This window comes from Pseudomonas sp. C9-3, from assembly GCF_032392015.1.
Lineage (GTDB): Bacteria > Pseudomonadota > Gammaproteobacteria > Pseudomonadales > Pseudomonadaceae > Pseudomonas > Pseudomonas nitroreducens.
This window is the reverse complement of sequence record NZ_CP135919.1, coordinates 3,585,952-3,641,656: the sequence shown is the minus strand read 5'-3', so window position 1 is coordinate 3,641,656 and position 55,705 is coordinate 3,585,952. Positions and strand designations below refer to the sequence as shown.

Here is a 55,705-nt window from a genome sequence, read left to right as displayed (position 1 = left end):
GAACGCAACGCAATCCGACAGTTGAGCATCTCCGCCCTGCACATTTCCCTAAGAGCCGGGTGCCACTCGCTGAATCCGGGAGCGGGGTTGGCTTTTATCACGGCGACCTTGGTTGCCGTGGTCATGTCTCAAGGCCTGGGTTTCGAGGCGCTGTCGGCGCGAGAATCGCTCGGGCCGTTGCAACGCTTCCGGGGACTGCCTGGTGTCCTTTCAATGTGTTTGCAGGCGGTTGGGGACGGCGATTACGCGATCATCCGCAGGCCTGGCCACTTTTGGCGGCCTCCCGAATATAGCAGCAATGATTAAGTGCTTCAATTGAATGAAAAATTGTTATTATATTCGAATGACTAATCCCGCCCCTCCGACTTCCGGCGTCCAGCTGCTTGAAGTCGCGCCGGAGTATGCCGGCCAACGAATCGATAATTTCCTCCGCACCCAGCTCAAGGGCGTGCCCAAGACCCTGATCTACCGCATCCTTCGCAAGGGTGAGGTGCGGGTCAATAAGGGCCGGATCAAGCCCGAGTACAAGCTGCAGGCGGGTGACGTGATACGCGTCCCGCCGCTGCGCCTGGCCGAGCGCGACGAGCCGGTGCCGCTGGCGCAGGGGCTGCTCGAGCGCCTGGAGGCTGCCATTGTCTTCGAAGACAAGGCGCTGATCGTGGTGAACAAGCCCACCGGTATCGCCGTGCACGGCGGCAGTGGGCTGAACTACGGGGTCATCGAGGCGTTCCGTCAACTGCGCCCGGAGTGCAAGGACCTGGAGCTGGTGCATCGCCTGGATCGTGATACGTCCGGCCTGCTGATGATCGCCAAGAAGCGCAGCATGCTGCGTCACCTGCACGACGCCCTGCGCGGCGAGCGCATCGTGGACAAGCGTTACCATGCCCTGGTGCGCGGCAACTGGCCGGCGGCGAAGAAGCAGATTGCCGTGCCGCTGCTGAAGAACAACCTGCGCTCCGGCGAGCGCGTGGTGGAAGTGAATCCCGAGGGCAAGGAAGCGCTGACCGAGTTCAAGGTGCTGCGCCGCTTCGGTGATTTTGCCACCTTGGTGGAGGCGCGCCCGATTACCGGTCGCACCCACCAGATCCGTGTGCATGCCAAGCATGCCGGTCATTCCATTGCCGGCGATCCCAAGTACGGCGACGAGGATTTCTCTCGCGAGATCCGCGAGCTGGGCGGCAAGCGCCTGTTCCTGCATTCCGCGTTCCTGCGAGTACCGATGCCCGACGGCTCGATGCTGGAGCTGGAGGCGCCGGTGGACGATATCTGGCAGCGTACCGTGGAGCGTCTGGATGCGTGAGTATTCCCTGCTGATCTTCGATTGGGATGGCACGCTGGTGGATTCCATCGGTCGTATCGTCGAGGCGATGCGGGTGGCGGCGGTAGGTTCCGGTCTTCCGGTGCGTAGCGAGGCGGCGATCAAGGGCATCATCGGTCTTGGGCTGCCGGAGGCTATTCAGACGCTGTATCCCGAGGTCGAAGAAGGCGAGCCGCTGGATCGTTTCCGTCGGGATTACGGCGATCACTATTTGAGTCTGGAGGTGCAGCCTTCGCCGTTGTTCCCCGGCGTGGCCGAGGCAATGGCTGAGTTTCGGAGCTCGGGCTACCAGTTGGCGGTCGCCACCGGCAAGAACCGCCGTGGGCTGGATCGTGTGCTGGCGGGGCAGGGGTGGACGGACTTCTTCGATGTCACTCGCGCCGCCGATGAGTCGGCGAGCAAGCCGGATCCGCGCATGCTGCATGAGATTCTCGAGCATTGCCGGGTCGATGCCCGTGACGCGCTGATGGTGGGCGATTCGCCTTTCGATCTGGAAATGGCGCGCCGAGCTGGCATGGATTCTGTGGCGGTGGGCTATGGTGCTCAGTCGCTGGAGGTCCTTCGGGAGTATGCTCCGGCGCTGGAAGTGAATCATTTCAATGAATTGCGCGCCTGGCTCGCCGGGCGCTCGGTCAAACCAGTGCTCGAGGTAGGCAACTGATGTCGGATGAATGGAAGGCGGACGATAGCAAGGCAGCACAAACTGCGGCGGGCGACGACAAGAGCTGGAAGCTGCTGGAGAAGGCTGTGCTGGCTGGTGTCCAGGAGCAGCGCCGGTCGCGCCGCTGGGGCATCTTTTTCAAGTTGCTGACTTTTGTCTACCTGTTTGGCGCGCTGGCATTGTTCAGTCCCTTCAGTGGCCTTTCCAAGTCTGCCTCGCGCAGCGCCAGCCACACCGCGTTGATCGAAGTGAAAGGCATGATCGCCGACAACGAGGCGGCCAGTGCCGACAACATCGTTGGTGCGCTGCGCTCGGCATTCGAGGATGCCGGCACCAAGGGTATCGTCCTGCGCATCAATAGCCCGGGTGGCAGCCCGGTACAGTCCGGCTATATCTACGATGAAATCAAGCGCCTGCGTGGTGAGCATCCGGATATCAAGGTCTTCGCCGTCATTAGTGATCTGGGGGCGTCCGGTGCTTACTACATTGCCAGCGCTGCCGATCAGATCTACGCGGACAAGGCCAGCCTAGTCGGTTCTATTGGCGTGACGGCGGCCACTTTCGGCTTTGTCGGCACCATGGAGAAGCTGGGTGTGGATCGTCGAATCTATACCTCCGGTGAGCACAAGGCCTTCCTCGATCCGTTCCAGCCGCCGAAAGCGGATGAAACCGCCTTCTGGCAACAGGTGCTGGACGTCACGCACAAGCAGTTTATTGATAGCGTGAAGAAGGGTCGTGGCGACCGCCTTAAGGACAAGGAGCACCCGGAGCTGTTCTCCGGCCTCATCTGGTCCGGTGAGCAGGCGCTGCAGTTGGGGCTGATCGATGGCCTGGGCAGCTCAAGCTACGTGGCGCGCGAAGTCATCAAGGAGAAGGAAATCGTGGACTATACCGTCCAGGAAACCGCCTTCGATCGCTTCACCAAGAAGCTTGGTGCCAGTGTCGCCGAGCGGATGGCCATGTGGATGGGCTTCCAGGGGCCAGCGCTGCGCTGAGTGCTCTTCCTTATATAAGGAAGGAAAAGGCCCGGCGATTGCCGGGCCTTTTCGTTTCAGGCACTGCGGGTCAGGTCTTCTTTTCAGGGCACGGGTACCTGTTCGGCGAGCAGCATGTCCACCAGGCGGATCAGCGGCAGGCCGATCAGGCTGGTGGCGTCCTCGCCTTCGGTGGTGCGGAACAGGCTGACGCCCAGGCCTTCGGCCTTGAAGCTGCCGGCGCAGTCGAAAGGTTGCTCGGCCTCGAGGTAGCGGCGGATGCGTGCTTCGTCGAGGTCGCGGAAGTGCACGGTGAATGGCACGCAGTCGACCTGCGCCGCGCCGCTCTGGCTGTTCAGCAGGCAGAGGCCAGTGAGGAAGCTCACGCTCTTGCCGCTGGCGTCTTTCAGTTGTTCGGTAGCGCGTTCGATGGTGTGGGGCTTGCCGAGTATCCTGCTGCCATTTACGGCGGCCTGATCCGAGCCGATGATCAGGTGGTTGGGATATCGCTGGGCGAGAGCTCGCGCCTTGCTTTCCGCCAGCCGGCGCACCAGTTGCTCGGCGCTTTCGCCTGGCAGCGGTGTTTCGTCGATGTCGGGGCTGGCGCATTCGAACGGCAGGCGCAGGCGCTGCAGCAGTTCGCGGCGATAGGGCGAGCTGGAAGCCAGGATCAGGGGTAGCATGGATAACTCCTTCGGTGCGTCGCCGCGATTCTAGCGAAAAGGTCTGTCCATACAGCGGTTTATGGCTAATTTCCTTTGACAGCTTCGGGTGCATCCCTATAATGGCGCGCTTATGTTGAATGGACCGATACCACCTCACGTTGATCCGCGCAAATTGGTAGAGCGCGCCGCCACCCTCGAAGGTGAGCTGCCGATCGCCAAGATGCCACGTCTCAACGAGCAACTGACCAGCAGTGATGGCAAGATTCACGCGAAGTTTTCCTTCTTCCGTGATCAGCAGAAGCTGGCGGTCATGCACGTCGAACTCGACGCCGAGGTGAGCATGGTATGCCAGCGCTGTCTCGAGCCGGCCAACTTCCATGTGGGTGGTGCGTATGATTACGTCATCATTCCGGAAGGCAAGTCGATCGATGATCTGCCCAGTGGCTACGATGCATTGGAGGTGGGGGATGACCCCATCGACCTGACCTCGCTGGCCGAGGACGAGTTGCTGCTCGCCTTGCCCATCGTGCCGGTCCATGACCCTGAGGATTGCCAGCAGCCGGTGGGATACGCTACAGCGCCCGAACCGAGCGAGAACGTCGAAGAACGGCCCAATCCGTTCAGCGTACTGGCGCAGTTGAAGCGTGACCCAAACGTTTAGGAGTTAATCAATCATGGCTGTTCAGCAGAACAAAAAATCCCGTTCCGCTCGTGACATGCGTCGTTCGCACGATGCCCTGGACGCGAACGCTCTGTCCGTGGAAAAGAGCACCGGTGAAGTTCACCTGCGCCACCACGTCTCCCCGGACGGTTTCTATCGCGGCCGCAAGGTCGTAGACAAAGGCTCTGACGAGTAATCTTTGTCCGCACCAATCATCGCGATTGATGCAATGGGTGGGGACTACGGTCCCCACTGCATTGTTCCGGCCTGTATTTCCTTTCTGGCCGAATATGCTTCCCTCCAGCTGGTCCTCGTCGGCCAAGCTCCTCTGCTAGAAGAACACCTGCGCGGCCTGTCCCCGGCCGAGCGCCAGCGTCTTCACATCCATCACGCCAGCGAAATCGTCACGATGGACGAGCGTCCGTCACAGGCGTTGCGTGGCAAGCCCGACTCCTCCATGCGTGTTGCCCTCGAACTGGTTCGGGATGGCAAGGCCCATGCGTGCGTCAGTGCCGGCAATACCGGTGCGCTGATGGCGCTGTCCCGCTACTTGCTCAAGACCCTGCCCGGCATCGACCGCCCGGCGATGGTGACTGCAGTGCCGACGCAGGCCGGCCACTGCCATCTGCTCGATTTGGGCGCCAACGTCGACTGCAGCGCCGAGCATCTCTACCAGTTCGCCGTCATGGGCGCCGTCGCTGCGGAAGCGTTGGGCAAGAGCAACCCCAGGGTCGCGCTGCTGAATGTCGGCACCGAAGACATCAAGGGCAACCAGCAAGTGAAGCTGGCGGCCAGCCTTCTGCAGCAGGCGCGCGGCGTGAACTACATCGGCTACATCGAAGGCGATGGCCTGTATCGCGGGTTGGCCGATGTGGTGGTCTGCGACGGCTTCGTCGGCAATATCCTGCTCAAGTCCAGCGAAGGCCTGGCGGCGATGGTCGCGGCGCGCCTGGAAGAGTTGTTCAATTCCAGCCTGCCGGCCAAGGCGGTCGGTTTGATGGCGATGCCTTTCCTGCGCCGTCTGCGGGGCGATCTGACGCCGTCCCAGCACAATGGCGCGAGTTTCCTGGGGTTGCAGGGCATCGTGGTTAAGAGTCACGGCAGTGCGAAAGAAGAGGGCATTCAGAGTGCCTTGCGTCGTGCGCTGCTGGAGGTTCGCGAGAATCTGCCCCAGCGGCTGCATGGCCGATTGGAACATCTGCTCTAATGTGTGACCGCGGTCGTCAGACCGTCATCCAACTGTCAGTTCAATGCGCCAGGCTCTCGCCGGCGCTATCCATTTGACGACATAGACAAAAGGGACCTGTTGCAATGTCCGCATCCCTCGCCTTCGTATTCCCCGGTCAAGGTTCGCAATCGCTCGGCATGCTTGCCGAACTGGGTGCCCAGCACGCCACCGTACGCGAAACCTTCGCCGAAGCCTCCGCCGCCCTGGGTTATGACCTCTGGGCCCTGGTCCAGGAGGGCCCTGAAGAGCGCCTGAATCAGACCGACAAGACCCAGCCCGCGATCCTTGCGGCCTCCATCGCCCTATGGCGCCTGTGGCTGGCCGAAGGTGGCGTGCAGCCGGCTTATGTTGCCGGCCATAGCCTGGGCGAATATTCCGCTCTGGTTGCTGCTGGCAGCCTGGCCTTCGCCGACGCGGTAAAGCTGGTCGAGCGCCGTGGCCAATTGATGCAGGAAGCTGTTCCCGCCGGTACCGGCGGCATGGCTGCCATTCTCGGCCTGGAAGATGCTGATGTGCTCGCTGCTTGCGTCGAAGCTGCCCAGGGCGAAGTGGTCAGTGCCGTGAATTTCAACGCGCCGGGCCAGGTGGTGATCGCGGGGGCGGCCAAGGCCGTCGAGCGCGCCATTGAGGCTTGCAAGGTGCGTGGCGCCAAGCGTGCCGTTGCGCTGCCGGTCAGCGTGCCGTCGCACTGCGAGCTGATGCGTCCGGCTGCCGAGCGTTTCGCTGAGGCGGTCGAGGCCGTTCAGTGGCAGATGCCGCAGATTGCCCTGGTACAGAACGTCACCGCCCAGGTTCCAGCTGATCTGGCTTCGCTCAAGCGCGACCTGTTGGCGCAGCTGTACAGCCCGGTACGCTGGGTCGAGAGCGTCCAGTTGCTGGCCGAGAAAGGTGTGACCGATCTGGTCGAATGCGGCCCGGGCAAGGTGCTGGCTGGTTTGAACAAGCGTTGCGCGAAGGGCGTGACCACCCACAACCTGGATTCCGCGGACGCCTTTGGCGCGGCCCGCGTGGCTCTGGCTTGAACAGGAGATAAGGCATGAGTCTGCAAGGTAAGGTTGCCCTGGTTACCGGCGCGAGCCGTGGTATCGGCCAGGCCATCGCTCTGGAATTGGGCCGCATGGGCGCCACCGTGATCGGCACTGCCACCAGCGAGTCCGGCGCGCAGAAGATTTCAGAGTACCTCAAGGAAAACGGTATCCAGGGCTCCGGCATGGTGCTCGATGTGTCCAATGACGAGTCCGTCACCGCCGTGGTCGAGGCCATCCAGAAAGAGTCTGGCGCACCGGCTATCGTCGTCAATAACGCAGGCATCACCCGCGATAACCTGCTGATGCGCATGAAAGACGATGAGTGGTTCGATGTGGTCAACACCAACCTCAACAGCCTCTACCGTCTGTCGAAAGCCGTACTGCGCGGCATGACCAAGGCGCGCTGGGGTCGCATCATCAATATCGGTTCGGTCGTCGGTGCCATGGGCAATGCCGGGCAGACCAACTACGCGGCGGCCAAGGCCGGCCTGGAAGGCTTCACCCGTGCCCTGGCGCGCGAAGTCGGTTCCCGTGCTATCACTGTCAACGCGGTCGCTCCGGGCTTCATCGACACCGACATGACCCGCGAGTTGCCGGAAGCCCAACGTGAAGCACTGCTCGGTCAGATTCCGCTGGGTCGACTGGGACAAGCCGAAGAGATCGCCAAAGTGGTAGCATTCCTCGCTTCCGAGGGCGCAGCTTATGTAACGGGTGCCACGGTACCGGTGAATGGCGGAATGTACATGAGCTGATGTGACGAGTTCCTTCGTGGCGATGTCATATGCGCTGTCTAAAGTTCTCCAAGCGTTGTGACGCTGGAATAGGCAGAGCATCTGGATTGCCGGAAGGGGCGTCAGCGTTCAGCTTGAAATGCAGAAATCCCTTTCTATACACTTACCCGCAGCCCAGCTGTACGGATTGTCCATAGGAGTGAAAACAAGGTATGAGCACCATCGAAGAACGCGTCAAGAAGATCGTTGCTGAGCAACTCGGCGTTAAGGAAGAAGAAGTCACCAACAGCGCTTCCTTCGTCGAAGACCTGGGCGCCGACTCCCTTGACACCGTTGAGCTGGTGATGGCTCTGGAAGAGGAATTCGAGACCGAAATCCCCGACGAGCAAGCCGAAAAGATCACCACCGTTCAGGAAGCCATCGACTACATCGTTGCCCACCAGGCATAAGACGTAGTCGTCGGTTCCCCGACGAAAGAAGCCGCACGGCCTGCAAAGGCGTGCGGCTTTTCTTTAACGCCGGCTTCTGCCGGCGTTATTGCCGTGAAACACATGAGAGGAAGTCACAGTGTCGCGTAGACGCGTAGTCATCACTGGCATGGGTATGTTGTCGCCCCTGGGTGTGGATGTGCCGAGCAGTTGGGAAGGCATTCTCGCCGGGCGCAGCGGTATCGCCCCGATCGAACACATGGACCTGTCCGCCTTTGCCACCCGTTTCGGCGGCTCGGTGAAAGGGTTCGACGTCGAGCAATACATGTCCGCCAAGGAAGCTCGCAAACTCGACCTGTTCATCCAGTACGGCCTGGCCGCGAGCTACCAGGCGGTGCGCGATTCCGGCCTGGAAGTCACCGACGCCAACCGGGAGCGCATCGGCGTTGCCATCGGTTCGGGCATCGGCGGTCTGACCAACATCGAGAACACCTGTCGTTCGCTGTTCGAGCAGGGCCCGCGGCGCATCTCGCCGTTCTTCGTGCCCGGTTCGGTCATCAACATGGTTTCCGGGTTCCTGTCGATCAATCTCGGTCTGCAGGGCCCCAACTACGCCATCACCACTGCCTGCACCACCGGCACCCACAATATCGGCATGGCCGCGCGCAACATCGCTTACGGCGACGCTGACGTGATGGTCGCCGGCGGTTCCGAAATGGCCGCTTGTGGTCTTGGCCTGGGCGGCTTCGGTGCCGCTCGTGCGCTGTCCACCCGCAACGACGAGCCGACCAAGGCCAGCCGTCCGTGGGACCAGGATCGCGACGGCTTCGTGCTCTCTGACGGCGCAGGCTCTCTGGTGCTGGAAGAGCTGGAGCACGCCAAGGCTCGTGGCGCGCGTATCTACGCAGAAATCGTCGGTTTCGGCATGAGCGGCGACGCCTTCCACATGACTGCTCCGCCGGAAGACGGCGCAGGCGCTGCACGCTGCATGAAAGCCGCACTGCGCGATGCTGGCCTGAATCCAGATCAGGTCGACTACATCAACGCCCACGGCACCTCGACGCCGGCCGGCGATATCGCGGAGATCTCCGCGGTGAAGTCGATCTTCGGCGACCACGCCTACAAACTGTCGATGAGCTCTACCAAGTCGATGACCGGTCACCTGCTGGGTGCTGCCGGCGCGGTCGAGGCGATCTTCAGCGTGCTTGCGCTGCGTGATCAGGTGGCTCCGCCGACCATCAACCTGGATAACCCCAGCGAAGGCTGCGACCTCGACCTGGTCGCCCATCAGGCCAAGGAGCGTCCGATCGACGTCGCCTTGTCCAACTCCTTCGGCTTCGGTGGCACCAACGGTTCCCTGGTGTTCCGCCGGTTCCAGGGCTGATGCTGAGCTGGATCGACGGCCAGAGCGCCGAGGTACTGTCCGCGCGTGATCGCGGACTGGCCTACGGCGACGGGTTGTTCGAGACCATCCGCGTGTCCGCAGGCCGCCCGCGCCTGCTGGCGCGCCACCGGGCGAGGCTGGAGGAGGGCGTCAGGCGCCTTTCCCTGTCGGTCTCGCTCGATCTCGTCGAAGATGAAATCCTGCGTTTCTCCGCCCTGCTGGGTGATGGTGTCGCCAAGCTGGTGCTGACCCGCGGCGAAGGTGCGCGTGGCTACGCACCGCAGGCTGATGCCCAGGTGCGCCGACTATTACTGGCCTCGCCTGCGCCGGCTTACCCGGCAAAGAACCGGGAGGAGGGCGTCCGGCTCTTCTCTTGCGCCACCCGCCTGGCCGAGCAGCCACTGCTGGCCGGTCTCAAGCACCTCAATCGCCTGGAGCAGGTCCTGGCTCGCGCCGAATGGAGCGATCCGGCTTTCGCCGAAGGATTGATGCGCGATGTTTCCGGGCGCGTCATCGAAGGTGTGTTCAGCAACCTGTTTCTGGTGAAGCACGGCGAGTTGATCACCGCCGAGCTGGGCCGCTGCGGCGTTGCCGGGGTCATGCGCGCCGAGATCATCGAGCGCGCCCGTAGCCAGGGCCTGCCGGTCATCGTGCGCGACATCGATCACGGCGAACTGGCGGACGCCGACGAGGTCTTTCTCTGCAACAGTCTCTACGGTATCTGGCCGGTGCTCGGCGTGGCCGAGTTCACTTGGCCGGTCGGGCCCCTGACCCGTAAACTGCAGGGCCAACTCCGCGAACTTCTGGATTCCTGATACGTGATGCGCAAATTGCTGGTGCTGCTGGAAGGCGGCCTGCTGCTGGCCGGGCTCATGCTGGGCCTGGCGGCCTGGGAGCAGCAGCGGGCGCTGCAGCAGCCGCTCCAGCTCACCGAAGAGCGCCTGCTGGATGCTCCCAGCGGCGCCACCCCCGGTCGTCTGCTGACCCGCCTGGAGGACGAGGACGTCCTGCACGGCGGCTTCTGGCTTCGTCTTTACTGGCGCTTCAACCTGGCGGGCGAGGCGCTGCACAGCGGTGAATATCGCCTGACGCCCGGCATGACTGCCGCCCAGTTGCTCGATCTGTGGCGCGAGGGCGACGTCGTGCAGTACGGCCTGACCCTGGTCGAGGGTTGGAACTTCCATCAGGTCCGCGACTTGCTCGCCCGCCAGCCCAAGCTGGACCAGACCCTGAACGGCCTCAGCGACGCCGACGTGATGGCCAGGCTGGGCAAGCCCGGCGTCTTCCCCGAGGGCCGCTTCTTCCCCGACACCTACCGCTTCGTCCGCGGCACCAAGGACGTCGATATCCTCAAGCACGCCTACCAGCGCATGGAGACCATTCTCGCCGAGGAGTGGGACAAGCGCGGCGAGGACCTGCCCTACAAGGACTCGTACCAGGCGCTGATCATGGCCTCGCTGGTGGAGAAGGAAACCGGCGTAGCTCAGGAGCGCGCCCAGATCGCCGGCGTTTTCGTGCGCCGCCTGCAGAAGAACATGCTGTTGCAGACTGACCCGACCGTCATCTACGGCATGGGCGAGCGCTACGTCGGCAAGATCACCCGGGCCGACCTGCGCACGCCAACGCCCTATAACACCTATGTGGTCGCCGGCCTGCCGCCGACGCCCATCGCGCTGCCCGGCCGCGAGGCGATCCACGCCGCGCTGAACCCGGTGCCGGGACAGAGCCTGTACTTCGTCGCCCGCGGCGATGGCAGCCACACCTTCTCCGACAACCTCGACGATCACAACAAGGCCGTCCAGGAATTCCAGATCAAGCGCCGCACCGACTACCGTTCCAGCCCGGCGCCCGTTCCGGCGCCGGCGCAGACGCCGGACGACGACGCTCCCGCCGCAGATACCCCTGCAGCGCAGTAGCCCGACAACACAAGGAGTGAGCCGAGTGACCGGCCTGTTCATCACCCTGGAAGGCCCCGAAGGCGCGGGCAAGAGCACCAACCGCGAGTACCTGGCCGAGCGCCTGCGCGAACGCGGCATCGAGGTCCAGCTGACCCGCGAGCCCGGCGGTACGCCGCTGGCCGAGCGCATCCGTGAGCTGCTGCTGGACCCCAGCGACGAGAAGATGGCCGTGGATACCGAGTTGCTGCTGGTCTTCGCTGCCCGGGCGCAGCACATCGCCGGGGTCATCCGTCCGGCCCTGGAGCGTGGCGCGGTGGTGTTCTGCGATCGGTTCACGGATGCGACCTATGCCTATCAGGGCGGCGGTCGTGGTCTGCCGGTGGAGCGCATTGCACAACTGGAAACCTTTGTCCAAGGCAGCCTGCGCCCGGACCTGACCCTGGTGTTCGACCTGCCGGTGGAAATCGGCCTGTCCCGCGCGGCCGCCCGCGGTCGCCTGGACCGCTTCGAGCAGGAAGGGCGCGCCTTCTTCGAGGCGGTGCGCAATACCTACCTGGATCGCGCCCGCGCAGAGCCTGCGCGCTATCACATCCTCGATGCGGCGCAGACGCTGCCCGAGGTGCAGCGCGACCTGGACGGCCTGCTGCCGATCCTGCTGGAGCGCCTCAATGGCTGACATCTATCCCTGGCAGCAGGGCCTCTGGCAGCAGCTCAGCAGCCGCCCGCGCCATGCCCATGCCTATCTGCTGCACGGGCCGGCAGGCATCGGCAAGCGCGCGCTGGCGGACAATCTGGTGCACTTCCTGCTGTGCCAGCGACCCGCGGGCGGCAACGCGTGCGGCCAATGCAAGGCCTGCCAGTTGCTCGCCGCCGGCACGCACCCGGATTTCTTCCTGCTGGAACCGGAGGAGCCGGAGAAACCCATTCGGGTCGATCAGGTTCGCGAGCTGGTGGGCTTCGTGGTGCAGACCGCGCAGTTGGGCGGGCGCAAGGTGGTGCTGCTGGAGCCGGCCGAGGCAATGAACCTGAATGCCGCCAACGCCCTGCTGAAAAGCCTCGAAGAGCCCTCCGGCGATACCGTGCTGCTGCTCATCAGCCACCAGCCCAGCCGGCTGTTGCCGACCATCAAGAGCCGCTGTGTACAGCAGGCCTGCCCGCAGCCTTCTGCCGAGCAGGCCCGTGCCTGGCTGGCGGGCGCCCTGCCGGCCGAGCCAGTGGAGACCTTGGACGAGTTGCTGGTGCTCGCTGGTGGTTCACCGCTGACCGCGCTGCGACTGCAGGGCCAAGGCGTGCGCGAGCAGCGCGCACAAGTGGTCGAAGGGGTGAAGAAGCTGCTCAAGCAGCAGGTTGCCCCAGGTCAGCTGGCCGAAAGCTGGAATGCTGTACCTTTGCCACTATTGTTCGACTGGTTCTGCGACTGGTCGCTGCTGATCCTGCGTTACCAGCTGGCTCGGGACGAAGAGGGCCTGGGCCTGACCGACATGCGCAAGGTCGTGCAGTATCTCGCCGAGAAGTCGACACAGCCCAAGGTGCTGGCAATGCAGGACTGGTTGCTGCTGCAACGGCAGAAAGTCCTCAATAAAGCCAACCTCAACCGTGCCTTGCTTCTCGAAGCCTTGCTCGTACAGTGGGCAAGTCTGCCCGGGCCGGGCTAGAATCCGGCCATCGGAAAAATCTGCCAGGACAGCTGAATGAGCTTGCCACCAAATCTGGGTCCGCGTAACGGAATCCTGTCCCTGACCATCAAGGACAAATCCGTGCTGTATGCCGCCTACATGCCGTTCATCCGCAATGGCGGGCTGTTCATTCCGACCAACAAGACCTACAAGCTGGGCGATGAAGTTTTCATGCTGCTTAACCTGATGGACGAGCCGGAGAAGATCCCGGTCGCCGGCAAGGTGGTCTGGATCACTCCTCGCGGCGCGCAGGGTAACCGTGCCGCCGGCATTGGCGTGCAGTTCAACGACGGCGACAACACCGCGCGCAACAAGATCGAGACCTATCTCGCCGGTGCGCTGAAGTCGGATCGCCCGACCCATACCATGTAGCTCATACCATGCGAGAATGGCAGCTTGTACAGGCTGCAAACACGAAGCGCCCCGAGGGGCGCTTCGTCATTTTCCGGAGAAAGTTTTCATGTTGGTCGATTCCCACTGCCACCTCGATCGTCTCGATCTCGCCGCCCACGACGGATCGCTGGATGCCGCGCTGGACGCTGCCCGTGCGCGCGGTGTCAGCCAGTTCCTGTGCATCGGCGTGAGCGCGGACAATGCCAGGGCAGTGAAGGATCTGGCAGATCGCTACGCCGACGTGCATTGCTCGGTCGGCGTCCACCCGTTGGACCTAGAGCCGGGCGCCGCGCCGGCGCTGGACTGGCTGCTGGGCGAGTTGAACCATCCGCGCGTGGTGGCCATCGGCGAGACCGGCCTGGACTATCACTACGAGCCCGAGGCCGCCGAGCTGCAGCAAGAGGCCTTCCGCCTGCACCTTGAGGCCGCCAAGGTGACCGGCAAGCCGGTCATCGTGCATACCCGCGAAGCCCGCGCCGATACCCTGGCGTTGCTGCGCGAGGCCGCGCTGCCGCAGGCCGGTGTGCTGCATTGCTTCACCGAAGACTGGGAGATGGCCAAGGCGGCGCTGGATATCGGCTTCTATATCTCGCTGTCGGGTATCGTCACCTTCCGCAATGCCGAGCAATTGCGCGAAGTGGCCCGTCAGGTGCCGGTGGACCGCCTGCTGGTGGAAACCGATTCGCCCTATCTCGCGCCGGTGCCCCATCGCGGCAAACCGAACCTTCCCGAATACGTGCGCGAGGTGGCCGAGTACCTGGCCGTGTTGCGTGGGGTGAGTTTCGAAACGCTGGCCGAGCAGACCACTGCCAATTTCCGCCGGCTGTTCCCGCTGGCCTGCTGACGGTCGGTGCGCGGACAGCTTTCCCGCGCGCAAAAAAAACCCGGGTTCTGGGGGATGAATCCGGGTCAAGACCATTAGGAGTTTAACAATAAGGTACGCGATCCTCGGTACCTTCACCGGCGGAGCACTTGGGGGGAGATGCCGCGCGCCGGTATCTACAAGTATTGGTCAAGATGCCGCGCTTGCCACAGGGGGCCCGGTGTTTTTTAAACGGATTTGGAATACATCACACCGGGCTGAGCAGCTTTCTCGGCCGCGCCTGCGTTATTGCCCCGCCAAAGCCCCGATCAGCGCCAGGGTCTCCTCGATGACCGCTTCGCTGGTGTAGAAGTGCGGCGAGAAGCGGATGCCGGCGCCGCGCTGGATACACACCACCTGCTCCGCGCGCAAACGCTCCAGCAGACGGGTATTGTCCCAGCCGGCCAGGCTGAACGTCAGGATGCCGGCGCGGCGAGTCGGTTCTGCCGGGCTGTGCAGCGAGGCGCCGCAGAGGCGGCCCAGGCCGTCATGCAGTTGCTGGACGCGCGCCTGCACCAGTTCGCCTACTGCCGCCATGCCGACCTCTTCCAGCAGGCCAAGGCTGGCGTCCAGTGCCACTGCGCCGAGCATGTTCGGGCTGCCGCACTCGAAGCGGCGAGCACTAAGCGCCGGCTGCCAGTCGGCCAGGTCGTAGTTGCCGGCGTTTTCCAGCATGTGCCAGCCGTATTCCTGCAGCGCCAGTTGTTCGCGTTCGGCGGCGCGGCAATAGAACACGCCCAGGCCTTCCGGGCCGAGCATCCATTTGTGCCCATCGGCCATGGCGAAGGCGCAGTCGTAGGCCTGCACGTCGAAGGGCAGGGCGCCCAGTTGCTGGATGGCGTCGATGCAATACAGCACGCCGCGCTGGCGGCAGCCCGCCCCGAGGCGCTCCAGGTCCATGCGCAGGCCGCTGGCGTACTGCACGGCGCTGATCGAGAGCAGGCGCGTGCGCGGTGTGCAGGCGGCCAGCAGGTCGCCTTCGGGATCATCGCCGTCCAGGTTCACCTGGATGACTTCCACCCCGCGCGGTTTGAGTGCTTCCCAGACGACCCGGTTGGAGGGGAATTCCTGATCGCTGATCACCACTTGGTCGCCGGCGCGCCAGTCCAGGCCAAAAGCGACGAAGGACAGCGCCTCGGACGTGTTCTTCACCAGGGCGATATCGCCGGTGGTCCGGGCATTCACCAGGCGCATCAGGCGCTCGCGCAGGCGCTTCTCGATGGTCAGCCAGCGCGGATAGTCGCGGGCACCCAACAGGATGTTCTCCTGGGCAAACGCCGCGACGGCGTCTGCGGCGCGCTTGGGCCAGGGCGCGACCGCCGCGTGGTTCAGATAGCGCAGGCCGGGTTGTTGGGGAAACTCGGAAGAAAAGCTAATCATGTCGGATGATCCGTGCAATTTGGCGCTGAATAGGCATAATACGCGGCTTCGAATTTTGACTATTTTTGACCGAACAGTCTTTTTATGCAGAAAGAGCCGCGCAAGGTTCGCGAATTCCGTCGTCGCGAACAGGAAATCCTCGACACCGCCCTCAAGCTGTTCCTTGAGCAGGGCGAAGACAGTGTCACGGTCGAAATGATCGCCGATGCCGTGGGTATCGGCAAAGGCACCATCTACAAGCACTTCAAGTCCAAGGCGGAGATCTACCTGCGCCTGATGCTGGACTACGAGCGCGATCTGGCCGACCTGTTCCACTCCGAAGACGTCGCCCGCGACAAGGAGCGCCTGTCGCGCGCCTACTTCGAGTTCCGCATGCGCGATCCGCAGCGCTACCGCCTGTTCGACCGCCTGGAGGAGAAGGTGGTGAAGACCAGCCAGGTCCCGGAGATGGTCGAGGAGCTGCACAAGATCCGCGAATCCAACTTCGAGCGCCTGAGCCAGCTGATCAAGGAACGCATCGCGGCGGGCAAGCTGGAAGACGTGCCGGCCTACTTCCACTACTGCGCGGCCTGGGCGCTGGTGCATGGCGCCGTGGCGCTGTACCACTCGCCGTTCTGGCGCGAAGTGCTGGAGGATCAGGAGGGCTTCTTCCAGTTCCTCATGGACATCGGCGTGCGCATGGGCAACAAGCGCAAGCGCGACGGCGATACGCCGGCCGCCTGAGTCGCCATTCGCGCGATTCATCGTCGCGGTTGCGACAGGGCTACCGGCGCCGGTGGGGATATACTTGCATGAGTGATCGCCACCGGAGCCGAGCATGATCGTCGACCGCCAGGGCAGGCGCTTCCGCAATCTTCGCGTGAGCCTGACCGCCGCCTGCAATTACGCCTGCACCTATTGCGTGCCGGACGGCAAACGCCTGGTCGCGGCGCAGGACGAGCTGTCGGCGGAATCCCTGGTGCGCGGGGTCGCCTACCTGATCGAGTCCGCCGGTATCGAGCGTCTGCGCGTCACCGGCGGCGAACCATTGGTCAGTCCGAAGCTCGATGCCTTCCTGCATGGCGTCAGCCGTCTCGGGCTGCAGGACATCGCCATCACCACCAACGGCCAGCTGCTGTCGAAAAAGCTGCCGCTGCTGCTGGATTGCGGCATCCGCCGCCTCAATGTTTCCCTCGATACGCTGGATGCCGATGCTTTCCGGCGCATTGCCCGTGGCGGCGACCTGGCCTCGGTGCTCAAGGGGCTCGACGAAGCCCGCGCGGCCGGCCTGAAGATCAAGCTCAACATGGTCCCGCTACGCGGGCAGAACCTCGACCAGGTCGTGCCGCTGCTGGACTACTGCCTGGAGCACGGCTTCGAGCTGCGCTTCATCGAGCTGATGCGCATGGGCCACCTGGCCCACGATCCGAACGGCTTCCACCGGCAGTTCGTCAGCTTGCAGGAGCTGCTGGAGCTCATCGGCGAACGCCATCCCTATATCCAGGCCGATGCGCCGGTGGATGCCACGGCCATTCGTTATGAAGTGCCGGGGCAGGGCTATTTCGGCGTAATCGCCAATGAAAGCGTGCCGTTCTGCCGGACCTGTTCGCGTCTGCGCCTGTCCTCCACCGGCTGGCTGCACGGCTGCCTGTCGTCGAGCAACCGCCATTACGTCGGCGACCTGCTGGACAAACCGCGCCACCAGGCGCTCCCCGCCTTGCAGCGGTTGCTGGTGAGCGCCCTGGCGGACAAGCAGGAAGTCGCCTTCTCCGGCGGCGTCACCATCATGAAGATCATCGGCGGCTGAGATCGCCCTCAAGACTTGATTAGCCCATGCCCAACGAATTCCCCATTTCCTACATCGAGCCGGTGTTCCGGCCGCCGAGCGAAGCACACTCGCTCATTCTTCCCGTCACCAACGGCTGTTCCTGGAATCAGTGCGGCTTCTGCGATTAGTTATCCCTAAGTGAGCCCCTAGAAATCACCAAAAACTCTAGTTCCTTGCGGTTTGGAGGTTAGTTCTCGCCCCCCATGGCCTGTTGGCCCGCTCTCCCCCTGTAGGAGTTACCCCAGAAAAGTGCACGTTTTCCCAAACCGCATAAGCAAAGTCATAGCGTAGGAACCAGGTCGCTCAGGTCGCATCAGCTCCGGCCAGGAGCGATAGGCTATAGAGGCAGTTTCGCCTGACAGTGGTGACGACAGCGGTTGTCCTTTCTTTGACCATCTGATCCGGCCTACGCACGTGTAGTGCAGCCTATGTAGGTAAGCGAATTGCGTTGGACTGACCAGGGCAGAAATCTCGAGTAAACGCCGCTCTGCTAGGTGGTGGTAAATGCATTGAGTTGAGTTGAATCGCTATCGGCTTCCTCGTCATTCTGGTTGCGTCACTAACCAGAGCTCACGCTATGCCCAATCCACTCAACCTCTTCGACGTCATTAAATATAACGACGTATCAAACTGCGCCGCTCAGAGGGCGTGGTGTTTTCATGGCTTTCGAGAGGGGGCTTTACAGAAGATATCGCCCCACGTTCAAGGCTTGGGGGAGTGATCCATGCCATCAATCCTTGAGTCGTCCCACCGAGAATTCAGATCTTTTGTGGTCGATGCGACTGGCATACAGCATGTCCTGCCAGTCATCGTAACCGAGCATGGAGTTCTGGATCAGTTTGCTCGATACATGCATTTGAATCACCGAAAGAGCCGTTCTTGGCAAGACTCTTCGGTTTTCGCAGTCCGGTTGCTGTTGGAGTTCATGGAGGCCCACCATGGTTTCTATGACGAGCCGCGCACGCTGTTTACTGCATTTTCCGATGCATTGTTCACGGGTACCGTCTCGAGCATCGGCGATCCTTCTGGTCTGTGGTGGCAGCCCAGGCAGCCGGATGACGCTAGTAAGCTGATCGGCCATGTTACGCAGTTCACCGATTGGCTAGCGCTCGTAAATGAGGACGCCAAGCTTCAGCTTAATCCCTGGCGACAAGCGACTCGGCATGAAGAACGGCTGAGTTGGGCTGCGTATTCTCATCGTAGGGACAACGCATTCCTGTCACACCTTTGGCGCTCCAAACCGCAGATGAGTCAGTCCCGAGCCGTGCGCTCAAGGACAATGCCTGTTGAGCGGCAAACGCCCGCCAAGGCATTTCCAGAGGAATGCTTCGATCAGTTGGTATCGGAGGGCTTCCGTAGGCGGGCGCGAGATTCACGCGGGCCGATAGACCTTCGCAATGTCCTGATTACCTACCTCATGGAATACGGTGGAGTGAGGCTGTCCGAAGCGCTGTCGCTATGGAGCGATGACGTTAGCGTAGAGGATGGGGAGGTCATCGTCCGTGTTTATCACCCTGAGTACGGGCTGGCACCTGACGGTAAAACCAACCGCGCTGCTTACCTGCAAAGCCAATACGGGCTGCAACCCCGTAATCGGCTGGTGAAGGCGACAGACCCGCTGTTTCTCGGCTGGAAGAACGTATTGATTACTGACCCGCATCGACACTGCTTTGAGGTGTTTTTCTATCCCGGTGATTTTGGGCAGGTATTTGCCGGCCTATGGCGTGACTACCACCTTAAACAGCGGGTGAAGCCGAAGGCTGGCGAAGCTCACCCCTATGCCTTCACCACCAGGGACGGCAAGCCCTATTCGCACCGCATGTTTCGCAAGGCCCACAAGTTGGCCGTTGAGCGGATAGGGTTGGATTATTACAAGATGGCGGGTACCACCCCTCACGGCCACCGACATGCATTTGGTCAGCGGCTGGCACGTGATGGAGCTTCGCAACTCACGATTAGGAACGCCATGCACCACGTTTCGCTCGAATCGAGTCTGATCTATACGCAGCCTACGGCGAAACAGATGCGTGAAGAACTCCGCGATTTGGAGTGCCGAATGCAGTTGCGGCATGCAGAGGCCGACTGCTTGGTGATCAAGGACTGAAACTAATGGCAGCCAAGAAGAATTTTTATACCTACCCCGAGGCCAAAACTGCCGTCCAGGTGCTGAGCATCAAGAGTCGTTCTGAATACAAAAAGCGCTACCGCGAAGACCTGAGGCTGCCATCCAGTCCCAATCAGGCCTATTCCGACGCCGGCTGGATCGACTGGTACGACTTCCTCGGCAAGGAGCGGCCCGACCTCTACCCGACCTATGCCGAGGCCCAAGGCGCCGCTCAGACGTTGGGCATTAAGGGCCTGCCGGACTACCACAAGCGCTACCGCGAAGACCCGAGGCTGCCGGCCCACCCCCAGACAGCCTATGTCGTCGCCGGCTGGATCGACTGGTACGACTTCCTCGGCAATAAACTACCGGACTTCTACCCGACCTACGCTGAGGCCCAGGCCGCCGCTCAGGCGCTGGACATTAAGACCCATCCTGACTACCACAAGCGCTACCGCGAAGACCCGAGGCTGCCGGCCACCCCCCATAAGGTCTATGCCGACGCCGGCTGGATCGACTGGTACGACTTCCTCGGCAATGAACGGCCTAATCTCTACCCGACCTGCGCTGAGGCCCAGGCGGCAGCGCAGGCGCTGGGCGTTAACAGCCAGCTTGACTACAAAAAGCGCTACCGTGAAGACCCGAGGCTGCCGGCCACCCCTTATCGGGTCTATGCCGACGCCGGTTGGATCGACTGGTACGACTTCCTCGGCAATAAACGGCCAGACCTCTACCCGACGTATGCCGAGGCCCAAGCCGCCGCTCAGACGTTGGGCATTAACAACCAGCTTGACTACAAAAAGCGCTACCGCGAAGACCCGAGGCTGCCGGCCAGCCCTAATCAGGTCTATGCCGACGCAGGCTGGATCGACTGGTACGGCCTCCTGGGCAATGAACGGCCCGACTTCTACCCGACGTATGCCGAGGCCCAAGCCGCCGCTCAGACGTTGGGCATTAACAACCAGCTTGACTACAAAAAGCGCTACCGCGAAGACCCGAGGCTACCGGCCCACCCCCAGACAGCCTATGTCGTCGCCGGCTGGATCGACTGGTACGACTTCTTCGGCAAAGCAAACCCTAGCGCTGCGCTAGCGGACTACCCGCTCATGTGGGCAAATGTTGAGCGGTGGCTAAAGACCCAAACGAACATCACCGGAAAGAAATCCGCGATCAAGGCTTTTCTGGGTGGTTTCTATCAGGTTCAGAGGTTGCCCGACGAACCCAGGCATCTGCTGCTGCGCGCCAATCCATTCCCCATTGAGGCCTACCAGCAGTTCGTTGAGGGCCAAGCCGAGTCCCTTAAAAGGCCTTTTCACGGTGCTATCACGGCCTTTTTCGGCTGGCTTTTGGATGAACACTGCACTGATGCCGACGCGGACGAGCGCATTGTGCTTGCTGAGTACCGGAACCCCTTTCAGACGGTGTTGGCCGGCTTTGTAGATAGCTTGCAGGCCTACCGGCCCAGCGAGTCCACCAAGCCGCCGCTCGGTTATGAATACATCCTCCGTGCGCGAAATTTCCTCGTGCCGAACGGCGAACAGGTATTACAGACACGGCCCAGCCTGACGGATTTGCCGCACCTACAGGACTTTTTTGCGAGCCGCGCCGACTGGATTTATGTGGACGAGTCGCTGATCGATCGCGACGATCCGAACTGCATCTGGCGCGAGGTCAAGGCTGATCGCAAGATGAAAGACAAGCGCGAAGTGGTAAACAGCTATCAGATTTGGTCGCCTGTTCGCTTCGTGGCGCTCTACTCACTGCTGCGTTTTCCGCTGCGCGGCCAACAGATCCTCTGGCTCGACAGCGGCGAGGCGGATGACGAAATTGCCGTTCTTGATGCTGAGCATGGCGGTGTTCGCTGGGAGAAGAACACCGGCCCCCTGGCCGGGAAAGGGAGCAAGAAACGTCGCCCGCAAGCTGCGGTGCAGCGCGGCGAGAACGACGCCCCGAAGCTCTATGTGACTACCAACAAGACCGGACGCAAGGAAGGCGGCTATGAAGCTCCGTGGGTTCCTGATGATCTGCTCTATTGGTTCCTCTTGTTGCGCGACTGGCAAGCCAAATACAACCCGCTGAGAGAGCCGACGCGCTGGTCTGCCATCAAACTTCGCGCCGAAACCAATGAGAAGATTTTGCAAGCACGTGGCACCCAATGCTTTCTGTTCCGCACGGATGCCTCGGGTCAGCCGGCGTTCACCACAACGGCTTTCACCCACACCTTGCCAGCATTGCTTTACGCGATTCAGCGCTCCGGCGAAAACCTTGCCAGCGAAAGCCCCAACTTCAAAGCCAACAATCAGCGCCATCTCAGTCCCTACACACCGCACAGCCTGCGCGTCAGCCTGATTACGGCGTTCATCGCAGACGGCGACGCGCCCATTCAACTGATCTCTAAGCTGGTCGGCCATGCCTCGCTGGTTATGACGATCTACTACACCAAGCTGAACAGCGATCAGATGCGCCGCACCATGGGCGAGACTGAAAAGCGCGCCGCTCAGGTCGCCACCCAGCGTCATGCTGAAACGGTAAGGAGGCACGGATTAAAGCCGCTTCTCAATCAACTGATTGCAACGGACGGTAATCGCTCGCTGCTCGAATCTGACGTGGCAAACTCAGCCTGCATGGTGTTCGATTGCGGCATCTGCCCTATGTCAGGCGCTGCATGCAATATTGGTGGTGAGGCTCTCGCTGAGAGAAAGGTTGAAAGTCTCTATGCACCTGTCGAGGCAGGTTATCTCGGTAAGAGAAACTGTCCACGCTGCCGTTTCTTCGTCACCGGAGTTCCGTTCCTTGGCGGGCTGGTGGCGCTGGCCAACGAAATCGCATTGGAGACTCACGCGGAAAGCGCACGTTTTCAAAAGTACACGGAAAAGGTTGAACTTCTGGAGCAAGCATTCTACGACCTGTGCCAGGCGAGTCAGCTAGACACCCGACAGGAGCAGGCAGAGCTTAAGTAGTCGAGAGCAATCCAGGAGCAGAGCGCAGGGAAGCTCGATGGCCTGCTGGCTGACTATGTTGCCGTCAATCACTACGTTCAGGGCTGCCTGAAACTAATCAATAAAGGAGAGCAGAGCGGCGAAGGCGAGAATGGCGTCAGACTGATCGCCGGTGGCGATCTTGCCGAGGTCGGTGTCGCCTTTGAAGATTCCGAGACGAATTACCACTTGCTGGCCGAAATCTGCCAGAACGCGACCATCTATCGTTCGGCCAATCCCTCTCGGGCCGTGCCTCTGATTGCACAAGCCATCGATCGCATGGCCGAAAATAACGGCCTGGCACCGGCCATGTTCAGACTCGACGACGAACAGAAGCTGGTCGTCGCCAACGAGATGAATCGGATTCTCCTTCAGCGTTTGGGGTCCTGGGAAAAAGTCGGCGACCTGTTCTCGGGCGACCGGATGCTGCTCGACATTGACACTCACGAGCCCGAACTGACGCGCATCTCGACAGAGATCGTACAGCTTCTCTCCGATCCCATTCGCGTGTGCCAGTTGAACCAGGAGGCTTCTATTAGTGAGTGACCAACTTGTTTCGCCGCAGGACACCTACGGGCGGCTGATGGGCGAGGCCAACGATAGCCGCCGTAAGCGCAGCCTGGAAGCCATCAACGAAACGTGCCGGTTGCTGCATGAGCGGCATTCCTTGGACTTCTCCTACAAGACCATCGTCACCCTTGGCAAAGACCGTGGGCTGCCGGTTCCCGGTGAAAAGTCAATCGTCAATACGACCGGCGCGCATTACCGGGAACTGATCCAGGCTTGGAAACTCGCGTCGCTGCCCAAGGCCAGTAAGACAAAGGCTGATCCAAATGATTGGATCGAACACATCCAAGACCCAGTGCAGCGCATGAGCGTGAGCCTACTCGCTAAAGAGTTGCGGGCGCTCAAGGCCAAGGAGTCGCGGAAGGCTAAGCACAGTGGCGCACCGATTATTCTGGGAAGCGCAGCGGGGCAAGCGGTTTCCACTCGGCCGCTCTTGAATGATGCTGAGTTGGCAGCGTTGAAAGCTGCGATTGATCCGGCGTCGCTTGGCCTAGTGGGGCTGTCGATTGGCAGCAGGGGCCAATTGGAGGATGTGAAAGGAAGGACGATCCTCAAGCCTGGCTTCCGCGATGCGCTTGAGAAAGTTCTCGCCGTGCAGGTGAAGTGATTACGGACGTCTGGGTTAGACGCACTTGAGGAGTTCGCTGAACGCTCCTCGACGCAGCTCTGAGACATGCCCTGACAAATCGCTCAGAACTGTACGTAAATACAGTGCTTAACACAAATCCAATGAGTAGGGGCTTGGAGAGTGTACTGAGGCGCATCGTCCGAAGTAGATGGATTGCTGGAGGCATGCACGACAGCTGCTCTGTCCCGGGCTGAATCTGCGTTTCTGCGCCGGGTTGAAAGGAGCAGCGTTTCCAGGCTCGAGAAATGAAACGCTGCTCACTGGAAGTATGAGGCCCTAGAGCGCCCGGCTTTCGCTCACTCGGTCTCAGGGGCCCCTAGCAGCTGTTGCAGTTCGCTCGAGATAAGTTGAAGCACCTCGTTCCCTGATTCTCTCTTGTCGCCCGCCGTAGAGATGTACGTGAGCGCAACCAAGGTGGCGGGATGAACCTCCAAGACAGAGCAAAGCTCTTCCAGCTTCTCCAACGTGGGGCTGGTTTTCCCACGCTCAAGCATGCTGATAAACGTCCGACTGCTCACCACTGCAAAAGCTTCCTGGGACAGATTCCTTCGGAGACGCACCAGCCGCAGAGCTTTTCCGAAGCGCTCTTTCGTTTCCATTTTGCATACCCGCAAAAGGAAGCGATAAAGCGATATTGAACAAGATATGGCTACAAAATATATTGTTCATCGACGCCCCGTAAGGCAGCTTCGGACAACACGAGGCTGATCACGTTCGAGGCCCGGGAGGACCAAGTCATGTTCATGACCCATCGACAGGGTGAGATTCTCTTAGAAGGCCTTACCGAGGATGACTCGGTGCAGGCCTGGTCATTCGTCGAATTGGAGCTAAATGCTCCTCTGCTTTTCATGGAGGTCGTTCGTGTCATTGGCCGCGCACGCTACGAAAGCATCCTTATGACGACCAGCATCACTGACCTAAAAAAAGCAATTATCGAGGAAGGACCCAGATTCCAAATTGAGAAGATCTCGGTCGTTATCCCTAGCAGGCTGACCGGAACCGAATCCTGGGAGATGGAGATGCTGGACGAGGTACTTCAGGTAGCCGACTCGGTAACCAATAAGTCAGGTGTAATGTTCAAGACCGCAAGTGGCAAAAAGTACTTTTCGGAACATGGCGAATGGGCTGAGCCTTTACGAGTTGACAAGCACATCTACAAGTCATCAAGAAAATATCCTCCTGCAAAATCCACCTCCAGAGGATAGACCATGTCTATGCCGCACGAACGCACTCGCGCAGTCATCCAAGCGCGAGAGTTTCTCGTCGAAATCTCCCAAAACATCAGTCTCCCGATGACGCTTAGATCCGACGCGAAGTTTCTATTGCGGCATTACCCCAGCGCTGACCAAGTATTGCTCGCGGGAAGGATTGAGGAGGAGACCTTTACCGAATCGCAGGGCATAGCTCATTTACTAGGCCCCATATTCAGTTCCTCTACAACTGAAAGCCTTTAGGAGCCTGCACCCAAAATGGCGAGCTCACCCAGAGCCACAAGCGCAGTCAAAGATTGGGTACTGCGGTACCCAGCACGGCGCCCATTCCAAACTAGCTCACTCCACTACCTTGGGCCCCGAAAAGCAGTACTCAGCGCGCTGTATAGGCTTGTTGTTCGCGGTGAGATTGAGAGGGTCAGCCGGGGAGTTTATGTGCGCCTTGAAACCATTCCCCCCTTTGGGCGAATTGGTGCGGAACTGGCTGATGTAGTTGAGCTGATCATGAAATCCAAGGATGCAAAATATCAGATCCATGGTGCAGAGGCTGTTCGGAAATTCGGGTTAACTACCCAAATGCAGGTCACTCCGGTTTTCTATACTACTGCTCGCAGCATGAAGATTCGAGTATACAATCTAACAGTAAGGTTTCAGCACGCTCCAAGCTACTGTTTTCAGCACACAGATTCGGTAGCCGGACTGGCAATCGTGGCCCTCTACTTTTTGGGTCCTGAGGGTCTTACGCTTGGTAACGTCTCCAAAATCCTCAATAAGCTCCGCACTGCAGACCTTGAGAAGCTGCAAAGCAGCGAAATGCCACCATGGATGCGGCAGACGATTTCGCTTCCGCTCGCAGAGCTTATTGGGTAAGCATCTTGGCTCGGGAGCCTAAGGAAAAAAGTCCCCAGCGTACCTAGCAGTCGGCATCAGTCGAAAGCCAGCTCCAAAACAGACGTTACTGCATAAAATCACATCCAGTTAGTATCCAGCCCTGACTAGCTGCTTTAAACTCCGAAAGCTTAGTTGTTCTTACTTGGAGTAAATCATGTCTAGGCTTGCTGAATTTCGTGCAGCAGAAAAAGCTGTGGCCGAGCAGCTGGCCTATCTTGAGTCGTTGAAAAATGATTCCGGCTTGAAGAAGGAGATTGAGTTCGAAGAGAAACTCAACGTCCTTCTTGCCCAGTACGGCGAGTCGCTCAAGGACGTGATATCAATCCTTGATTCCTCGTCTCAGCGAGGCATACGCACTGGCACTGCTAAACCAGCTCGCCGAGCCCGTGCGATCAAGGTATATAGGAACCCTCATACCAATGAGGTCGTTGAAACCAAAGGCGGCAGCGATAAGGTCCTGAAATCCTGAAATCCTGAAATCCTGAAATCCTGAAATCCTGAAATCCTGAAATCCTGAAATCCTGAAATCCTGAAATCCTGAAATTCTGAAATCCTGGAAGGCCGAACACGGCAACGACACGGTTGAATCCTGGCTACAGCAATAACTGATATTCGTAACACCAGAAGCGCCATCGGCTCCCGCCCATCATTACTGAGCGGTATGAGGCGACGGCTGCCGGTCGCGACAGGTCGGAGCCGGCGTTAGCGGTTCATTTGTGAATTACTGCTTTCGTCCCTCAGCCATACGAGGCTACTGGTCATATCGAATGCAAATCACTGGTCAAGTGGAGGGCAGGATCCCAATCTGCGCGCCGCAGGTGCTCCAGATCTCCTTCTACTCCCGATTTTCGCCACTCTTGCTTCGCTCCGCCGGAATAGGGTTCCATCCGCACATCTAAGGATGGAGACCCTCATGTACCTGGCTGAACTCACCATTAAAAACTTCCGCAAGCTACGTGACGCCAAGCTGAAATTCCAGCCTGGACTGAATGTTCTCGTCGGCCCAAACAACGTGGGGAAAAGCGCCGTAGTGGATGCTCTCCGAACCCTCTTGGCCGGACATGAGGAGCCTTATCCTCGTCTTGATATCGCTGACCGTCATCGGCCTTCAAAAGGCGAATCAGAGGGCGACATCAGCTTCCACTTCGTCTTCAAGGATCTCAGTCACGACGACGAAGCCGACTTCATCGCGGCTCTGCAGCCCGGTGCTCACGACACCATGGAAGCGCACATCCACGTCAGGTACACCGATGCCGATCAGACTGGCCGCTTCCGGGTGAAGCGATGGTGTGGAGATCACCTCGACATCCCGCTCACCTCTGACATGATGGAAAACCTGCGAGGCGTTTACCTACAACCTTTACGTGATGCCGCCCAAGGTCTGCGTCCAAGCCGCAACAGCCAACTGGCTCGCCTGCTCCACCTCCTGACCGATGATGAAGGACGGGAGAAGATCAATACTGCGCTGAAGGAACTAGACGAGCAGTTGCAGCAGAACGAGGCGATCAAAAGTACCCATACCGCAATCTCCACCCGGCACAGCTCCATGATGGGGGAGCAGTTGGCGCAGGTACTTGCAGTCGGACTTAGCGCAACCGATTTCCAGCGGCTTTCCGCGCGCCTATCCCTGACTGCTCAGTCCATGGAAATTGAGCAAAACGGCCTTGGCTTCAACAATCTGATTTTCATGGCAGTGGTGCTCAGCGAACTGGCTAAGAATCCTGAAGCAGCGTACCGAAGCTTGATCGTGGAGGAGCCGGAGGCCCACCTCCATCCCCAACTACAGCGCGTTCTCCTGAGCTACCTGGCCGGTATTCCTACCAAAGAAGGTGAAAAGCCGGTGCAATTGTTCGTCACGAGCCACTCGCCGAACTTCGCCAGCAATTCGAAGCTTGAGTCCTTGGTGTGCTTAGTCGAGAACGAAGCCGGCGTGGAGACCTTCTTTCCACGTGATGTCCAGTTCGCAAAAGGTAAGCGGGAGAAGCTTGAGCGCTACCTGGATGTGACCAGAGCCGAGCTATTCTTCGCCCGCCGCGTCATCTTCGTGGAGGGCGCTGCAGAACTCATGCTGGTCGACGCGCTCGCGAAGATTTTGGGATTCGACTTGAGGGAATATGGCGTCAGCCTCATAAGTGTCGAGGGGCTGAACTTCGACTCGTTCCTGCCGCTATTTGGAGAAAAAGGGCTGCGAATCCCGGTCTCGGTCATTACAGATGCTGACCCGTTTGAAGAAGAAGAGGTACTTGAATCCGCTGAGGATAAGCGACCTGCCGAGGAGCTCCAGGAGGAGCTCCTCGCGGAGGCAACCTACCTCGACGAAACAGATGCAGAAAACGGGGGTGCAGCAGAGCAACCGGCCGATGAAGGTGGCGAGCCAAAGAAAAAGAAGAAGCTAAAGGCTGCATATCCCGCGCTCGGCGAGTCTGTTCGGATATCGAGCAACACGCTGAAAATGAAAGAGTCCGAAGATCAGTTTGTGAAGGTGCACCACGGGGTGAAGACCCTTGAGTACGACTTGGCGCTACTGGCGGAAAATCGGAACGCCATGCTGCAAGCATTGGCCGAACTTCATCCCAGAATCTCGGTGGCGCTGAGAAAAATCGTGGACGGCGCGCCAGACAACACAGCCAAAGCCAAGGCGCTATTCTGCGGGATGTTCGAGCGCAAGGACAGCAGTAGCAATGTGCAGAAAGGTCGCTTCGGCCAAGCGCTCGCCGAGCAGATTGCCATATCACCAGGATGCAAGGTCCCTAAATACCTTGAGCAAGCGATCCGACACGTTTGCCAGGGAGCGGACACGCCATGAAGCTATCCGATGAGCAGAAAGCTGTAATCGAAGCCCCCCTAGAACCTATGGCGGTCACAGCTTGCGCCGGCAGTGGAAAAACAGCCACAGCTATCCGGCGACTGATCGCTATTCGGCAAAAGCTGGCTGATCACCGCGGTCGCGTCGTGCTGTTGTCGTTTTCCAATGTCGCGGTTGATACCTTCAACAAAGGTTACGCAGAGCTCGCCTCGGATTTGCCGGACGACGCCGAGCGCAAGCGCGTAGAAGTGGCCACGCTAGACGGATTCTTCACCCAGCATGTTCTGCGTCCCCATGCCTACCGCACCATGGGAGCTACGCGAACCCCCTATCTTGTATCGGGTTCGGAAGCGTTCTTAAGTAGCTTCCAGTACTGGAAGAGCAAAACCGAGCGCCCAATCCCGATCAAAGATGTGCAGGTAGGTGTAGAGAATGGAAAGTCGATCTTCTTCATAGACACCCAGGGAACCGTGGAACAGCTTGATCGCGGAAAGGCCCAGGAGCTCATCGAAAAGCTGGGGCGCACTGGTGCATATACCCATAATCTTGGGCGCTACTGGGTAATTCGAACACTGCTTCAACAGCCTGCCATTCTGAGGGCATTGGCTACCCGCTATCCCCAGGTGCTAGTCGACGAATCGCAGGATCTGGGCACGATGCACAAAGTGACCTTGGAAATACTCATCAAGGCGGGCGTGCAGGTATCACTGATTGGAGACGTTAACCAAGGCATCTTCGCCTTCGCCGGCGCTGATGGCATGTTTTTAAAAACCTACGCCGACCGCCCGGGAGTGAAAGACTACAAGCTTACGCGCAATTACCGCTCCCTCCCTCCCATCATCGATATAGCCAACCGGCTCTGCGGCCGAAACGATGAGCCAGACAGGCAACCCGGGCAAGGTGGCGCATTCTTCATAGGGTACAAGGACGCCGAGCTACCTACGCTGATCAGCTCTTTCAAAGCTCGTCTCGGCGAACTGGGCATAGAGGAGAAAGACGCAGTCATTCTCAGCAGGAACACGGATCGCGCCGCCAAGCTTGCAGGAAAAACAGCCGCCCCAGGACAGGGAGTTGTGAACCTTTTTGCAGAGGCTGCATTGGCCCGTGATCAACAGCATCACTATCAGGATGCTTTCCGTCTGGTATGCAACGCGGTTGTGAGCCTGATCGACGATGCCCCGCGCGGACTCAGCTCGACGCTGCAGGGGGCGCCTCACGAAGCCTGGATTCTGGGATTTAGGCGGTTGCTGTGGGCATTTACCCGCAATACCGAGACTGGGCTACCGTCCTGTTCGCTCCAAGCCAAAGCGCAATGGCATCCGAAGCTGGTCGAAAATCTGCGCGCCTTGCTTACTCAAACTGATCAACTGTTCGGACTGAAAACAGTCGCTACGTTCGGACATAAGATGGCCAAGAAACGCTTGGAGGACGTCGCGCTCAGCGGTGCCAAAGCTGATGACCTGGAAGCTCATGGCTTAAGAGTTGAGACTGTTCACCAGGTTAAAGGCGAGTCCATCGGCGCAGTGCTCTACGTCGCGACCAAGGCCAACATCACCGCCTTGCTGGCCGGCACGGCTACGGAAGACGGCCGCATCGGCTACGTGGCACTGACGAGAGCGAAAAACCTCTTTTGGCTTGCTGCCCCCACCAGTTGCTTGGGCGCAATGCGCACTGACTTGATCAACGCTGGCTTCATCGAGGCCGCAGCGAAGTAATGATGAGCTAACCAGGCTCGGTCGATCATGCGTATTTGCACTCGCGTGGCCAGTCACTTGCATTCGCGCTGACCGAATTTTCGCATGGCTAAGGGGCGAAAGCAGCCATCCACGACCGGCAGCTACCGACCCATAGCCGCCCCTCACACTGCGATCAGTGGCGCCTTCACTCGCTTCGAGAGAGCGTTATGCAGAATGTGAATGGCTAGCCTCCTTTGATGCGCGTATCAGAATAGACACAAGATGATGACAAAGTGCTATGAATGCGCTAGTTATCGCTAACCGAGACTGAGCCCAGCCAGGCTACTCCCCACACCTGCACACCAAGGATGGATGCATGCGGGCTATAAATTCGATACGAGTATCAGTTAGCGTGCGCGCTCCCGCGCCTCGCCGGGCTAGGAGAAGTCATGAAGACCCAGGACAACAAGAATTTCACTGCGATTCTATTTTTGCCGCTCTCGTTAGTATTCGCGATAGCAATTATTGCACCAGAAATGATTTCTTCACTTTCCTATAAAAAACCAATTTCGCTAATCCCTGGAATCGCATCACTCGCAAAAGCGACTCAATGGGAATTAGAGGGGCGAGCAATTTGGACATCATTCTGGCTAAGCATGCCTATATTGCTACCCTTGGCCATCTATATCGGAATGAAGCAGCCCGCGCCGATTATTAGTAGATTCAAAAGCCTTTATACGTTTGTAGTTATATTGACTTGCACCGCAGGCTTTGGATGGCTTTTTTGGAACGGTGTTGAACCAGATCCGAGTGGCGGGCGAATCTGGGAAATATACCAAGGGTCATACGTAGGATTTATTGCGACAACATATATTGTTGTGGCTGGCTTTTACATTTTTGTCTGGACGACTGCAAAAGCCTTACTTATGACTCTTGGGCTTGCAAATTTCGAAAAGGATATTTGAGTTGCGATCAATGGGCGGTACACGCCGATGGCTATTCGCAAGCTCCGCACGATAGAGCTCGATCACCTGGACGGCATAGTCGGCTGACTACTGGTCGATTGCTGCCGCTGCCGAGAGGCAGCTACCGAATGTGGATTCAACCCAAAGCGGACTATTAAAATCAATATCTGGCTACCAGCGCAGAGCTACGCCCTAGTGATGATCTGGGCTCGACCAAAGATGTGCACTAGGATTGCAACGCCGCACGAGAGAGTCATCGAGGACGATGGTCGACTCCTATAGCCGAGCGCTCATTCAGGGAGGATTGCAATTGAAGATCAATAAGGGGTTGGCGATGGCATTGGCCTGCTCATTTGGAACAGCCGCAAGTGCCGATGAGCTTTACGAGTTCTTCTCCATCGAGTGCATGCCGGAGCTTCGCGCGTTGCGAATGTCGTCGGTAGCCATCTGGAACATCCCTGAGCAGGTTTGGCCAAATGCGCCTATTCAAGACGACCGAGCCACGTGGCTTAAGGCGAATTGGGCGCTTCACGAGCAAGCTCTGCGTAGGCTGGAGCGGGAGCGGAACCTGTATGTGTTTGGCCAGATGTACGGGATGGCGCAGGGCGATCCGATTCAATGCTCGCTACCCGGGCTGCACATCAGCATAGATTCGCAGAAGATAGAGCGCCCGGATGATGAAATGAAAGGGGGCACTCGGGGGAATCCACGGATTGTTGCAAGCTGGGCCAATGGGAAAGAAGCGTTCACTACTCACCTCGCTCCTGGGGAAGATCTACAAGTATCAGCAGGTGAGTACGCCTTGACGATCCTGCACTGCAAACCGGTGGATGCTGGCTCGCCTGTAACCCAAGAAAAACTACACCGCTGCGTAGAGCGCTTCGAACTGCCAAAAGGCGACTGACCTCTCCTTCCGAATGCGGGCCTGCGCCTGACGTCGATCGGTTGAATCCACAGCCGAAAGCTGCCTCTCGCAAGGAGCTGCTAATGGCGAAAGGGACCATGGCAAAGTGGCGTAGCTGTACGTGACAGCGCGATAAAGCTGCCGGTAAGCTGGTACGCCCAATGGACGGGGAAGCGAGAAGTGATCGGAAAACGAGTAGTCGAAGTAGCATTTTTTGTTGCCCTTCTTAGCTTTTGGATCGGCTACTGGGTAACACCAGAGCTGATCCCCCTTCCCCTACCTGAAACGCTGCTCAGCGTTAGAGTGGCTAACGCTATTGCTGTCGCCGCCAGCGCATCTCTCTTGAGCGCGCTCTTTTTCGCCGTGACTCGCAAAGAGGCGGATGCGATAGAGGTTTTTCGACCCTATGGGCTGGTGCTTTTCGGTGGGGCGGTATTTGTTCTTACCTACGCCTTTCCCTGGCTGTTCTTTGTTAACGGGTCAAGCGGCTTAGGTGTGACAGCTTGGTTCTTCCGACTGGGGACGAGCGAAGCTCCCTCTTTCAGTCTCTACATTGCGCTCATACTGAGCCTAGGTAGCTTTGGGCTGTACCTCTTCATGATCGGATTGAAAGCGTTCCTTTCAGTGCTTTCACCCCGGCTCAAATGACTGTCTTTCGTGGCCTACGGCGAAAGACAGCTGTCGAAAAAATGTCGAAATCAATGCAACACAAAGGCATAAATCCGAACCAGCAGCCCACAGAGTTAGCCGCATAGCAACACATTGCGACGCACCGGCACTCCGGTCTCGAGGGTTCGATTCCCTATACCCGCAAGATCCACCCACAGGGTACTGCCTAAGGCAGCTTCCACCCCACAGCTGCACCTCGCAAAGGACGGCTACCAGCTAGGCGCTGCCCCCCGTGGGCGAGTATCGGCCAAAAGCGTTCGAGGGAATCGACTAGGCGCACATACGACCCTAAAAGCGCTGCCCTTTCCTAGGCTTAGCGATGAGTTGCCATTCATCTTCATAGACGATGGACCCCGGATCCGCTGTCCGAAGCACTTCGACGTGAAAACCATGGGGCTCAAGAATACCTTTTAACCGCCACATATGTTGAATAGCCTCACTGGCAGCCGGCTTGAACCATGAGATGGCGCGACGATGCTCGTCTGACTTAAGGACACCCGGTACAAACAAATGCTCGTTAAACCATGTCAAGCAGTTTCGTAGCTCGGAATGTTCACCAGTAGTGAAATCGCCGTTATCTCGAAGGTCATGCGCACAAACCAGGATTCCAGTTGTGTGGCCTGAGTCAGGGTCCATAGCCAGTGTGGTAAATCGGATGAGCATAGGTACTTGATCCTCACCGGAACGGCCACTTTAGACCGGTTTCTACCCCGACCTATAAGGCCTCGCCTTCAGCTCTGCCTAGATTCCAAAGCCTTCCTGCCAAAAGGTCGTATCTAGTTCGTACGCGTCGACGGTGAAGCCCTGCGGCGAATCACTAAAGCCGGGCATCGAGGACAGCTCTAAAGCAGCCGCATCAGCCAACGCCGCCGAACTGTAGATACCTATTACCTTCACATCATCACCTTCTTCCCGCTCAATCAGATGCTGGAGCAGATAAACGGCCATAGATCACCCTCCGTTGAAATCTCTTAATTTTTAACCTTGAAGATGGCTTGCAGGAGGCGAGGAAGATGGAAGACGTGTCGGAATTATGAGGTGCAAGCAAGGTTTCAAATGAGTCCATTCCCCCTATCGACCTATCTGGAGCTATAGATCAAGTAGGTTATTGTCGAAGCCATGAATACGACCAAAACAAGCACGAGCCATGGCCGTATGACTTTCTTACCTAACTCTCCACCCGAAAAACCTCCAAACATTACCGCCTCACTCCTGCGTCGCCCTGGTGAGATATCAAATAGGGCTGCGATCAAAGTCCGCTTCTGGCCGGTTGCTGCCCCTGAGGAGAGGCCGCTATAGGCATCCCACCGATAGTCCTGGAAATGGCGAGGCTTCAGCTGCTCCATGCCGTTGGGTTGGCTTTTTGCCTGTGCGCGTGTGCGAGCGCAGCTTGCGCTGCTCTTCGTGTACCGCCTCCCAAGGCTCGAACTTGCTGCTCGATCCGATGGGGTGTAGGTAGGGCAATAAAAAAGCCCCTGATCAACTCAGAGGCCTTTCAACATCAAGCGCTGGTGGAGGCTTTCAAAGCAGCTTTGCCATCGCCCAGTAGCGCGACAACCAAGGCCGAGACGGTCAGGTAGATCGGATATTCCCAACCGCCATTGGCGTTGGTGAAACTCCAGCCATTCCCAAAATGGACAGTCGAAGCAACGAACAGTTGAACGACCGCGATGGCGGCTACCCAGCGGCTGTAGATACCTGCGATCAACATGATTCCGCCAATCACTTCGAAGGCCATGACCGGGTAGGCAAGGAAGCCAGGAAAGCCAATCGAACTGAAAAAGCCTGCAGTACCTGCCGGCGTGAATACGAAGACTTTGGTCAGACCATGTGCCAGGAACATGATCCCTAAGGCGAGGCGCATGAACAGTGCGGCGTAAGGAGCGGTGCGTGTATCAATCATGACTGTTTCCGTTTTACTTAATTGTTGAGGTTGAGGATCTTTTTGAGCCATGCCGAGAAGTCGGCCAGCTCTTGTTCCACGATCTGGTGAGCCATGTCGTAGAAATGGGTTTCATGGGCGATGCCGAGTTTTTCGAGCCACGCGTCAGCCTCGTGCGCCCAGGTTGCGGGCAGAACACCGTCTTTCTGACCGTGAGCAATGAATGCAGAGGTCGACTTGAGGCGATCTGGCGCGGCAATTTGTGGTGCGATTTCACGCAACATCCGGCCACTCAGGAGCGCGAAGCCCTTCACGAGTTCAGGCTCGGTCACTCCGACGCTCGAACTCATGATGCCGCCTTGGCTGAAGCCCGAAATGACTGTCGGGAGCTTGGGCAGAGCACCGATGAACTGGATCAGCAACTGACGACTGTCCTCGGCTTCTTCCTTGTTGAAGGACGGGCCTTCATTTGTGAACGTGACCTGATACCAGCCGAAACTCTGAGGGCCGAGCTGACGTGGGCCACGAACCAGAATTACCTCCAATCCTTCAGGCAGAGCAGGTGCAATAGTCGCCAGGTTTTCTTCGTTGGATCCCACGCCATGGAGCAGTAGCAGGCGTGCTTCAGGATTCGCGGTATTGCTGGCTTTCCTGTAGTGCAGACCAGTGTTTGGTTCTCGTTCCAGGCTAGCGAAACTGGTGTGGTTCAACATGCTGTGTACCGCCTTTAAAATGGGTCACGTTCAGTTGCCATGACGGGGCGAGTCGAAAAGGTAACTGTCCATGGCGAGCACGCCGTAGGTGATGCCGCCTTCCAGAACTTTGGTCTCAAAGCCTTCATCGGCAGCGCCAAGAGCGATGAACAGCGGCAAGAAATGCTCGTCAGTTGGATGAGCTCGCTGAGCTGAAGGCGCGTGCTCCACATAATCCAACAGCGACTGAGTGTTCCGTGCCTTGAGCGCCTGGTGTGTCCAGGCGGCGAACTGTTTCACGTACTCCGCCTCCGCAGTGTCACGCCCCCTGAATTCGTAGAGGTTGTGCGTGAGGCTGCCTGAAGCGACCAACAGGATATTCATGTCTCGCAGGGGCTTGAGTGCCTCCCCCAATTTCCAGGCTTGCCGGGAGTCCAGAGTGGCCGGCATCGACACCTGAACCACTGGTAAATCCGCTTCAGGTGCCAAGTACATCAGTGGCACCCATGCGCCGTGATCCAGCCCTCTGGTCTGATCAAGCTCCGAGGCCCAACCAGCAGCTCGCAGCAGGTCGACAATATGGCTGGCCAGTGCGGGGGAGCCAGGTGCTGGGTATTGCAATCGGTACAACGCCTCAGGAAATCCACCAAAGTCATGGATGGTTTCTGGGGTGGTGCTCGCGGTAACCCTTACCCCGCCACGGGTCATCCAATGTGGAGACAGGATGACAATGGCATCGGGCTTGGGCAGCTCGTGACGGAGCTCGCCAAGCCGTTTACCAGCGAGGCCGGGCTCAATCGCGAACATCGGAGCACCATGAGACACAAACAGTGTCGGGAACGGCGTGCTCATGGTTTGCATCCTTGGGTTACTTGGTCAGCCAGGCTGGGGCAGCAGAAGTACCCATACCGGCGCCATAGCCGAGGTAAATGTTCAGACCCGCCAGAGGCTCCAGATAACGAGCGTTAACCAGGGCGCCGGTGTCCTGAACGTTCCAACCCATGCTTTGAGCCAAAGCGGTTACTGTCTGCTTGGCGCGCTCGTCGTCCGAAGCCACAAAGACGGTGCCGGTCTGGTCGTTGGCGAACTTCGGCCCATCTGCAAGCACCTGGGCGAACAGGGTGTTGAACGCTTTGACGACATTCGCCTGCGGGACGGCTTTGGCAATTTCTTCGGAAGCACTGGTGGTGTGCCCGACGGTGAGCGACATGTAGTCAGCGCTCAGTGGGTTGGTGATATCGACGACGATTTTTCCGGTGATATCGCCGAGGCTCTGTAGTGCGGCTGCCGCGTCGCTGTAGGCAGTGGCAACGATGATCACTTCGCTGTCGCCAAGTGCATCAGCGGCGCTGTAAGCGTTGACGTTGGTGAACTGGCTGGCTAGTGCATTGGCCTTGTTCAGATCGCGGCCTGTGACTCGAACCTGGTGGCCAGCAGCGGCCAGTTGTTTGGCAAAACCCGAACCCATATTGCCGGTGCCGATCAGGGTGATTTTCATAGCGACCTCTTGAATAGGTGGAATTGCGTTGTGATGGGCACATTCTTATAGATTGATTAATCGAGATAAATAGGCTCAACTGGGACTGATTGTTCCACTTAGTGAGATTGTTATGGATCGTGCGCTGGAGATGGAGGTGTTTTGTGCTGTCGTGGACAGAGGCAGCTTTGTCGGTGCTGCTGAACCTCTCGGAATGTCCAAGGCCGCTGTGTCACGGTATGTGAGCGGACTGGAAGAGCGCCTCGGCGTACGACTGCTTCATCGCACGACTCGTAGCTTGTCGGTGACGGAGGAGGGGAGACAGTTCTACGACCAGGCCAAAGATGTCCTCGCCATGATGGCTGAAGCGGAAGCGGCGGTTTCATCAGCGGGCCCTGAAGCCAGCGGCGTGATTCGGGTGAATGCTCCATTGAGCTTTGGCGTGTTGCACCTTGCGCCGGTGTGGGGCGATTTCATGCGTGTCTACCCGAAGGTGGAGCTCGATATCACACTGAACGACAGGATCGTGGATCTTGTGGAGGAAGGGTTTGATGTCGCCGTGCGAATTGCTCGTATGGAGAGCTCCTCATTGGTAGGACGCCGTCTTGCGAGCACCCGCATGCGGCTCTGTGCTTCACCGGCCTACCTCGACAGCCGTCCGCCCATACGCCAGCTCGCGGACATCGCGGGGCATGGCGTCATCGCGTATAGCAATTACGCCAGTGGCAGCGAGTGGTTCTTTGATGGCCCGAATGGCAGGGAAGGGGTGCGCACGCGTTCAGTGGTGCGGTGCAACAACGGTGATACCTGTCGCGCGATCACCTTGGCGGGTGAAGGAATCTCGTTGCAGCCCAGCTTTATGGTGGCTGAAGACATCCGCAAGGGTGATCTCGTTGAAATCCTTCCGGAGTACGCATCCGTCGAGTTGGGGATTTATGCGGTGTATCCCACTCGAAAGCACTTGCCACAGAAGGTGCGTGTGCTGATCAACTTTCTAGCTGAGCGGTTCGCCAACCCGTCCTGGGGCTGACGTGTTTGGGGCACTGCCGACGAGTCTCCATTGTCCTCTGCGGGCATTTGGCTTAGGTGGCTGCACTAACCTGTCAACTTGCTTCAATCCGTTTTTGATCTCCGGGATGGATACCGGTTGATTACAACGCCCAAGCGCAATAGAGACCGATTCTGTAGCCGATCAACGACAGCTCTTGGCCGGAAGCGGCCTCATGATCGCGCGCGATGCACCCTAGTCCCTCACTCATGTGGAGGACGAATCATGACTGCACCTACAACGAATGCTCGCGAACCTTGGAATAAGGGCAAGCTGATCGCTATTGGCCGGGACAGTCCTTCGCCAGCACCTACTTTCGGCTAAGTGAGGCCTCTCACAGCTACCTACGGATCTAGGATCGCTTCACCAGGCGTTTGGATAACCAGTCTGATAGCACATGACTGCCAAGAAATTGGCGAGTAGATCTAGGACTCGCCTGCAGCGTGATTCCTAAAATTGGTCCTAGAAAAAAAGTATAAAAATCAATGAGTTGCCATGGCTTGCTCTGGCTTTGGACTCTGGTGAGGTAACTACGCATGAGATGTATACCCAGCCGCAGAAGAAATTCCGCGCCCGCGACGAGACCGAGGTGCTGGAGGAGATTCGCCGCTGTGGCGAGCGGCTGATCGTCCAGCGGGTGTTCCTCGCCGATGGCGATGCGCTGGTGCTGCCGACGCGTCGCCTGCTCAATATCCTCCGTGCGATCCGCGAGCACCTGCCCGAGGTGGACCGCGTCTCCAGCTACTGCCTGCCGCGCAACCTGCGCAAAAAGTCGGTAGAGGAACTGAAGGAACTGGCTGACGCCGGCCTGCGAATGGCTTACGTAGGTGCCGAGTCCGGCGACGACGAGGTGCTTGCGCGGGTGAACAAGGGTGAGACCTACGCCTCGACGCTGGATGCATTGCAGAAGCTGGGCGAGGCGGGGATCAAGCGCTCGGTAATGGTCCTCAATGGCCTGGGCGGCAGCACGCTGAGCGCCCAGCACGCCGACAACTCGGCGCGCCTGATGAACGAGGCGCAGCCGGAATTCCTGTCCACTCTGGTGGTGAGCTTCCCCACTGGCGAAGAACGCTATCGCCAGGGCTTCCCGGATTTCCAGCCGTTATCGCAGGCCGAATTGTTCATCGAAGTTGAGCGCCTGCTGAACGGTCTGGAGCTTAGCGACACGGTGTTCCGCAGCGATCACGCATCCAACTACCTGGTGCTCAAGGGCACGCTGGGGGCGGACAAGGCGAAGCTGCTTGCCCAGGTCCGCCAGGCCATCGAGCAGCCTCAGCGTGCGCATCTGCGCCAGGAATGGCAGCGCGGCCTGTGATGGCGCGGAAGCTGCATTGCCTGTCCGAATGCCGGTTTTTCGTCGCCGGCTCCGGAGATTTCCCATGCGCTACCTGATGTTGATCCTTGCCTTCGCCACCCTGGGCGGCTGCATGAACCCCAGTGACCTGGCCGACGGCACCGACTACTACCTGCGGGACTCGGGCTTCCTCGATCACAGCCAGACCCGCCGCACCTCGAACTGGCGACTGCAACAGGACTCCTTCATCTATATTGCCCAGGGACCGTTCGTGCCGCCCGGCCATCCGTATGCACGGCCCAACGTGGTGGCGGAGGAGGCGTTCGACGGTTTCGTCGAGTATTTCCCCCTGGTACGCCGGGCCAAGAGCCCGCTGGGGCTGGAGGGTGCCATGCAGGAAGCGCGCGCGGCGGGTGCCAATTATCTGTTGTATACCCGCTTTGCTCGCGGCGAGGACAATGTCGGCACCTACGAGGAATACGAGGACACCGACAACGCGGTGGGCCGTGACCGCAGCGTGATCCAGGTGATGCTGATCGAGACCGACAACCGCTACCTGGTGGACAGCGCCACCATCCGCAGTCGCGGCGGTTTTCTGACATTCTATGATGCCAAACCCGAGGACCTGATAGGGCGGCCGCTGGAAGACTATGCCCGCAGCCTGCTCGGGGTGAAGACGCGAGAGGAGTACCAATGACCGACCCAGGCAAAGCCGGCGATCTGCTGGCGCAGATTCCCGCCAGCAAGGACAAGGGGCTGCCGCCGGTGCACCTGTGGAACCCGGACTGCTGTGGCGATATCGACATGCGCATCGCTCGCGATGGCACTTGGTATTACCTGGGCACGCCGATCGGGCGCAAGCCGATGGTGCGGCTGTTCTCCACCATCATCCGCCGCGATGGCGACGACTATTTCCTCGTCACGCCAGTGGAAAAGTGCGGCATCAGCGTCGATGACGCGCCTTTCGTCGCCGTTACCCTGGCCGTCGAAGGGGAGGGCGAACAGCAGGTGTTGCGCTTCACCACCAATGTCGAGGATGAGGTGGTGGCCGACGCCGCGCATCCGATCCGCGTGGAGCTTGATCCGCAGACCCAGGAGCCGTCACCCTACGTACTGGTGCGGGTGAACCTGGAGGCGCTGATCCACCGCAACGTCTTCTATCAGTTGGTCGAGCTGGCGGTTCCCCGCGAGATCGACGGCATCGAGTGGCTGGGAGTGTGGAGTTCCGGGGAGTTCTTCCCCATCGCGCCGCAGCCGTGACCGAATGGTCTGAACGCGGCCAGTAGTCCCCGTTCTTCATCGCTACAAGTACTTAGCTTGCAAAGAAAAAGGCTCCCGAGGGAGCCTTTTTCGATACCGCCAACGCCTTACATGTTGGGGTAGTTCGGACCGCCGGTACCTTCCGGGGCCACCCAGGTGATGTTCTGGGCCGGGTCCTTGATGTCGCAGGTCTTGCAGTGTACGCAGTTCTGCGCGTTGATCTGGAAGCGCTTGCTGCCGTCGTCGTTGCTCACGACTTCGTACACGCCAGCCGGGCAGTAGCGCTGCGCGGGCTCGTCGTAGAGCGGCAGGTTCTTGCCAACCGGGATGCTCGGGTCAGCCAGCTTCAGGTGGATCGGCTGGTCTTCCTCATGGTTGGTGTTGGACAGGAACACCGAGGACAGCTTGTCGAAGCTGAGTTTGCCGTCCGGCTTCGGATAATCGATCTTCGGCGCTTCGCTGGCCTTCTTCAGGGTCGCGTAGTCCGGAGTCGTATCGTGCAGGGTGAACGGAAGCTTGCCGCCGAAGATGTTCTGGTCGATGAAGTTGAACGCACCGCCACCGATGGCGCCGAACTTGTGCATCGCCGCGCCGAAGTTACGGCTGCGGAACAGTTCGTCGTACAGCCAGCTGCCCTTGAAGGCTTCGACGTAGTTGGTCAGCTCGTCACCGCCTTCACGGCCGGCGAACAGGGCTTCGGCAACCGAGTCGGCGGCCAGCATGCCGGACTTCATCGCGGTGTGGCTGCCCTTGATCTTGGCGAAGTTCAGGGTGCCCAGGTCGCAGCCGATCAGTGCGCCGCCCGGGAAGACCATCTTCGGCAGCGAGTTCAGGCCGCCCTTGCAGATGGCGCGAGCGCCGTAGGCCACGCGCTTGCCGCCTTCCAGGTACTGCTTGATCACCGGGTGGTGCTTGTAGCGCTGGAACTCGTCGAACGGCGACAGGTGCGGGTTGGTGTAGGACAGGTCGATGATCAGGCCGACCACCACCTGGTTGTTTTCCAGGTGATAGAGGAAGGAACCGCCCGGGTTGTCGTCGTTCAGCGGCCAGCCAGCGGTGTGCACCACCAGGCCCTGCTCGTGCTTGGACGGGTCGATGTCCCAGATTTCCTTGATGCCGATACCGTAGTGCTGGGCGTCGGCTTCGCTGTCGAGCTTGTACTTCTTGATCAGCTGTTTGCCGATGTGGCCACGGCAGCCTTCGGCGAACAGGGTGTACTTGGCGCGCAGTTCCATGCCCGGGGTGTAGTAACCCTCTTTCGGATTGCCTTCGCGGTCGACGCCCAGGTCACCGGTGACAATGCCGCGCACCACGCCATTCTCGTCGATCAGCGCTTCCTGGGCGGCGAAGCCCGGGTAGATCTCGACGCCCAGGCCTTCGGCCTGCTGGGCCAGCCAGCGGCACAGGTTGCCCAGGGAGATGATGTAGTTGCCTTCGTTGTGCATGGTTTTGGGCACGAAGAAGTTCGGCACCTTGGCCGCCGCTTCCGGGCTCTTCAGCACATAGATGTCGTCGCGCTTGACGGGGGTGTTCAGCGGCGCTTCGAGTTCCTTCCAGTTGGGGAACAGCTCGTTCAGCGCACGGGGCTCGAACACGGCGCCCGAGAGGATGTGGGCGCCCACTTCGGAACCCTTCTCGACCACACAGACGCTGATTTCCTGACCGGCGTCGGCGGCCTTCTGTTTCAGTCGGCAAGCGGCGGACAGACCGGCAGGGCCGGCGCCGACGATGACGACGTCGAATTCCATAAATTCGCGTTCCACTATCGATCTCTCCTGAATCAAGGCTCTGGGCATTTTGTAGGTATTGGGATGGGCGTGCCCCCACCCAGTAAGAGCGGGGCGCATTATAGCTAGACCTGTTGCTATATCTAAACCCTTTATCGAGGGCAATACAAACGTTTGTTTGAATCGCGCGTAACCCTGATAGAATCGGGGTCCGCGGCTTATAAAGGGGTATTTTCGTGTATTGACCCGCCCGGTCGATGCGGTCAAGATACCTGCGGTTTTGCGGTCGCGTTGCGCTGGATGTAGTCGCAGATGGCGTGCACTACCGGCCAGGCCTGTCTGGCGACATTCCTATTCACCGGAGAAAAACGAGGAATCCATGAAGGTTCTTGTAGCTGTCAAACGAGTGGTTGACTATAACGTCAAGGTCCGCGTCAAGGCGGACAACTCCGGCGTCGATCTCGCCAACGTCAAGATGTCCATGAACCCCTTCTGCGAAATCGCCGTGGAAGAGGCCGTACGCCTGAAAGAGAAAGGCGTCGTCACCGAGATCGTTGCGGTCTCCGTCGGCCCGACCGCTGCCCAGGAGCAACTGCGTACCGCGCTGGCTCTGGGTGCTGATCGCGCCATCCTCGTTGAAACCAACGAAGAACTGAGCTCCCTGGCCATCGCCAAGTCGCTGAAAGCCCTGGTCGACAAAGAGCAGCCGCAGCTGGTCATCCTCGGCAAGCAGGCCATCGACAGCGACAACAACCAGACCGGCCAGATGCTGGCTGCGCTGACCGGCTACGCGCAAGGCACCTTCGCCTCCAAGGTCGAAGTCGCTGGCGACAAGGTCAACGTCACCCGTGAAATCGACGGCGGCCTGCAGACCGTTGCCCTGAACCTGCCGGCAATCGTCACCACCGACCTGCGCCTGAACGAGCCGCGCTACGCGTCGCTGCCCAACATCATGAAAGCGAAGAAGAAGCCGCTGGACGTGGTGACCCCGGACGCCCTGGGCGTTTCCACCGCTTCCACCGTGAAGACCGTGAAAGTCGAAGCTCCGGCTGCCCGTAGCGCTGGCATCAAGGTCAAGTCCGTTGCTGAACTGGTCGAGAAACTGAAGAACGAGGCGAAAGTAATCTGATGGCTATCCTGGTAATCGCTGAGCACAACAACGGCGCACTGGGCGCCGCCACTCTGAACACTGTCGCTGCGGCGCAGAAGATTGGTGGCGACATCGCCGTCCTGGTCGCTGGCCAGAACGTCGGTGGCGTGGCTGAAGCCGCTGCCAAGATCGCTGGTGTTGCCAAGGTGCTGGTCGCCGACAACGCTGCCTACGCTCACCAACTGCCGGAGAACGTTGCTCCGCTGATCGCTGAGCTGGGCAAGGGCTACAGCCACGTGCTGGCCGCCGCTACCACCAACGGCAAGAACTTCCTGCCGCGCGTTGCCGCCCTGCTGGACGTCGACCAGATCTCCGAGATCATCGAAGTCGTCAGCGCCGACACCTTCAAGCGCCCGATCTATGCCGGTAACGCCATCGCTACCGTGCAGTCCTCGGCTGCCGTGAAAGTGATCACCGTGCGTGGCACCGGCTTCGACGCCGTTGCTGCCGAAGGTGGCTCCGCCGCTGTTGAAGCTGTTTCCGGCCCGGCCGATGCCGGCAAGTCCGCCTTTGTCGGCGAAGAGCTGGCCAAGTCCGACCGTCCGGAACTGACTGCTGCCAAGATCGTCGTATCCGGCGGCCGCGGCATGGGCAATGGCGACAACTTCAGCATCCTTTACTCCCTGGCCGACAAGCTGGGCGCTGCCGTCGGTGCATCCCGCGCCGCGGTCGACGCCGGCTTCGTGCCGAACGACATGCAGGTCGGCCAGACCGGCAAGATCGTTGCTCCGCAGCTGTACGTGGCCGTTGGTATCTCCGGCGCCATCCAGCACCTGGCGGGCATGAAGGATTCGAAAGTGATCGTTGCGATCAACAAGGACGAAGAGGCGCCGATCTTCCAGGTCGCCGACTACGGCCTGGTCGCCGACCTGTTCGAAGCCGTACCGGAGCTGGAAAAGGCCGTCTAAGCCTTTTTCGCTCAGTGAAGGAACCCGCCCCCGTGGCGGGTTCTTTCATTTCAGGTCCCTGATTTTCCTCGGGAAATGGTCGTTTCGCTGCACTGATGACCCATTGGTCACGAATCTTTGCGCAGAAGTCCACGGGCGAAGGTGTCTCATCTACAATGCGCGACGTCTCCAGTTCCTGAATGTGTTCAATCGACACCTGGCTACCGAGGTTTTCATGATCATCAAACCGCGCGTGCGTGGCTTCATCTGCGTCACTACCCACCCGACCGGCTGTGAAGCCAACGTCAAGGAACAGATCGAGTACGTCGAGGCGCACGGCCCCATCGCCAACGGTCCGAAGAAGGTCCTGGTCATCGGTTCCTCCACCGGCTACGGCCTGGCCGCGCGCATCAGCGCCGCCTTTGGCGCCGGCGCCGACACCCTGGGCGTGTTCTTCGAGCGCCCCGGCAGCGAGACCAAGGCGGGCACCGCCGGCTGGTACAACTCGGCTGCCTTCGAGAAGTTCGCCAAGGCCAAGGGCCTGTATGCGCGCAGTATCAACGGCGACGCCTTCTCCGATGAAGTGAAGAAAGTCACCATCGAGACCATCAAGCAGGACCTGGGCAAGGTCGACCTGGTCGTCTACAGCCTGGCTGCGCCGCGCCGCACCCATCCGAAGACCGGCGAGGTCTTCAACTCCGTGCTCAAGCCGGTCGGCAAGAGCGTCAACTTCCGTGGTCTGGACACCGACAAGGAAGTGATCAAGGAAAGTGTGATGGAGCCGGCCACCGAGGCCGAGATCGCCAACACCGTGGCGGTGATGGGTGGTGAAGACTGGCAGATGTGGATCGACGCCCTGCAGGAAGCCGGTGTGCTGGCCGACGGCGCCAAGACCACTGCCTTCACCTACCTGGGCGAAGAGATTACCCACGATCTGTACTGGAACGGCTCCATCGGTGCCGCCAAGAAGGATCTGGACCAGAAAGTCCTGGGCATTCGCGAGAAGCTGGCCGTCACCGGCGGCGACGCCCGTGTTTCCGTGCTGAAAGCCGTGGTCACCCAGGCCAGCTCGGCCATCCCGATGATGCCGCTGTACCTGTCGCTGCTGTTCAAGGTGATGAAGGAGAAGGGCACCCACGAAGGCTGCATCGAGCAGGTCGACGGCCTGTTCCGCGAGAGCCTGTACGGCGCCGAGCCGCACCTGGACGCCGACGGCCGCCTGCGCGCCGACTACAAGGAGCTGCAGCCGGACGTGCAGGACACCGTGAAGGATCTGTGGAACAAGGTGACCAACGAGAACCTGTACCAGCTGACCGACTTCACCGGCTACAAGTCCGAGTTCCTGCGTCTCTTCGGCTTCGAGATCGCCGGCGTGGACTACGAGCAGGACGTCAATCCGGACGTGCAGATTCCGAATCTGATCCAGCTCTGAGTTCGCTCCAGCAGAAACGGCGCCCGAGGGCGCCGTTTTTGTTTGTCGCCGGCAATCAGTTCGCCGCGGTGACCGGCCCGTGGTTCTGTTTGAGGAAATCCAGGTAAAGGCGAGCGGTTTCCTCCGGGCGCTCGATCATCGGCACGTGGCCACAATCGCGCAGGATGGCAACGCTGGGCTTCTTCAGCAGCGGTTTCATTACGTCGATGCTGGAAACGTCCAGTACGCGGTCGCGATCGCCCCACAGCAGCAGGGTCGGCGCGGTGATCTTCGGCAGCTCCGGCTCCAGTGGGATATAGCGTTCGCGCAACTGCTGGAAGACCATGCCGTTGAACGCGCTGCGCTCCAGCGAGCGTTCTGCCAGGTAGTCCCGCAAGCGCGACGGCAGTGGTGGCTTCTGCACGAAGACGAAGTCGAGCAGGGCGGGGAAATCTTCCACCCTGCGCAGCACCAGCGGATTGTCGCCGCCCTTGAGCAGGCGCTCGAACAGTTCGCTCTGGTGCGGCGCCGTGACTCCGGCGTTGTCGAACAGGCCGACCGACAGTACCTCCTGCGGATGTCGCGCGGCCAGCAGCGCGGCGATGTGCCCGCCCATGGAGTTTCCAACCACGTGGAAACGGCCGATGCCCTGCTCGCGCATGAAGTCGGCCAGGCGCTCGGCCTGGGTGCCGACGTCGTAGCTGATGTTCGCAGGCTTGCTGCTGTCGCCGAAGCCTGGCAGGTCGACGGCGATGACGTGGTAATCCTGGGTGAGGAAGCGGGCGAAGCGCGGCCAGTTGCTCTTGTCGGCGCCGAAGCCGTGGATCAGCAGAATGGTCTGGGCCTTCTCCGGGCCGCCTTCGTAATAGGCGATGTCCAGGTCGTCGACCTGCAGGCTGTTGGCCGACAGCCGCGCACGAGCGCTCTCGACGTACTGCGCGGTGGCCAGCAGGGTGGAGGGGAAGGCGTAGAGCACGCCGGCGGCGACGGCTATCGCCAGGAGCAGGGCCAGAAGGGCTTTCTTCATGAGAAGTCCTTATTACCAAATCGGGTCGGTGTGCTTTACGCTAGCATTTTGCGGCTCTAAGCAGGGCCGTTCTTTCTTCTGGCGAGCGAGACTACCGATGCCCGATTGCTCCACGATGATCCGTTCGGTGCTGTTGCTGGTGACTTTCTCCATGCCCCTGGCCGGTTTCGCGGCCGGCAAGTGCGAGCGCCTGGTGGCTACGGGTAACCCGGAGTACCCGCCCTATCTGTGGCGCGACCCGGCACAACCGGAGCGCCTGATCGGCGCCAATGCCGACCTTCTGGAGCAGATCGGCAAGGCGGTCGGGGTGAATATCCGGGTGATCTATACCGGTTCCTGGGCTCGCGCACAGGAGGAGGCGCGGCTGGGGCGCGTCGACCTGATCGCTGGCGCGTTCCTCACGCCGGAGCGGCTGGAGACGATGGACTATATCCATCCGGCTTTTCTTACCACCGATAACGTGGTCTGGATGCGCAAGGATGCCCTCGTGGCCTACAACGGCCGCGACGACCTGAAGGGCCTGAAGGGCGGCACCCTGGTGAACAACAGCTTCGGCCCGGATTTCGACACTTTCGCCAAGGAGCAACTGACGCTGGAGGAAGTGCCCAGCCTGACCCAGGCGTTCCAGAAGCTGCTGCTCAAGCGCTCGGATTATGTGATCTACGAGCACTATCCTGGCCTTGCGGTCGCCGATACCCTCGGCATGGCCGATGACCTGCAGCCGCTGGAACCGCCGATCTCCAGCGAAGGTCTGTACCTGACTGTCGCGCACAACTCGGCTTGCAACGACCCGTGGCTGCGCGGACAACTGGCGAAAAAAATGACAGAATTGACGGCCGCCGGAGTCCCGCAGCGCCTGCTGCAGGACAATCTGGCCCGCTGGAAGGCCCAGCAACTGCAGCCTGCCAGCACTCCCACCGAGTAGGACAATAGATTTCGTGATCAATCGACGGATGATGGTCGCCGGCCTGGCTTTGTTTGCAGTGGCCGGCTGTGCGACGAACGACCCGGCACCCAACGAGCAGATGCGCCTGACCGAACAGGCGCTGGAACAGGCCAAGGCCGTGGGTGCGACCGATGACGTGGCCGAACTCAAGCTCGCCGAGGACAAGTACCAGGCCGCCAAGGGCGCGCTGGCGGTCGGCTCGAACAAGAAGGCCCGGCAACTGGCCGAACAGGCTGAACTCGATGCCCGCCTGTCGGAGGCCAAGGAGCTGACGCGCAAGAGCGCCGAGCAACTGGCCGAGCAGGGCAAGAGCATCAACCGCCTGCGCAAACAGTTGGGAGAAGTGCAATGACTTCCCTGCAACTGTTGCGTCTGGCTGCACTGTCGAGTGCCGTCCTGCTGGCCGGCTGTGCCAACAGCCAGCTCAGCGAAAAGTCCCTGGAGCAGGCCCGCCTGCAGTTCCAGGGGGTGAAGGAAGACTCCGCCGTGCTGCGCAGCGCACCCAAGGACGTGATCCGTGCCGGCGAGTCGCTGGCCCGTGCCGAGCGCCTGTCCAACTACTGGGGCAGCAGCGATGACGTGCTGCAGTACTCCTACCTCAGCCAGCGCTACAGCGAGATCGCCCGCGAGCACAGCAACCTCGCGCTGAACCAGGAACGCCTGGCCAAGCAGCAGATGGAACGCGAACGCCTGCAGCTGGCGATGCGCGAAGCACGCCTGCTCAACGTGCAGGAGCAGAGCAAGTGGCTGGAGCAGCAGATGGTCAGCCTGGCGACGAACGAAACCGAGCGCGGCCTGGTGCTGACCCTCGGTGACGTGCTGTTCGACAGCGGCGAAGCCGACCTGAAGCCTGCGGCCAATCGCACTGTGCTCAAGCTGGTGCAGTTCCTCCAGCTCAATCCGCGGCGGATCATCCGCATCGAGGGCTATACCGACGCCGAGGGCGACCGCGAGCAGAATCTGCAGTTGTCGAAGGACCGTGCGCAGGCCGTGGCGGATGCGCTGACCGACCTGGGCGTGGACCAGAAGCGCGTCCAGGTACAAGGCTATGGCGAGGCCTATCCGATCTCGGACAACGCCTCGTCGCTGGGGCGCGCGCAGAACCGCCGGGTGGAGATCGTCTTCTCCGACGAGAAGGGCCAGCTCGGCGCCGAACGCTGATCCGACTCGCAATATCCCGTCACAGGAAAACCCCGGAAGCCTCGGCTCCGGGGTTTTTCATCAGGGGCATCTCGAAATCTTTCGAGTGGCAGCTTGGCGAAAATGGCCAGGTGCGACTAATCCCCTCTGGGGAGCTGTAAACGAGAGAATGTGATGTCATCGGAAAAGAAGCTTTTCAATGTAATCGTGGCGGACCCGCAGCCAATGATCGGTTGGGGCCTGGAGCGCTATCTGCTGGAGCGCGAACTGGGGCAGGTGAAAGCCTTCGTCAGCGACACCGACAGCCTGCTGGATGTCCTCAACGCACATCCGGAGGTCGACCTCGCCATCGTCGAGCTGGCGCTGCCCGGCGCCCGTGGGCGTGACGGCGTGCATCTGATCGAATGGCTGCAGCGCCACCACCCGCAGGTGCCTGTACTGGTCTATTCGGTCATGGGGGCGCCGCTGTTGGCGACTGCGGCGGTCAAGTGCGGCGCCGTGGGCTATGTCTGCAAGCGCAACCCGCTGAGCCTGCTGGACGACGCCCTCGCGCGTATCCGCAAGGGCGAGACCTACATCGACCCGATGCTCCGCCCGCCCCGACATACCGGCAAGCCGCTGAGCCCGACGGAAGTCGACATCATCCGCCGGCTGGCCCATGGCGCCACGGTGGGCGAGATCGCCGAACGGACCAATCGCAGTGTCTCCACCATCAGTACCCACAAGCGCAACGCCATGCAGAAGCTCGGCCTGACCACCGATGCGCAACTGGTGGTGGCAGGGTTGCTGGACTGGCTCGGGGAGATCTGAGCGCAGAGGGCAGCGCAACTGTATCGGACGGAATGCTGACGACTGTTCTGGAACAGTTTTCACTTTTTGGCTACTGTTTCGGTTCAATGACCGAGGGATGGCCGTCATGTCCAATCTGCTGCTCTACCAGCGCATCGCCCAGCAACTGGCGGAAGACATCCGTCGTGGTGTCTACCAGCCAGGCGAGCGCGTGCCGTCCGTGCGCAAGTTGAGCACCCAGCTCAACGTCAGCCACGCCACGGTGCTCCAGGCCTATGCCACCCTCGAAGATCAGGGGCTGATCCGCGCGCGCCCGCAATCCGGCTTCTACGTGCACCGCACGCCGGCGCTGACTGCCTCGACGCCGGACATCGCTCGTGTCGAGCGGCCGGGGCTGGTCACCCGCAGCAGCATCATCAACCAGGTGCTCGCCGAGGCGCGCCGTGAAGGCGTGTTCCCGCTGGGCGCCGCCGTGCCGCATGTGGATTACCTCCCGGTCCGTGCGCTGCACCAGCAACTGGCCAAGGTCACCCGCTTCTCCAGCCCGCGTGCCTTCAGCTACATGTTCAGCCCCGGCTACGAGCCGCTGCGTCGCCAGGTGGCGATCCGCATGCGTGACGCCGGCGTGGTGGTCGACCCGACCCAGGTGACCATCACCCATGGTTGCGTGGACGCCATCCACATGGCCTTGCGCGTGATGACCCGGCCCGGCGACCTGATCGCCACCGAGTCGCCGAGCTACTACGGCTTGCTCCAGCTGGCCGATATCCTCGGCCTGAAGGTCATCGAGATCCCCAGCGACCCGCTGACCGGCATCAGCCTGGAAGCCCTGCAACTGGCTGCCAACCAGTGGCCGATCAAGGCACTGGTGCTGACCGCGCGCCTGAGCAACCCGCTGGGCGGCACCATCCCCGAGGATCGCCAGAAGGCACTGCTCAAGCTCACCGCTGAGCACAACATCGGGGTGATCGAGGACGATATCTACGGCGAGCTGATGTTCGACCAGGGCCAGACCAAGGCACTCAAGGCCCACGACCGTGACGGTCGCGTGGTGTACTGCTCGAGCTTCTCCAAGACCATTTCCCCGGGAGTGCGCATCGGCTGGATCATCGCCGAGCGCTACCAGGAGGAAATCCGCCGCCTGCAGACCTTCACCACGCATTCGGCGTGCACCGTCACCCAGATGGGTGTGGCGGCCTACCTGGAGAATGGCGGCTACGACCGGCACTTGCGCTACATCCGCCAGGAGTACCGCAAGAACATGACGGCCTACCAGCTGGCGGTGCAGCAGTACTTCCCTGAAGGCACGCAGATGACCCGGCCCAAGGGCGGCTTTATCCTCTGGGTCAGCCTGCCGGCCAAGGTCAACACCAAGGAGCTGCACGTGCGCGCGCTGGAACAGGGCATCAGCATCGCGCCGGGGCTGATCTTCAGTAACACCGAGCAGTTCAATAACTGCCTGCGCCTGACCTGCGGCATCCCGTGGGACCGTGAGGCGGAGCGGGCGATCATGACCCTCGGCATGCTGGCCTGCCAGCTGTGCCAGGAGGAACTGATCGCGGCGTGATCGTACCGTCGCAGGAGCGAGCTCCGTCCGCGATAGCTCCGCACCGCGCCGGAGGACATTGCGGGCGGAGTTCGCTCCTACGAAAACACCTGTTTGTTCCTGTTTCCGCCTAACCCATTTCTTCAGACTGTCTCGTCAAAGCAAGTTGAATCCCTCGACGAGACCGCTGCCGTGCCGATCGCTACGCTGCCGAATGACCACTGCGTTATACCCGTGCCTGCGCCATCGGCGATACCCGGTCGCTGGCGAGAAGCCAGCCACCACCCGCAACGCTACGGATCGAGAGAGTTGAAGAGACCCCTCACGGATGAAAACGACGTCGCACTGCTGCGGCGTTACCGACAAGGCGACGCCGAAGCGTTCGGCGAGCTTTACGCTCGTCATCGCCTAGGCCTGTTCCGCTTCCTCTGCGGCTTGTGCGGCGACAATGCCCAGGCCGAGGAAGTGTTCCAGGAAACCTGGCTGAGCCTGATCCGCAGCGATAGCCAGCCACTGGGCGCGGCCAGCTTCAAGACCTGGCTGTACCAGATCGGCCGCAACCGCCTGATCGACCATTGGCGCAAGCTGGGTCGGCACCTGGGGCGCCAGGAGAGCTTCGACGAGCAATTGCATGGCGATGCATTGGGCGGCGAAAGCACCGACCCCGAACGCGAGCTGAGCCTTGCCCGCGACCAGCAGCGCCTGCAGGGCGCACTGGAGTCTTTGCCGGTGGAGCAGCGCGAAGTGTTCCTGCTGCGTACCCATGGCGATCTGGAGTTGAATGAAATTGCCGAACTCACGAAGACCCCGGCGGAAACCGTGAAGAGCCGACTTCGCTATGCGATGCAGAAACTGCGTCGGTTGTTGTCCGACCCGTCGGTGGCCGAGGAGGTGAACCCATGAACCGCGATCCGCACGAGCAGGAGCTGCTCGAACACTACCGTCGGCATAGCGAGGCGCAGCCGTCGGCGCAGTTGGACGCGCGCATCCTGGCCGCCGCTCGCGCCGCCGTGCAGGAGAAGCCCGCGAGTTTCGCCCAGCGCCTGCACCAGTGGTTGCTGGGCGCCGGCAGCCGCCAGCGCTGGGGCGTTGCCGTGGCGGGCCTGGCGACCCTGGGCATCGGCCTGAGCCTGACCCTGCGGACCTTTGAAGAGGCGCCAGAGCGCTTTGACGCGCCGGTATCCCCGGCAATGATGCGCGCGCCAGCACCCGCACCGGCCATGGCACCACCGGCGGCTCCGGCCGCTGCGCCCTCAGTGGCGGAGCCGCGGATGGACAGTGCCGCTGCCGGGGCATCGGTCCAGGAGCTCGCCAGGCCTGCGCCGATGAGCAAGAAAATGGCGGCTGCAGCGGCAAGGGACGAAGTCCGCGAATCTGCCGATGCACAGGGGCGGTCAGGTGTATCGGCCGAAGGGAAGCTCCAGGCATTCGCCGAGGAGGCCGACGAGCCACGTACCAGTCTGCTGCACCTGCGCGACTTGCAAGGCAAGGGGCGGAAGGAAGAAGCTGAACAAGTGCGTGAGAGCCTCCGGCAGCGTTTCCCCGGCTTGGACATCGACAAGGCTCTGAAGGAATTACCTGACAACCCTTGATCAATGACAGGCCGGGTTCAGCCTGCGTCTGTCAGACTGCATGACGTAACGGTTTGTCATGGCAAGACTCTTGCTCCGCAAGGCAACTCGCGCCAGCATTGCGCGGTTTTTCTGACGGTCCGCTCCATGAAGAAGTCTCGAATCCTCGTTGTCGCCAGTCTGTCCCTGCTGCTCGCTGCCTGTGGCGATGAGCACAAGGACAAGGCTGTGGCTCCGGCCCCGGCTGTTGCCCCAGCCGTGACTGCGCCTGCCAGCACGCCTGCGCCGGAACCTGCCGCCGAGCAGCCCCGTGAGGAAGAGGCCAAGCCTGCTGCTGCCAAAGTCGTGGCGTCACCCAAGTCCGCCGCGGTCGAGGCCGCCATCAAGCCTGAGGCCAAGGCGCCCTCGAAGACGCCGGCGCAGGTGAAGAAACCGGTTGATCCGGTGGTCAAGCAGCCGCTGCCGGCGGTGAAGCTGGACCTGCGTCTGCCCAGGGACCTGGTCCATCAGTTGGAGCCGGACGATACGATCACCGTGATCGACGAGAAGCCGATCCTGCCGCCGATGTTCGGCGAAAAAGCCGGACAGAGCCCCTTCGAGGTCGGTGGCCGGCTGATCCAGCGCGAGCCCAACGAGCGTGAACCCAACGACGACAGTTGGCACTCGGACATCCGTGGCGCCGAGTTGCAGTTCAAGTTCCGCAACTGATCGCTCGATTTCCCTCCGGGACCGACTGTTTTCTTGTGCGATGCCGTGCCTGCGTTTTCCCCTCTCCCTTCCGAACGGGGCGCGCAGCCAGGACGGCAGAGAGGGGAGACTTCGTGAAGCAGTTCGTTATGGCAGCCCTTAGAAACGGTGAGCGCCGCCGCGAATCGCTTCGAACAGCGCGCCATCCAGCGTCCGGTAGGCTGTCTCCCCTGGCAGTCGCACGAACAGTGCCTCGGTCACGGCTGAGGGGTCGTAGGCGTTGCGCTTGAGGTCGGTCTTCTTGTACTTGAAGGTCCCGGTGGTCTCCACCTGGGCCAGCAGGCGCAGGAACAGCGGCACGGCGTAAGCCGGCAGCTCGCGGTCCAGGTGGGCCGCCAACTCTGTCGCATCCAGGCTGACGCCGTCGGCCAGGCGCAGCGCGGCCATGCCGCAGCGGCCGTTGGTGCCGGGGATCTCCACGCCGTAGACCACCGCGTCTTCCACGCCGGGGAAGGCGCCCAGGGCGTTTTCCACCTCGGTGGTGGAGACGTTCTCGCCTTTCCAGCGGAAGGTGTCGCCCAGGCGGTCGACGAACTGGGTGTGCTTGAAGCCGATGTCGCGCATCAGGTCGCCGGTGTTGAACCAGGTATCGCCTTCCTTGAACACGTTGCGGTAGATCACCGCCTCGCTCTTGGCCGGGTCGGTGTAGCCGTCGAACGGCCACTTGTCGCTGATCTCGCTGATCAGCAGGCCGGCTTCGCCCTTGTCGACCTTTTCCATGAACCCCTTGGCGCCCCGTACCGGCTGGTCGTTTTCCAGGTCATAGCGGACGATGGCGTAAGTTGCCGGGGAGAATCCCACCGTATTGTCGAAGTTGAACACATTGGTAAAGCCGATATTGCCTTCGCTGGAGGCATAGAACTCGGTGATCCGCTCGATGCCGAAGCGCTCCTTGAACTCGTTCCAGATCGAGGGGCGCAGGCCATTGCCGATCATGCAGGTCAGGGTATTGCCGCGCTCTTCAGCACATTCGGGCTGGTTGAGCAGGTAGCGACAGAGTTCGCCGATGTAGCCGAAGCAGGTGGCCTGGTAGGTCTGGACGTCTTTCCAGAACGAACTGGCGGAAAACTTGCGGCGCAGGGCGATCGCCGCGCCACCGGCCAGCACGGCGCTCCAGCACACGGTCACGGCATTGTTGTGGTAGCAGGGCAGGGTCAGGTAAAGCACGTCGCTGTTGGTCAGCGCCAGACCCGAATGGCCGAAGCCGCCGTAGGCCTTGATCCACTTGCCGTGGCTCATGATCGAGGCTTTGGGCAGGCCGGTGGTGCCGGAGGTGTAGATGTAGAAACAGGCGTCCTTCAGGCGCACCTTGGCGGTTTCGGCGAGGTTGTTGGAGTCCTGCTCCTGCGCGAGGCGCATCAGGCTGTGCCAGCCCGCGGGCGCTTGTGCCGCTTCATCGCCATCGGCGATCCAGTAGCAGCGGCCGCCGCTGTTCTCCAGGGCCGGGCGGACGTCCTCGAAGGCTTCGCGCAACTCTTCGCCGACCACGAAATGGCTGGGCTTGACCAGGTTGAGGCTGTGGCTGAGCACCTGGCCGCGCTGGGTAGTGTTCACCAGCGCGCCAATGGCGCCGAGCTTGGCCAGGGCGGCGAGCACCACCATCAATTCGGCGCGATTCTCCAGCATCACCGCCACCACGCTGCCGTGTTGCACGCCTTCGGCCTGGAAGGCCCGCGCCAGGCGGTTGGCCCAGCCGTTGAACAAGGCGTAGGACAGGCGCCGGCGTTCGTCGATCAGCGCCGGGCTGTCCGGATAGAGGCGCGCGGCGCGCTCCAGGGCCCAGCCCAGGGACAGGTTCTTCTCGCGGTTGCGGATGCCGGTGTAGTAGAGCCCGCGGAGCATGCGTGGCACGCGGCTGAGGGTGGCCGGCAGGTGGGCGAGGAAGCGGGTCGGGGTGATGATATCGGCGTGGCTCATTGACGCGTGCCCTTATTGTCATTGTTGTCTGTGGCGTGCAGACGCTAGCGAGCGACTCTAGGTCGTCGTCCGACGTGCGCCTATGGCTGTTGCGCGCGTGGCGCAGGGCAGATCGGCAAACGCATCGGCTAGGCGTTCAACGCAGTCTAGAGAGCGATGGCCGGACGGCCAGGGCGGGATTGTGTCGATTGGTAAATGGCGACACGGTGCCCATGGTGGGAGGGTTGGTAGGGCGAATAACCGCTTGTGGTTATCCGCCGTTAGCCCAGGTGTGGCAAACGGCGGACAACGCGTTCCGCGTTATGCGCCCTACGAAAAGGTCCGTGAGTGTGCTCAGTCGAGGAACAGGTCGGGTACCAGGCTGCCGCCGTTCGGGTCGAAACGGTACTGCTCGAAGTCGCTCTGGCCCTGTTCGCGCAGGATATCCTCGTCGATCAGCAGGCGCCCGCTGATGCTGCGCTCGCTGCTGGAGAGGATGGCGTAGGCCGCATCGGCCATGATCGCCGGAGTACGCGCACGCTTGAAGGCGTCGCGGCTGCCCAATTCGAATTCGATGGCGGCGGTGGCGATCATGGTTTTCGGCCACAGCGCGTTGACGCTGATGCCGTACTTCTTGAACTCCTCGTGCATGCCGAGGGTGAGCATGCTCATACCGTATTTGGTGACGGTGTAGGGGCCGTGCTGGGCGAACCACTTGCCGG

58 protein-coding genes and 2 pseudogenes (1 of these 60 cut by a window edge) are annotated in these 55,705 nt (G+C 60.4%); 48 read left to right on the top strand and 12 right to left on the bottom strand.

The annotated features are described in order from the left end of the window. The first annotated feature begins 343 nt into the window (after positions 1-343). From rluC to RS899_RS16455, 3 genes are read left to right on the top strand one after another with little or no spacing between them, the layout of a single operon-like run. Positions 344-1,300, top strand: coding sequence for a 23S rRNA pseudouridine(955/2504/2580) synthase RluC (gene rluC, locus RS899_RS16465; RefSeq protein ID WP_054910759.1), 957 nt, complete (start codon positions 344-346; stop codon positions 1,298-1,300). Next, positions 1,293-1,979 (top strand): HAD-IA family hydrolase, encoded by a 687-nt coding sequence (locus tag RS899_RS16460; RefSeq protein WP_315807604.1) that lies wholly within the window; start codon positions 1,293-1,295, stop codon positions 1,977-1,979. Before rluC ends, RS899_RS16460 begins: the two co-directional genes overlap by 8 nt. After that, positions 1,979-2,974: a S49 family peptidase gene (locus RS899_RS16455; RefSeq protein ID WP_315807603.1), complete on the top strand. Its 996-nt coding sequence runs from the start codon at positions 1,979-1,981 to the stop codon at positions 2,972-2,974. Before RS899_RS16460 ends, RS899_RS16455 begins: the two co-directional genes overlap by 1 nt. 83 nt (positions 2,975-3,057) lie before the next feature. Here the strand turns inward: RS899_RS16455 and RS899_RS16450 are convergent, their stop codons facing one another. Then, the gene (locus tag RS899_RS16450) at positions 3,058-3,636 is read right to left on the bottom strand and encodes a nucleoside triphosphate pyrophosphatase (protein ID WP_315807602.1); all 579 of its coding nucleotides are present in this window, start codon (positions 3,634-3,636) and stop codon (positions 3,058-3,060) included. A 112-nt stretch (positions 3,637-3,748) separates the two neighbouring features. Here RS899_RS16450 and RS899_RS16445 point away from each other — a divergent pair, with 112 nt between their 5' ends. The 13 genes from RS899_RS16445 (at position 3,749) to RS899_RS16385 (ending at position 13,889) form a co-directional block, all read left to right on the top strand. Then, positions 3,749-4,279 (top strand): YceD family protein, encoded by a 531-nt coding sequence (locus tag RS899_RS16445; protein WP_038803737.1) that lies wholly within the window; start codon positions 3,749-3,751, stop codon positions 4,277-4,279. 13 nt (positions 4,280-4,292) lie between these two features. Continuing rightward, the gene (rpmF, locus tag RS899_RS16440) at positions 4,293-4,475 is read left to right on the top strand and encodes a 50S ribosomal protein L32 (RefSeq protein ID WP_009621425.1); all 183 of its coding nucleotides are present in this window, start codon (positions 4,293-4,295) and stop codon (positions 4,473-4,475) included. A gap of 3 nt (positions 4,476-4,478) precedes the next feature. Next, complete coding sequence (gene plsX / locus RS899_RS16435; protein ID WP_409978022.1) at positions 4,479-5,486, top strand: phosphate acyltransferase PlsX; 1,008 nt, start codon at positions 4,479-4,481, stop codon at positions 5,484-5,486. Positions 5,487-5,590: 104 nt separating this feature from the next. Further along, on the top strand, positions 5,591-6,529 hold the full coding sequence (gene fabD / locus RS899_RS16430) for an ACP S-malonyltransferase (protein ID WP_315807601.1): 939 nt from the start codon (positions 5,591-5,593) through the stop codon (positions 6,527-6,529). Positions 6,530-6,543: 14 nt separating this feature from the next. Beyond that, a complete protein-coding gene (gene fabG, locus RS899_RS16425) occupies positions 6,544-7,287 on the top strand; it encodes a 3-oxoacyl-ACP reductase FabG (protein WP_054910754.1) in 744 nt (247 codons plus the stop codon). Positions 7,288-7,478: 191 nt separating this feature from the next. Beyond that, positions 7,479-7,715: an acyl carrier protein gene (acpP, locus tag RS899_RS16420; protein WP_015477931.1), complete on the top strand. Its 237-nt coding sequence runs from the start codon at positions 7,479-7,481 to the stop codon at positions 7,713-7,715. A gap of 118 nt (positions 7,716-7,833) precedes the next feature. Further along, entirely contained in the window at positions 7,834-9,078 is a 1,245-nt protein-coding gene (fabF, locus tag RS899_RS16415; protein ID WP_315807600.1) for a beta-ketoacyl-ACP synthase II, read from the top strand. Continuing rightward, positions 9,078-9,893 (top strand): aminodeoxychorismate lyase, encoded by an 816-nt coding sequence (gene pabC / locus RS899_RS16410; protein ID WP_315807599.1) that lies wholly within the window; start codon positions 9,078-9,080, stop codon positions 9,891-9,893. Before fabF ends, pabC begins: the two co-directional genes overlap by 1 nt. A 6-nt stretch (positions 9,894-9,899) precedes the next feature. Beyond that, complete coding sequence (gene mltG, locus RS899_RS16405) at positions 9,900-10,994, top strand: endolytic transglycosylase MltG (RefSeq protein ID WP_315810447.1); 1,095 nt, start codon at positions 9,900-9,902, stop codon at positions 10,992-10,994. Between the two features lie 25 nt (positions 10,995-11,019). After that, entirely contained in the window at positions 11,020-11,652 is a 633-nt protein-coding gene (tmk, locus tag RS899_RS16400; RefSeq protein WP_315807598.1) for a dTMP kinase, read from the top strand. Beyond that, positions 11,645-12,631, top strand: coding sequence for a DNA polymerase III subunit delta' (locus RS899_RS16395; RefSeq protein WP_315807597.1), 987 nt, complete (start codon positions 11,645-11,647; stop codon positions 12,629-12,631). Before tmk ends, RS899_RS16395 begins: the two co-directional genes overlap by 8 nt. A 36-nt stretch (positions 12,632-12,667) precedes the next feature. Beyond that, the gene (locus tag RS899_RS16390) at positions 12,668-13,024 is read left to right on the top strand and encodes a PilZ domain-containing protein (RefSeq protein WP_024764484.1); all 357 of its coding nucleotides are present in this window, start codon (positions 12,668-12,670) and stop codon (positions 13,022-13,024) included. Positions 13,025-13,112: 88 nt separating this feature from the next. Beyond that, positions 13,113-13,889, top strand: a complete 777-nt coding sequence (locus RS899_RS16385) for a TatD family hydrolase (protein ID WP_054910748.1) — start codon at positions 13,113-13,115, stop codon at positions 13,887-13,889. 264 nt (positions 13,890-14,153) lie between these two features. On the opposite strand, the gene RS899_RS16380 is transcribed toward RS899_RS16385, so the two are convergent. Next, positions 14,154-15,287, bottom strand: coding sequence for an aminotransferase class V-fold PLP-dependent enzyme (locus RS899_RS16380; protein WP_315807596.1), 1,134 nt, complete (start codon positions 15,285-15,287; stop codon positions 14,154-14,156). Between the two features lie 84 nt (positions 15,288-15,371). On the opposite strand from RS899_RS16380, the gene RS899_RS16375 reads away from it, so the two are divergent. From RS899_RS16375 to gmtX, 7 genes and pseudogenes are all read left to right on the top strand, one after another. Then, positions 15,372-16,010: a TetR/AcrR family transcriptional regulator gene (locus RS899_RS16375; protein ID WP_045211585.1), complete on the top strand. Its 639-nt coding sequence runs from the start codon at positions 15,372-15,374 to the stop codon at positions 16,008-16,010. A gap of 94 nt (positions 16,011-16,104) precedes the next feature. After that, entirely contained in the window at positions 16,105-17,073 is a 969-nt protein-coding gene (locus RS899_RS16370) for a GTP 3',8-cyclase MoaA (protein ID WP_054910746.1), read from the top strand. 26 nt (positions 17,074-17,099) lie between these two features. Continuing rightward, positions 17,100-17,219: pseudogene (locus RS899_RS16365) on the top strand (radical SAM protein); the annotation flags it as partial. Positions 17,220-17,818: 599 nt separating this feature from the next. Beyond that, entirely contained in the window at positions 17,819-19,198 is a 1,380-nt protein-coding gene (gene gmtY, locus RS899_RS16360; RefSeq protein ID WP_315807595.1) for a gamma-mobile-trio recombinase GmtY, read from the top strand. A gap of 5 nt (positions 19,199-19,203) precedes the next feature. Next, the gene (locus RS899_RS16355) at positions 19,204-22,158 is read left to right on the top strand and encodes a VPA1269 family protein (protein ID WP_315807594.1); all 2,955 of its coding nucleotides are present in this window, start codon (positions 19,204-19,206) and stop codon (positions 22,156-22,158) included. A gap of 207 nt (positions 22,159-22,365) precedes the next feature. Then, positions 22,366-22,722: a hypothetical protein gene (locus tag RS899_RS16350; protein WP_315807593.1), complete on the top strand. Its 357-nt coding sequence runs from the start codon at positions 22,366-22,368 to the stop codon at positions 22,720-22,722. Next, positions 22,715-23,350 carry a gamma-mobile-trio protein GmtX gene (gmtX, locus tag RS899_RS16345; RefSeq protein ID WP_315807592.1) on the top strand — a complete coding sequence of 212 codons (636 nt, stop codon included), beginning with the start codon at positions 22,715-22,717 and terminating at the stop codon, positions 23,348-23,350. Before RS899_RS16350 ends, gmtX begins: the two co-directional genes overlap by 8 nt. 317 nt (positions 23,351-23,667) lie before the next feature. Here gmtX and RS899_RS16340 read toward each other — a convergent pair whose 3' ends face one another. Next, the gene (locus tag RS899_RS16340) at positions 23,668-23,970 is read right to left on the bottom strand and encodes a helix-turn-helix transcriptional regulator (protein ID WP_315807591.1); all 303 of its coding nucleotides are present in this window, start codon (positions 23,968-23,970) and stop codon (positions 23,668-23,670) included. Between the two features lie 138 nt (positions 23,971-24,108). Between RS899_RS16340 and RS899_RS16335 the strand changes: the two genes are divergently transcribed. The 10 genes from RS899_RS16335 (at position 24,109) to RS899_RS16295 (ending at position 32,472) form a co-directional block, all read left to right on the top strand. Beyond that, complete coding sequence (locus RS899_RS16335) at positions 24,109-24,576, top strand: hypothetical protein (protein WP_315807590.1); 468 nt, start codon at positions 24,109-24,111, stop codon at positions 24,574-24,576. Between the two features lie 3 nt (positions 24,577-24,579). Next, a complete protein-coding gene (locus RS899_RS16330) occupies positions 24,580-24,825 on the top strand; it encodes a BPSL0761 family protein (RefSeq protein WP_315807589.1) in 246 nt (81 codons plus the stop codon). Between the two features lie 15 nt (positions 24,826-24,840). After that, on the top strand, positions 24,841-25,452 hold the full coding sequence (locus RS899_RS16325) for a DUF6088 family protein (RefSeq protein ID WP_315807588.1): 612 nt from the start codon (positions 24,841-24,843) through the stop codon (positions 25,450-25,452). A gap of 175 nt (positions 25,453-25,627) precedes the next feature. After that, positions 25,628-25,942: a histone-like nucleoid-structuring protein, MvaT/MvaU family gene (locus RS899_RS16320; RefSeq protein ID WP_315807587.1), complete on the top strand. Its 315-nt coding sequence runs from the start codon at positions 25,628-25,630 to the stop codon at positions 25,940-25,942. A 73-nt stretch (positions 25,943-26,015) separates the two neighbouring features. After that, complete coding sequence (locus tag RS899_RS30860) at positions 26,016-26,078, top strand: hypothetical protein (RefSeq protein ID WP_409978086.1); 63 nt, start codon at positions 26,016-26,018, stop codon at positions 26,076-26,078. A 308-nt stretch (positions 26,079-26,386) separates the two neighbouring features. Next, positions 26,387-28,279: an ATP-dependent nuclease gene (locus RS899_RS16315; RefSeq protein WP_315807586.1), complete on the top strand. Its 1,893-nt coding sequence runs from the start codon at positions 26,387-26,389 to the stop codon at positions 28,277-28,279. Then, positions 28,276-29,994, top strand: coding sequence for a UvrD-helicase domain-containing protein (locus RS899_RS16310; protein WP_315807585.1), 1,719 nt, complete (start codon positions 28,276-28,278; stop codon positions 29,992-29,994). The genes RS899_RS16315 and RS899_RS16310 overlap by 4 nt, the downstream gene beginning before the upstream one ends. A gap of 410 nt (positions 29,995-30,404) precedes the next feature. Then, positions 30,405-30,920 (top strand): hypothetical protein, encoded by a 516-nt coding sequence (locus tag RS899_RS16305; protein ID WP_315807584.1) that lies wholly within the window; start codon positions 30,405-30,407, stop codon positions 30,918-30,920. Between the two features lie 310 nt (positions 30,921-31,230). Next, entirely contained in the window at positions 31,231-31,824 is a 594-nt protein-coding gene (locus RS899_RS16300; RefSeq protein ID WP_315807583.1) for a hypothetical protein, read from the top strand. A 180-nt stretch (positions 31,825-32,004) separates the two neighbouring features. Further along, positions 32,005-32,472 (top strand): hypothetical protein, encoded by a 468-nt coding sequence (locus tag RS899_RS16295; protein ID WP_315807582.1) that lies wholly within the window; start codon positions 32,005-32,007, stop codon positions 32,470-32,472. A gap of 762 nt (positions 32,473-33,234) precedes the next feature. Here RS899_RS16295 and RS899_RS16290 read toward each other — a convergent pair. The 5 genes from RS899_RS16290 to RS899_RS16270 all read right to left on the bottom strand — a co-directional run bounded on the left by RS899_RS16290 (position 33,235) and on the right by RS899_RS16270 (position 36,565). Continuing rightward, positions 33,235-33,441, bottom strand: coding sequence for a DUF7336 domain-containing protein (locus RS899_RS16290; RefSeq protein ID WP_315807581.1), 207 nt, complete (start codon positions 33,439-33,441; stop codon positions 33,235-33,237). A 553-nt stretch (positions 33,442-33,994) separates the two neighbouring features. Next, positions 33,995-34,396 (bottom strand): DoxX family protein, encoded by a 402-nt coding sequence (locus tag RS899_RS16285; protein WP_315807580.1) that lies wholly within the window; start codon positions 34,394-34,396, stop codon positions 33,995-33,997. 17 nt (positions 34,397-34,413) lie between these two features. Continuing rightward, a complete protein-coding gene (locus RS899_RS16280) occupies positions 34,414-35,088 on the bottom strand; it encodes an alpha/beta hydrolase (protein WP_409978021.1) in 675 nt (224 codons plus the stop codon). Positions 35,089-35,118: 30 nt separating this feature from the next. Further along, entirely contained in the window at positions 35,119-35,919 is an 801-nt protein-coding gene (locus RS899_RS16275; RefSeq protein WP_315807579.1) for a class III extradiol ring-cleavage dioxygenase, read from the bottom strand. 16 nt (positions 35,920-35,935) lie between these two features. Next, on the bottom strand, positions 35,936-36,565 hold the full coding sequence (locus RS899_RS16270) for an NADPH-dependent F420 reductase (RefSeq protein WP_315807578.1): 630 nt from the start codon (positions 36,563-36,565) through the stop codon (positions 35,936-35,938). Positions 36,566-36,677: 112 nt separating this feature from the next. Here RS899_RS16270 and RS899_RS16265 point away from each other — a divergent pair, with 112 nt between their 5' ends. From RS899_RS16265 to RS899_RS16250, 4 genes and pseudogenes are all read left to right on the top strand, one after another. Continuing rightward, positions 36,678-37,574, top strand: coding sequence for a LysR family transcriptional regulator (locus tag RS899_RS16265; protein ID WP_315807577.1), 897 nt, complete (start codon positions 36,678-36,680; stop codon positions 37,572-37,574). A 556-nt stretch (positions 37,575-38,130) separates the two neighbouring features. After that, a pseudogene (locus RS899_RS16260) lies at positions 38,131-38,907 on the top strand (radical SAM protein); the annotation flags it as partial. 64 nt (positions 38,908-38,971) lie between these two features. Next, on the top strand, positions 38,972-39,583 hold the full coding sequence (locus tag RS899_RS16255) for a DUF4823 domain-containing protein (protein WP_054910744.1): 612 nt from the start codon (positions 38,972-38,974) through the stop codon (positions 39,581-39,583). After that, entirely contained in the window at positions 39,580-40,146 is a 567-nt protein-coding gene (locus tag RS899_RS16250; RefSeq protein WP_054910743.1) for a DUF1285 domain-containing protein, read from the top strand. Before RS899_RS16255 ends, RS899_RS16250 begins: the two co-directional genes overlap by 4 nt. A 107-nt stretch (positions 40,147-40,253) precedes the next feature. Here RS899_RS16250 and RS899_RS16245 read toward each other — a convergent pair whose 3' ends face one another. Next, the gene (locus tag RS899_RS16245; protein ID WP_315807576.1) at positions 40,254-41,909 is read right to left on the bottom strand and encodes an electron transfer flavoprotein-ubiquinone oxidoreductase; all 1,656 of its coding nucleotides are present in this window, start codon (positions 41,907-41,909) and stop codon (positions 40,254-40,256) included. Positions 41,910-42,252: 343 nt separating this feature from the next. Between RS899_RS16245 and RS899_RS16240 the strand changes: the two genes are divergently transcribed. From RS899_RS16240 to fabV, 3 genes are all read left to right on the top strand, one after another. Beyond that, positions 42,253-43,002 (top strand): electron transfer flavoprotein subunit beta/FixA family protein, encoded by a 750-nt coding sequence (locus tag RS899_RS16240; protein ID WP_026078867.1) that lies wholly within the window; start codon positions 42,253-42,255, stop codon positions 43,000-43,002. Beyond that, a complete protein-coding gene (locus RS899_RS16235) occupies positions 43,002-43,931 on the top strand; it encodes an electron transfer flavoprotein subunit alpha/FixB family protein (protein ID WP_064979831.1) in 930 nt (309 codons plus the stop codon). Before RS899_RS16240 ends, RS899_RS16235 begins: the two co-directional genes overlap by 1 nt. Before the next feature lie 214 nt (positions 43,932-44,145). Continuing rightward, positions 44,146-45,342, top strand: a complete 1,197-nt coding sequence (gene fabV / locus RS899_RS16230; RefSeq protein WP_054909729.1) for an enoyl-ACP reductase FabV — start codon at positions 44,146-44,148, stop codon at positions 45,340-45,342. 55 nt (positions 45,343-45,397) lie between these two features. Here the strand turns inward: fabV and RS899_RS16225 are convergent, their stop codons facing one another. Then, entirely contained in the window at positions 45,398-46,348 is a 951-nt protein-coding gene (locus RS899_RS16225; RefSeq protein WP_315807575.1) for an alpha/beta hydrolase, read from the bottom strand. A 97-nt stretch (positions 46,349-46,445) separates the two neighbouring features. Between RS899_RS16225 and RS899_RS16220 the strand changes: the two genes are divergently transcribed. From RS899_RS16220 to RS899_RS16185, 8 genes are all read left to right on the top strand, one after another. After that, entirely contained in the window at positions 46,446-47,273 is an 828-nt protein-coding gene (locus tag RS899_RS16220) for a substrate-binding periplasmic protein (RefSeq protein WP_409978020.1), read from the top strand. Positions 47,274-47,301: 28 nt separating this feature from the next. Beyond that, entirely contained in the window at positions 47,302-47,646 is a 345-nt protein-coding gene (locus RS899_RS16215) for a DUF4398 domain-containing protein (RefSeq protein WP_054909726.1), read from the top strand. Next, the gene (locus RS899_RS16210) at positions 47,643-48,455 is read left to right on the top strand and encodes an OmpA family protein (protein ID WP_054909725.1); all 813 of its coding nucleotides are present in this window, start codon (positions 47,643-47,645) and stop codon (positions 48,453-48,455) included. Before RS899_RS16215 ends, RS899_RS16210 begins: the two co-directional genes overlap by 4 nt. A gap of 153 nt (positions 48,456-48,608) precedes the next feature. Further along, entirely contained in the window at positions 48,609-49,244 is a 636-nt protein-coding gene (locus RS899_RS16205) for a response regulator transcription factor (protein ID WP_054909724.1), read from the top strand. Between the two features lie 106 nt (positions 49,245-49,350). Next, positions 49,351-50,790 carry a PLP-dependent aminotransferase family protein gene (locus RS899_RS16200; protein WP_024764499.1) on the top strand — a complete coding sequence of 480 codons (1,440 nt, stop codon included), beginning with the start codon at positions 49,351-49,353 and terminating at the stop codon, positions 50,788-50,790. A 288-nt stretch (positions 50,791-51,078) separates the two neighbouring features. Continuing rightward, on the top strand, positions 51,079-51,672 hold the full coding sequence (locus RS899_RS16195) for an RNA polymerase sigma factor (RefSeq protein ID WP_024764500.1): 594 nt from the start codon (positions 51,079-51,081) through the stop codon (positions 51,670-51,672). Further along, positions 51,669-52,361 carry a hypothetical protein gene (locus tag RS899_RS16190; RefSeq protein ID WP_315807574.1) on the top strand — a complete coding sequence of 231 codons (693 nt, stop codon included), beginning with the start codon at positions 51,669-51,671 and terminating at the stop codon, positions 52,359-52,361. Before RS899_RS16195 ends, RS899_RS16190 begins: the two co-directional genes overlap by 4 nt. A gap of 126 nt (positions 52,362-52,487) precedes the next feature. Then, the gene (locus tag RS899_RS16185) at positions 52,488-53,048 is read left to right on the top strand and encodes a hypothetical protein (protein WP_054909722.1); all 561 of its coding nucleotides are present in this window, start codon (positions 52,488-52,490) and stop codon (positions 53,046-53,048) included. 138 nt (positions 53,049-53,186) lie between these two features. Here RS899_RS16185 and RS899_RS16180 read toward each other — a convergent pair whose 3' ends face one another. Together RS899_RS16180 and RS899_RS16175 are read right to left on the bottom strand one after the other, a co-directional pair. Further along, entirely contained in the window at positions 53,187-55,004 is a 1,818-nt protein-coding gene (locus RS899_RS16180; protein WP_233297971.1) for a long-chain-acyl-CoA synthetase, read from the bottom strand. A 333-nt stretch (positions 55,005-55,337) separates the two neighbouring features. After that, positions 55,338-55,705: the final stretch of an NAD(P)-dependent oxidoreductase gene (locus tag RS899_RS16175; RefSeq protein ID WP_315807573.1), read on the bottom strand. Its footprint extends 454 nt past the window's final position; only the last 368 of its 822 coding nucleotides appear in the window; the start codon falls outside the window, past its right edge; the stop codon is at positions 55,338-55,340.

Coding starts and splice junctions, on each gene's coding strand:
- rluC (WP_054910759.1), top strand. CDS start 344: ATGACTAATCCCGCCCCTCCGACTTCCGGCGTCCAGCTGCTTGAAGTC.
- RS899_RS16460 (WP_315807604.1), top strand. CDS start 1,293: ATGCGTGAGTATTCCCTGCTGATCTTCGATTGGGATGGCACGCTGGTG.
- RS899_RS16455 (WP_315807603.1), top strand. CDS start 1,979: ATGTCGGATGAATGGAAGGCGGACGATAGCAAGGCAGCACAAACTGCG.
- RS899_RS16450 (WP_315807602.1), bottom strand. CDS start 3,636: ATGCTACCCCTGATCCTGGCTTCCAGCTCGCCCTATCGCCGCGAACTG.
- RS899_RS16445 (WP_038803737.1), top strand. CDS start 3,749: ATGTTGAATGGACCGATACCACCTCACGTTGATCCGCGCAAATTGGTA.
- rpmF (WP_009621425.1), top strand. CDS start 4,293: ATGGCTGTTCAGCAGAACAAAAAATCCCGTTCCGCTCGTGACATGCGT.
- fabD (WP_315807601.1), top strand. CDS start 5,591: ATGTCCGCATCCCTCGCCTTCGTATTCCCCGGTCAAGGTTCGCAATCG.
- fabG (WP_054910754.1), top strand. CDS start 6,544: ATGAGTCTGCAAGGTAAGGTTGCCCTGGTTACCGGCGCGAGCCGTGGT.
- acpP (WP_015477931.1), top strand. CDS start 7,479: ATGAGCACCATCGAAGAACGCGTCAAGAAGATCGTTGCTGAGCAACTC.
- pabC (WP_315807599.1), top strand. CDS start 9,078: ATGCTGAGCTGGATCGACGGCCAGAGCGCCGAGGTACTGTCCGCGCGT.
- mltG (WP_315810447.1), top strand. CDS start 9,900: ATGCGCAAATTGCTGGTGCTGCTGGAAGGCGGCCTGCTGCTGGCCGGG.
- RS899_RS16395 (WP_315807597.1), top strand. CDS start 11,645: ATGGCTGACATCTATCCCTGGCAGCAGGGCCTCTGGCAGCAGCTCAGC.
- RS899_RS16390 (WP_024764484.1), top strand. CDS start 12,668: ATGAGCTTGCCACCAAATCTGGGTCCGCGTAACGGAATCCTGTCCCTG.
- RS899_RS16385 (WP_054910748.1), top strand. CDS start 13,113: ATGTTGGTCGATTCCCACTGCCACCTCGATCGTCTCGATCTCGCCGCC.
- RS899_RS16380 (WP_315807596.1), bottom strand. CDS start 15,287: ATGATTAGCTTTTCTTCCGAGTTTCCCCAACAACCCGGCCTGCGCTAT.
- RS899_RS16375 (WP_045211585.1), top strand. CDS start 15,372: ATGCAGAAAGAGCCGCGCAAGGTTCGCGAATTCCGTCGTCGCGAACAG.
- RS899_RS16370 (WP_054910746.1), top strand. CDS start 16,105: ATGATCGTCGACCGCCAGGGCAGGCGCTTCCGCAATCTTCGCGTGAGC.
- gmtY (WP_315807595.1), top strand. CDS start 17,819: ATGCCATCAATCCTTGAGTCGTCCCACCGAGAATTCAGATCTTTTGTG.
- RS899_RS16355 (WP_315807594.1), top strand. CDS start 19,204: ATGGCAGCCAAGAAGAATTTTTATACCTACCCCGAGGCCAAAACTGCC.
- RS899_RS16340 (WP_315807591.1), bottom strand. CDS start 23,970: ATGGAAACGAAAGAGCGCTTCGGAAAAGCTCTGCGGCTGGTGCGTCTC.
- RS899_RS16335 (WP_315807590.1), top strand. CDS start 24,109: ATGTTCATGACCCATCGACAGGGTGAGATTCTCTTAGAAGGCCTTACC.
- RS899_RS16330 (WP_315807589.1), top strand. CDS start 24,580: ATGTCTATGCCGCACGAACGCACTCGCGCAGTCATCCAAGCGCGAGAG.
- RS899_RS16325 (WP_315807588.1), top strand. CDS start 24,841: ATGGCGAGCTCACCCAGAGCCACAAGCGCAGTCAAAGATTGGGTACTG.
- RS899_RS16320 (WP_315807587.1), top strand. CDS start 25,628: ATGTCTAGGCTTGCTGAATTTCGTGCAGCAGAAAAAGCTGTGGCCGAG.
- RS899_RS16315 (WP_315807586.1), top strand. CDS start 26,387: ATGTACCTGGCTGAACTCACCATTAAAAACTTCCGCAAGCTACGTGAC.
- RS899_RS16310 (WP_315807585.1), top strand. CDS start 28,276: ATGAAGCTATCCGATGAGCAGAAAGCTGTAATCGAAGCCCCCCTAGAA.
- RS899_RS16305 (WP_315807584.1), top strand. CDS start 30,405: ATGAAGACCCAGGACAACAAGAATTTCACTGCGATTCTATTTTTGCCG.
- RS899_RS16290 (WP_315807581.1), bottom strand. CDS start 33,441: ATGGCCGTTTATCTGCTCCAGCATCTGATTGAGCGGGAAGAAGGTGAT.
- RS899_RS16285 (WP_315807580.1), bottom strand. CDS start 34,396: ATGATTGATACACGCACCGCTCCTTACGCCGCACTGTTCATGCGCCTC.
- RS899_RS16280 (WP_409978021.1), bottom strand. CDS start 35,088: ATGTTGAACCACACCAGTTTCGCTAGCCTGGAACGAGAACCAAACACT.
- RS899_RS16275 (WP_315807579.1), bottom strand. CDS start 35,919: ATGAGCACGCCGTTCCCGACACTGTTTGTGTCTCATGGTGCTCCGATG.
- RS899_RS16270 (WP_315807578.1), bottom strand. CDS start 36,565: ATGAAAATCACCCTGATCGGCACCGGCAATATGGGTTCGGGTTTTGCC.
- RS899_RS16265 (WP_315807577.1), top strand. CDS start 36,678: ATGGATCGTGCGCTGGAGATGGAGGTGTTTTGTGCTGTCGTGGACAGA.
- RS899_RS16255 (WP_054910744.1), top strand. CDS start 38,972: ATGCGCTACCTGATGTTGATCCTTGCCTTCGCCACCCTGGGCGGCTGC.
- RS899_RS16250 (WP_054910743.1), top strand. CDS start 39,580: ATGACCGACCCAGGCAAAGCCGGCGATCTGCTGGCGCAGATTCCCGCC.
- RS899_RS16240 (WP_026078867.1), top strand. CDS start 42,253: ATGAAGGTTCTTGTAGCTGTCAAACGAGTGGTTGACTATAACGTCAAG.
- RS899_RS16235 (WP_064979831.1), top strand. CDS start 43,002: ATGGCTATCCTGGTAATCGCTGAGCACAACAACGGCGCACTGGGCGCC.
- fabV (WP_054909729.1), top strand. CDS start 44,146: ATGATCATCAAACCGCGCGTGCGTGGCTTCATCTGCGTCACTACCCAC.
- RS899_RS16225 (WP_315807575.1), bottom strand. CDS start 46,348: ATGAAGAAAGCCCTTCTGGCCCTGCTCCTGGCGATAGCCGTCGCCGCC.
- RS899_RS16220 (WP_409978020.1), top strand. CDS start 46,446: ATGCCCGATTGCTCCACGATGATCCGTTCGGTGCTGTTGCTGGTGACT.
- RS899_RS16215 (WP_054909726.1), top strand. CDS start 47,302: ATGATGGTCGCCGGCCTGGCTTTGTTTGCAGTGGCCGGCTGTGCGACG.
- RS899_RS16210 (WP_054909725.1), top strand. CDS start 47,643: ATGACTTCCCTGCAACTGTTGCGTCTGGCTGCACTGTCGAGTGCCGTC.
- RS899_RS16205 (WP_054909724.1), top strand. CDS start 48,609: ATGTCATCGGAAAAGAAGCTTTTCAATGTAATCGTGGCGGACCCGCAG.
- RS899_RS16200 (WP_024764499.1), top strand. CDS start 49,351: ATGTCCAATCTGCTGCTCTACCAGCGCATCGCCCAGCAACTGGCGGAA.
- RS899_RS16190 (WP_315807574.1), top strand. CDS start 51,669: ATGAACCGCGATCCGCACGAGCAGGAGCTGCTCGAACACTACCGTCGG.
- RS899_RS16185 (WP_054909722.1), top strand. CDS start 52,488: ATGAAGAAGTCTCGAATCCTCGTTGTCGCCAGTCTGTCCCTGCTGCTC.
- RS899_RS16180 (WP_233297971.1), bottom strand. CDS start 55,004: ATGAGCCACGCCGATATCATCACCCCGACCCGCTTCCTCGCCCACCTG.